Here is a 56,953-nt window from a genome sequence, read left to right as displayed (position 1 = left end):
GCGAGCCAGGGGAAGTGCGAGCGGTCGTAGAAGCCGATCTCCGGCAGCTGGGTATAGTGCAGCAACAGCGGTTCGTGGTGGTAGACCCGCGCCTGGCCGGAGAACACCCGCACGGTTTCCTCCAGCCGCGCCTTGGCCGGGCCGCTGCAAGCGGCGCCCAGCCCGGCGAGGCGACTTCGCAGGTGCTTCTCCAGCGCATCGGCGGTCTTCCGCACCACCTCGCGCGCCCGCGCGATCGCCGGCTGCAGGCCGGGCGGCGCATTCGCGGGGGCGATTTTCAGGGCGTTGCGGTAGACCTCGGCCGCGGCCGGTTCGCCGGCCAGCCGCTCGATGAGCGCGCCTTTCCCGAGCAGGGCCATGAAGTTGTAGGGCTCCAGCGCCAGCGCCGCGTCGAGCGCCGCCAGCGAGCCCGGCAGGTCGCCCGCCACGCGCAGGGTCACCGCCTTCTGCATCTTCAGCGACACATCGGCGGGCCGAACCTGTTCGGCGGCCTCGATCAACGACAGCGCGCCCGCCACGTCGCGGCGGCGCAGCGCCTCGTCGATCTGCCTGGCGAGCGAAGCCGCTGCGTCCGCGTCCGAGACCGACATGCCGCCCCCTGCCAGCGTGAGACCGGCAATCTATCCGAGTTGCAGGAGCCGCGGCCAGCGTCGCGCCGTCGCGCACCGCGCACCGGGCTCAACGCAACCCGCGCCAGCGTCCCTCGATCGCCCAGATCGCGAACGCGTAGTCGAGGGCGATCTCCTTCAGGAATTCGAACCGGCCCGAGGCGCCGCCGTGACCCGCCTCCATGTTGATCTTCAGCAGGATCGGCGCCTCGCCCGCATGCAGCTCGCGCAGCTTGGCCACCCACTTGGCCGGCTCCCAGTAGGTGACGCGCGGGTCGGAGAGACCGCCGGTGGCCAGGATCGGCGGGTACACCTGGGCGCTGACGTTGTCGTACGGGCTGTAGCCGGCGATCAGGTCGTAGGCGGCCGCATCCTCCAGCGGATTGCCCCACTCCGGCCACTCCGGCGGCGTCAGCGGCAGGCTCACGTCGCTCATCGTGTTGAGCACGTCGACGAACGGCACCGCGGCGATCACCGCGCCCCAGAGGTCGGGCCGGAGATTGGCGACGGCGCCCATCAGCATGCCGCCCGCTGAGCCGCCATAGGCCGCGATCTTGCCCTTGGTCGCATAGCCCTCGGCGATCAGGTGCTCGGCGCAGGCGATGAAGTCGGTGAAGCTGTTCGGCTTCTTCGCCTTGCGTCCGTCCAGGAACCAGCCCCAGCCCTTGTCGGAGCCGCCGCGGATGTGCGCCACCGCCCAGATCCAGCCGCGGTCGACGAGGCTGAGGCTGCGGATCGAGAAGGCGGGCTCCATGGCGTGGCCGTAGGCGCCGTAGCCGTAGAGCATGACCGGCGCCGAGCCGTCGCGCGGCGCATCCTTCAGCATCAAGAGCGTGATCGGCACCGTCTCCCCGTCCGGCGCGGTCGCATAGAGCCGTCGGGCGAGGTAGCGGCCGGCGTCGTGGCCGGAGGGGATCTCCTGGGTCTTGCGCAGCGTCCGCTCGCGCGTGACCAGGTCGTAGTCGAACCATTGCCGGGGCGTGGTCGGCGACTGGTAGACGAAGCGGGTGGTGGTGGTCGCGTACTCGTAACCGTCCTCGAGGTTCAGCGCATAGGCCTCCTCGTCGAAGGCGACCAGATGTTCCGATCCGTCGCGGGCGGTGACCACCAGCCGGTCCAGCGCCTCCACCCGCTCGGCGCGCACGATGTGGCCGGCGTAGGCCGCGAAGCCGGTGATGTAGTGGCCGGGCCGGTGCATCACCCAGTCACGCCAGGTCGCCTTGGCCGGGACGGCGGCCTCGGAGACGCACAGCTTGAAGTCCACCGCCCCGTCGTCGTTGGTGCGGATCACCCACCGGTCGCTCCAGTGGTCGAGCTCGTACTTCACGCCCACGCGCCTGGGCTCGGCGACAACCGGCGCCCCGGTCGGATCGGCGGCCGGGATCAGCCGCTGCTCGGTGGTCTCCTGATTTCCGATATGGATCAGCAGGTGGCTGTCGTCGGAGGCGACGCCCACGCCCAGGAACATCCCCTCGTCGGCTTCCTCGTAGACCAAGACGTCGTCCCCGCCGCGGGCCGGCCGGCGGAAGACCTTCGAGGGCCGGGCGTTCTCGTCGCGCCAGATCCAGAACAGCCATCGCGAGTCCGGCGAGAAGGCGAAGTCGCCGTAGGCGCTCGCGATGGGCGCGCCGACCGCCTCGCCCGTGGCGAGGTCCCTGACCCGGATCGTATAGTATTCCGAGCCCTGCTCGTCGGCGGCCCAGGCGTAGAGGGCGTGGTCCGGACTGTGGCGCGCCGCGCCGACGTGGAAGTAGGGCTTGTCCTTGGCGAGCGCCGGCTCATCCAGCAGCACCGTCTCGGGCCCTTCGGCTCCGCGCGGCTTGCGCGCATGGATCGGATGCTGCGCGCCGAACTCGTAGCGGGCGTAGTAGGCCCAGGGCCCGTCGGGCGCCGGAACCGAGGCGTCGTCCTCCTTGATGCGGCCCTTCATCTCCTCGAAGATCGCGGCCTGCAGCGGCTCGGTGTCCGCCAGCATCGCCTTGGTGTAGGCGTTCTCGGCGTCCAGGTGCTCGCGGACATCGGCGCGCAGGACCTTCGGGTCGCGCAGCACCTGCTGCCAGGCCTCGTCCTTCATCCAGGCGTAGTCGTCGACGCGTACGCGCCCCAGCTGCTCGATGCGTCTTGGCTCCTTGCGGGCGACCGGCGGGACGGGGTGAGGCGCGATCTGGTCCATGGGCTGCTAAATGCGCCGCGCTTCTGGCGCGCTCAAGCGGGGCCGTCCGCGCGTCGAATGGGCGCACAGGACAAGCTGTCGCCTTGGCCGCAGCGCTGACTCCGCCCAATGTCCTTTGATCATCGAGATCGCGCGAAGACGCGAACGGGAAGAAAGAGTCGGGAACGCCATGGTGATGGACCTCGCCGTCCAGCTCATGCAGGCCACCGTCCAGGTGGAGCAGCCGCTCGGCGACGGGACCCGAACGGTGGGCACCGGCTTCCTGATTTCCGATCCGACGCCGGACGGCCAGCCGCGCACGATCCTGGTCACCGCCAACCACGTGCTCGAGGGCATGCCCGGCGCGACCGCCCGCGTCGGCTACCGGTTCCAGAACGCCGACGGCAGCTGGAGCTACGCGCCGCAGCCGGTGAAGATCCGCGACGCCAAGGGCCACGAGCTCTGGACGCATCATCCGTCGCGCGACGTGGCGGCGCTCGCCATCACCGCGCCCCCGGCGTTCGCCAAGGCGGCGATCCCGCTGAGCTACCTGGCCAGCGATGACACCTTCACCCATTATCAGGTGGAGGCCGGCGACGAGATGATGGCGCTGGGATTCCCGCGGGGCCTGGCGGCCAACCAGGCGGGCTTCCCGATCCTGCGCGCCGGCCGGGTCGCCTCCTATCCGCTGGCGCCGGCCACGATCTTCCCGACCTTCCTGCTCGACTTCTCGGTCTTCCCGGGGAACTCGGGCGGGCCGGTGTTCATGACCGACCAGGACCACCGTCACGATCCGACCGGGGCGGAGGACCCGCAGTTCATCGCCGGGTTGCTAACCCAGCAGGTCGAGCTCAATCACGAGCGGCTGGAGATCGGCATCGTCACCCACGCCAAGTTCATCCGCGAGACCCTGGCGAGGCTCGACAACCCGCAGGCGCCCGCGACCATGGTCGCCGAAGCGCCGGTGGAGGGGGCCAAGGCGGCCTCCGCCGAGGAAGCCGCCACCGCCGACTAGCGCTGCTCAGCCGTAGAGCACCGACATCGTCTCGGCGATGCACGCGGGCTTGTCCTCGCCCTCGATCTCGATGGTGCACTCGTTCTTGATCTGCATGCCGCCGGCCTTGGGCTCGGCGCCGATCAGCTTCTGGCGCAGCCGCACGCGCTTGCCGACCCGGACCATGTTGGTGAAGCGCACCTTGTCGGAGCCGTAGTTGATGCCGCGCGTCACGCCCTTCACCGGCAGCATGCCGTCCGACAGGTGCGGGATCAGCGAGAGGGTGAGATAGCCGTGCGCGATCGGGCCGCCGATCTCGCGCTTGGCGCGCTCCACGTCCACGTGGATCCACTGGTGGTCGCCGGTGGCGTCGGCGAACTTGTTGACCCGGTCCTGGTCGACCAGAAGCCAATCCGAGACGCCCACCTCCGTGCCCACCAGGCCCGGCAGGTCCTTGATCTCCACAGGGTTCATCGCGTTCTCCGTCCATTGAGGGCCAAGGCCGCGCCTCGTCTAGCACCTGACACGCTTCGGGCAAGGCGGCGCGTTGCGAGAGCGGGTTGTTGGTATTACTCTTACACGTAGGAGTAAGGATCACGTCATGCGCATCACCTCCAAGGGCCAGGTCACGATTCCGGCCGCCATCCGCGAGAAGGCGGGCCTGTTGCCGCACACCGAGGTCGAGTTCCGGTTCGAAGGCGGCGTCGTGCGTATTGCCCGGGCCCGTGCGAGGCGCGGAGATAGCCGCGGGGCGAGGCTCGTCGAGCGCCTGCGCGGCCGCGGCGATGTCGCCATGACAACGGACCAGATCATGGCGCTCACGCGCGGCGAGTCGTGAGCGCCGTCCTGGTCGACAGCAACGTTCTGATCGACATCATGACCGACGACCCGCAGTGGGCCGGCTGGGCCGCCGGGGTGCTGCAGGAGGCCGCCGACGCGCACCGCCTCGTCATCAACCCGATAATCTATGCCGAGGTGTCGGTCCGGTTCTCGAGGATCGAAGAGATGGAGGACGCCCTGCCGAGAGCCATGATCGAGCGCGAGCCGATCCCCTATGAGGCGGCTTTCCTCGCCGGCAAGGCGTTCATGGCCTACCGTCGGCGGGGCGGTTCGAAGACCTCGCCCTTGCCCGACTTCTTCATCGGCGCCCACGCCGCGGTCGCCGGTCATCTCCTGATCACGCGCGACCCCTCGCGCTACCGCAGCTATTTTCCGACGCTGGAGATCATCGCTCCGGACTTAAGGCCCTAATCCCTGGGCGACAGTCTCCTTCCGGTCGCAATGCGCGCTTTCGACCGGTTGCTGACATTCGCCGCCGCCGGGACGATGGCAGATCGCTCCTTTTGAGGCAGTTGGCATGCGTAGACTTCTCACGTGCGCTGCGGTGGCCTTGGCGGCGTCTGGGGCGACAACTCCGGCCTTCGCGCAGTTCGTCGATGAGAACCTTCGGCAAGTGCTGCCGCAAGGCTTCAGGATCGGCTTCAAGTCTGAGCGCCAGGTCTGGCCGTGTTGGAAGCCGTCCCGGAAGGGGAGACCGTCAAAGACTGGTCGGAGATGATCACGACGCAGGTGTTTCTCGGTCGCAAGGGCGCGGATCCCGCCGCGTTCCTCTCGGGCGTTCGCAGGAAATGGCTGGCGGATTGCCCAGGCAGCGTCGAACCCACCATCCACGCGGGAAATGCGAATGGCTACTCCGTATCGATGATGTTGATCGGCTGCCCATTGAACCCGGCCACCGGCAAGCCCGAAGCGGCGCTCATGCGGGGGATCGCAGGGGCGGATAGTTTCTACCTGATGCAGTTCGCGTGGCGCAGCGCCCCCACCCAGGATCAGATCACCAAGGCAGCCCACTATCTCGGAACGGTCAACGTCTGTGACACGCGCAACCCGGATCATCCTTGCATCGATTTGAAGGGCTTCTCGCGCCAATAGCCGAGCGGAGCTGGATCTGCCGGCGGGCCCGGCCTCAGACGATCCGCGAGCCTTCCTTGCCCCAGTAGGCGTCGCGGATCAGGCGCTTGTAGAGCTTGCCGGTGGCGTGCCTGGGCAGCTCCTTCATGAAGTCGATGACCCTGGGCGTCTTCACGTGGGAGAGGCTCTTGCGGGTGAAGGAGAGCAGCTCAGCGCGCAGCGCCTCGTGGTCGGCGTCCCAGTCGATCGGCTGGATAACCGCGACGACCTTCTCGCCCATCTCCTCGTCGGGGGCGCCCACCACCGCGGCGTCGGCCACCTTCGGATGGGTGATCAAGAGATTCTCGATCTCCTGCGGATAGATGTTCACCCCGCCGGAGATGATCATGAAGCTCTTGCGGTCGGTGAGGTAGAGGTAGCCCTCCTCGTCGAGCCAGCCCACGTCGCCCAGCGTCGTCCAGCCGTGCTTGTTGCGGGTCTCCGCGGTCTTCTTCGGATCCCCGTGGTACTCGAACTGGCCGCCGCCTTCGAAGAACACCAGCCCCTCGGCGCGTGGCGGCAGCTCCTCGCCCTCGTCGTCGCAGATGTGCACCTTGGCCGTCATGCCGCGGCCGACCGAGCCCTTGTGCGCCAGCCACTCCTGCGAGTTGATGTGGCAGAAGCCGTTGCCCTCGGTGCCGGCGTAGTACTCGTTCACGATCGGCCCCCACCAGGCGATCATCTGCTCCTTCACCGGCACCGGGCAGGGCGCGGCGGCGTGGAACACCGCCTTGAGCGAGCTCATGTCGTACTTGGCGCGGACCTCGTCGGGCAGCTTCAGCATGCGCACGAAGTGCGTCGGCACCCACTGGGCGGTGGTCACCCGATAGTCCTGGATGAAGCGCAGCGCGTCCTCGGCGTCGAAGCGCTCCATCATCACCACCGTCCCGCCCATCGCCTGCACGGCCATCGACCAGCCGAGCGGGGCGGCATGGTAGAGCGGCGCGGGCGACAGATAGACGCTGTCCGGCGTCCAGCCGTAGAGCGCCTGGCCCAGCGTGGCGAGCGGACTGGGCGTCTCGATCGGCGCCTCGCCCACGCCGGCCCGCTTGACGCCCTTCGGCCGCCCGGTGGTGCCGGACGAATAGAGCATCGCCGAGCCGGCCCGCTCGTCGGCGATGGGCGTGGTCGGAAACGAGCCGCGCGCCGCCTCGAAGCTCGCGTACGGCGCCTCAGCCGCGCCCACCATGAACAGCTTCACGCCCGCGATCAGCGGGGCGACCTCGCGCGCCACCTCGGCGAGCGCCTCCGAGGTGACGAAGACCTTGGCCTCGCAGTCGCCCACGATGTACTCGACCTCGCCGGCCGTGAGCTTCGAGGACAGGCAGGTGAAGCGCAGGCCTGAGCGCTGGGCGGCCCAGAGCACCTCGTAGTAGCGGGCGTTGTTCTCCATGAAGATGGCGATCGCGTCGCCCGGCTCGAGGCCCAGGCTGCGGAACAGGTGCGCCCCCTGGTTCGAGCGCGCCTCCAGCTCGCCATAGCTCACCGTCTCGCCCGAGTAGGCCATGATGTAGGCGGGCTTGTCGGGGCTCGTCCGGGCGTGGACCGACGGATGCATCTTCCTCTCCCGCGGCGGCGAGCGCCGGCCGCCAAGTTATCTTTGTTCAGGCGCCATTGCGGGCCTTGACCTACGGTCCGTCAAGCGGACGGCTATGCGCCCCGCCGGAAGGGGATCACGCCATGGGCCAGCCGACGTTCGAGACGCTTCAATATGCGGTGGAGGGCGGGATCGCGACGATCACCCTGAACCGCCCCGAGAAGCTCAACGCCTTCAACACCCAGATGATGCGCGAGATGATCGCGGCCTTCGACGCGACCGACGCCGACGATGCGGTGCGCTGCGTGATCGTCACCGGCGCGGGCCGGGCCTTCTGCGCGGGCGCCGATCTCTCCTCGGGCGCCGAGACCTTCGACTACGAGCGGCGGCCGCAGGACCGCGAGGCCCGCACGCGCGATGGCGTGCAGCGGGACGGCGGCGGGCTGCTCACCCTGCGCATCTTCGATTCGCTGAAGCCGGTGATCGCGGCCTGCAACGGCGCGGCGGTGGGCGTGGGGGTGACCATGCAGCTCGCCATGGATATCCGGCTGGCCTCCGCGGACGCGCGCTACGGCTTCGTCTTCGCCCGGCGGGGCTTGAACCCGGAGGCCGCCTCGTCCTGGTTCCTGCCGCACCTGGTCGGCGTCCAGACGGCGCTCGAGTGGTGCTACACGGGCCGTATCTTCCCGGCCCAGGAGGCGCACGAGCGGGGTCTGGTCCGCTCGGTGCACGCGGCGGAGGAGCTCCTGCCCGCCGCCCGCGCCATCGCCCGCGAGATCGCCGACAACGCCTCGCCGGTCTCCGTGGCGCTCACCCGCCAGCTGATCTGGCGCATGGCCGGCGCCGCGCACCCGATGGAGGCGCACCGCGCCGACAGCCGCGGCATCCAGGCGCGCGGCGGCTCTCCCGACTCTCGCGAAGGGGTGATGTCGTTCCTCGAGAAGCGACCCCCAGCTTTCCCCGGCAAGGTGTCGCAAGACCTGCCGGATATCTGGCCGCACTGGAAGGCGCCGGCATTCAGCTAGGTTGAGGCCGCGCCGAACCGCAGGTTCGAAGCCGGGCTCGCCGGGGCGCGGGCAATTTCCTACAGGTAGAGCCGCAAGGGCTTACTCGCAAGGTAGACGGCAATCCACATGCAACAACGTGGTTCAATTGCTTAATTTGACCCCGCGGAGCCCACTTTCCTCGATTTCAGCGCTTGTCCGCAGCGTAACTTCCCGATAATGACCGGCATCGAGGTTGTGAATCAATTTTCCAGGCGCTTAAGCGCCGCGGTTCTATGGAATGACAAGAATGGACGAGAAGTCGGAAGTCATCGAGATGACGGCGGACATTGTCTCCGCCTATGTCGGAAATAACAGCGTGGCGGCGGGCGATCTGCCCAGTCTCATCCAGAGCGTCCATCGCGCGCTGGCCGGCATCTCGTCGGGCGTGGAGACCGCCGAGGCGGCCCCGAAGGAGCCGGCGGTGCCGATCCGGCGTTCGATCACGCCGGACTACCTGGTCTGCCTCGAGGACGGCCGCAAGTTCAAGTCGCTCAAGCGGCACCTGCGCACCAAGTACAACATGAGCCCGGAGGAATACCGGGCGAAGTGGAGCCTGCCGAAGGACTATCCGATGGTGGCCCCCAACTACGCCAAGGCCCGCTCCGACCTCGCCAAGCAGATGGGCCTGGGCCAGGGCGGCCGCCAGGCGGCGCGCAAGAAGCGCGGCTGACCGCCTCTCGCCTCGACTCCTGATCGACGCCCGACGTCACCGGCGGGCGTCTTCGTCTGCGGCGCCGCGACCACAGTCGCCCGCGTTAACCCATTTTTGCTTGCCGCCGATTCCCGCATCGGGCGATAAGTGATTCGCTGCAAATCCAAGCAGTTGTGGGGGACTCTCAAGATGGTGGCGCAGTTCGGCGCCCCGGCCGCGGCCGCGCGGGCCCATGAGGAGCTGTTCCTCTACTGGGCGTCGCTGCGGCGCGGGCTGAAGCTGCCCGCCCGGCGCGACCTCGACCCGGCCGCCATGAAGCGCCTGCTGCCGACCCTCAGCCTCATCGATGTGCTCCCCGCGCCTCGGGAATATCGCATTCGCCTCGCCGGCACCGCGCTTTGGGACGTCTACGGCGGCGAGATCACCGGCCGCGCCCTGGCCGAGGTCTACAACAGCGCCGCGGCGGACTATTGGCGCGCCGAGCTCGGGCGAGTGGTCGACGAGGGGCGGCCCGCCGCGGGCGTGCACAGCCTCGCCTGGCGCGGCGCCTCGCACCTGTCGATGCTTTGGGTGCGGCTGCCGCTCGCCTCGGACGGCGAGAGGGTCGACATGATCCTGGGCTATGATGCGGTGATCGGCCTGGGTCAGGTGATGACCGGCGTCAGGGCGGCTTAGGCGACCTTCGCCGCCTCCGCGTCGCGGCGGATGCGTGCGACCATCGAGGCCAGCCCGTTCGACCGCTGCGCCGAGAGCGCGCCGGAAAGCCCCAGCCGGTCGAGCCCCGCCTTGGCGTCGAAGCCGAGGATGTCCCTCGGCCGGCGTCCGGAGAACAGCCGCAGCAGGATGGCGATCAGCCCGCGCACGATATGGGCGTCGGAGTCCCCTCGGAAGGCCAGGGTCCCGTCGCTGTGGGGCTCGGTCACCAGCCACACCTGGCTCGCGCAGCCCCGCACCTTGTTGGCGTCGCTGCGCTCGGCGTCGGTGAGCGGTGCGAGCTCTCGCCCCAGGTCGATCACATAGCGATAGCGCTGCTCCCAGTCGCCCAGCACATCGAACTCCTCGGCGAGGGCGTCCAGCTCTTGATCGATCCCAGCCATGGCCTGCGCCACTTAGGGCGGGCCATGCGCTTTCGCAACCGCGCTCAGGCGGCGCGCAGCTGCACGCGAGCCCTCAGGCCGCGGCCTTTCACCGAGGCCAGGCTCAGCCGCCCGCCCATCGCGCGGCAGGTGAGCGCGCAGATCGGCAGACCCAGGCCGGCGCCGTCGCCTCGCCCGGAGGCCGCGCCCTTGCCTCCGAACGGCTGCAACAGCCTCGGCAGCTCCTCGCGGCCGACCTCGCCGCCTTCGTCCTCGACGACCAGGTCCACCGCCGCGCCCCGGCGGGCGGCGCGGATGCGCACGGTCGCGGCTTCGGGGGACACGGCGACGGCGTTGTGGATCAGGCCCTTCAGCACGTTGCGCAGGCCGCGGGCGTCGGCCACCACTTCCGGCATGGCCTCCGGTTCGGCCACCTCCACGCGGACGTCGCGCCGGGCGATCTCCTCGGCCAGGCCGGCCAGCACCTCGTGGAGCGCAGGCTCCAGAGCCTCCGGGCCCATCTCCCACTCGATGGTCCCGCTCTCCAGGCGCGCGATCTCCACCACCTGATCGACCAGCCTCAGCAGCTTCTTGCCGCTATCGTTGATGATCTCGGCGTATTCCCGGTACTGCGGCGCGCCCAAGGGGCCGTAGAGCTCCGCCGCCAGGATCTCGGAGAAGCCGAGGATCGAATTCAGCGGCGTGCGCAGCTCGTGGCCCACCTTGCGCAGGAAGGCGCGGGTCTGCTCGTGCGGCGCGAGCTCGCCGCGGGTCCGCGGGGCGGAGGCTGGAGTGGCCGAGTTTCGCATGCGTGAGGCTTGGGGCCTCCATTCGGTGGCGCCTAGCTTCGCGCAGTGCGCTTACGATTTTGTTTCCGCCGGCGGTGCGCGGCTAAGTCGCGTGGCAGGCGAGCCGCCTTACCTGGACTCGCGCGGCCCGCTAAGGTCACCCGGGAGAGGGCGCGAGGGAGGGCGGGAACCTGGCTGGCTCCAGCAGGCGATCGAGACGGGGAAGCCGTGAAAGTCGGGCGCGGGCGCGCGGGCGCCGGTTCGCGGTCGGCTGGCACCTCGCCTGGGCGGTCGCCGTCGGCGCGACGGGCTGGCTGCTCTGGGCGCGCGGCCTGCTCCCACCGGGCGCGGAGCTTGCGGCGCTGGCTGCGGGCGGCGGGGCCGGCGTGGCGGGCGCGCTGCTCGCCTGGGCCGGGGCGGACGCCGCCGCCGTCGCGCTGTGGGCGGTTGGCGGCGCGCTCGCCTGCCTCTTCACCGGCGGCCTCTCGGGCCCGCTGACGCCATGGTGCCTCACGCCCCTGGCGGCGGCCGCGGCCTTCCGCCGGGCCAAGCTCCTGCCGCTGGGCGCTGCGGCGGCGGTGGCGGCGGGCGGCGCGGCGGCTCTGGGTACCGCGTTGTCGCCCCTGCCTGCGGCGCCGGTCGCCAGCGCGCCCTATCTGGCGCTGCTCTCACTGGCCACCGCGGTCGTGGGTCTCGGCGCGGCCCTGGTCGCACTGCACGCGGCGGCGCGCGCCCGCGAGATCGAGCGCGACCAGATCGAGATCGGCCTGCGCGAGGCGCTCTCCCACCAGCCGCAACTGATCCTCGCCCTCTATCCGGCCGGCCGGATCCTGGAGGCGTTCGGCCAGCCGCCGCCTGGCCTCGACCTGCGCAGCCTGCGGGAGCGCAATTTCCTCGATTTCGTGGCGCCGGACGACCGCCCGCCGGTCGAAGACGCGCTCAACCGGGCCGCCGCCGAGGGCTCGGCCGAGATCGCCTTCACCCCGGCCCACGACGCCGAGGGCTGGTGTGTGCTCTCGCTGCGGCGGATGAGCTCGATCCGCCTGGCCGGCGCGCTCCGCGACGCCCGCGCCCAGCGCGCCCGCGAGCTTGAGCTCGACCGCGCCCGCGTCGCCGCCGAGGCCCAGAACGCGGGCAAGTCGCGGTTCCTGGCCAACATGAGCCACGAGCTGCGCACCCCGCTCAACGCCATCATGGGCTTCTCCGACATCATGCGGCAGCGGCTGTTCGGCCCGATGTCGGATCGCTACGCCGAGTACGCCGACCTGGTGCACGACGCCGGCGCCCATCTCCTGGAGCTGATCAACGACGTGCTCGACATGTCGAAGATCGAGGCCGAGCGGTTCGAGCTGGCCCGCGAGGTGTTCGACGCCCGCGAGGCGGTGAGCTCGGTGGTGCGGCTGATGCGCGGCCAGGCGGACCGCGCGGGCGTGCAGCTGCGCGGCGTGCTGCCGCCCGAGCCGCTCGATGTCGACGCGGATCGGCGGGCCATCAAGCAGATCGCCCTCAACCTGGTCTCCAATGCGCTGAAGTTCACGCCGCGCGATGGCTCGGTCACCCTGACGGCGCAATCTGACGGCGAGGCGCTCGAGCTCATCGTCTCCGACACGGGCGTCGGCATCCCGCCGCAGGACCTGGAGCGGCTGGGACGGCCGTTCGAGCAGGCGGGCGACGCGGCCCAGCGCGCCGCCGGTTCCGGCCTGGGGCTCTCGCTCGTGCGCGCCTTCGCGCGGCTGCACGGCGGCGACATGGACATCGAGAGCCAGGTGGGCGAGGGGACCACCGTCACCGTCCGGATGCCGGTGGTCATGCCGGCTGAGCCGGTCGAGCGGGCGCCGGCGGAAGCCTCTGCGGGGTAGTCAGGGCAGCGAGGCCTGCAGGAACGCCTCGCCGGCCGCGAAATCGCCGACCTCGATGTAAGCCCTTCGCGCGGCGCCGTCCGGAAACAGGAACTCCACCGCCACCGCTTCGCGCGGATCGAGCGCAGCCAGCGCGCGCGCCGCCGCGGCGGGAAACCGGAACGCCCAGCCCTGGCGCCCGCCGCTCGGCAGCAGGTCGCGGCCGGCGGGCGCGCGGACCTCGGCCATGTAAGTCGCGAGCCCCGTGGGAGGCAGACGGTGCGACAGCGGCAGGCCCGCGGTCGGCCCGCCCGTCCAGCGGTCCAGATAGGGCCCGGGCGTGCGCGATGCGTCGCGGAGCACCAGCCTGGCCGCATAGGGTCGCGCGCCATCGGCGAACTGCGCCACGGCCACCAGCGCCTGGGCGTCCTCGCGCCCGGCCAAGCCGAAGGTGAGGCTGTCCGCCCCGAAGCGGGCGTGCTGTTCCAGGCGCCAGGCGGACGTGCGGCTCCAGCGGTCGGCCTGCCAGGCGGCGACGTCGCCGGGATAGCTCAGCCGGCCGATGCGCACGAAGCCTGCGAAGGCGGCGCGCACCCGCTGCGCGTCCGCGGCGAGCGCCGGCGAGGCGCAGTCCAGGGCCTCGGCCCTTGCTGCGGCGGCGCGGCTCGTGGCGCGCAGCGATTCCGGGCTCGCGCCGGCGCGCAGGGCCGCGCCGCGGGCCTGCGCGGCCGCCGAGGCCAGCGCCCGGCCGACGTCGGCCGGAAAAAGGCCGCAGCGCTGGTCGGCCGCCTGCATCACCGCGCGCTCGTAGAACAGGTCCGCCCCTTGCGCATGCGCAAGCCCGGGCGCCGCGGCCAGCGCGGCGATCGACAACCCCATCCACCGAGACGCCGGCCGCGCTTTTCTGCGCGTGCTCGTCATGCGTCGTCTTTTCATGGCGGCCCGAAGAACGCCGGACCTCGAGCCGAGCCTTACCGGGCGGGAGTTGCGATAGGGTTAGCGCCAGGGGCATGGTCGCGGTCCATGCTGCTCTCCACCGACATCTGGGTCGGCGCGCTCATCCGCCGCGCCGAGCTCGCCGGGGCCTTCGGCGTGGTCGTCCGCAAGGGCGATCCGCGCGCCGGCGCCGTCCTGGTCAAGGTGCTCAACCGCACCGACGGCACGGCGCGGCTCTATTCGGAGGCCACCCGCATGGACGGCGAGCGGGTGTGGATGCAGCCCGCCCCCTCCGACCAGGAGCCCGACCTCGACCGCTACATCGAGCGCGCGCTCCGTATCGACCCCGACCTGTGGATCGTGGAGATCGAGGACCGGCAGGGCCGCCACTTCCTCACCGAGCCGGTGGAGCGGGGGTAGGGGCGCGACGAGCCCGAGGACCTCACCCGCGTCATCACGGGGCAGGGGGACCGTGGAACGCGGTGGAGGGGGAGGCCCCATCCGCTGTGCGCGCCGCCGCCGCCTCCACCACTCCGTGGTCCGCCTCCCCCATCTGCCAGATGGGGGAGGTACGGAACGCGCGCGACGCTGGTGCTTTCCGCCCGCATGGCCCTCGCCGACCTGCCCGTGCCGCTAAAACTACCGCCCATGGAGGCCAAGCTGGTCGACGAGCTGCCGCCGGGTGAGGGGTGGCGGTTCGAGCCCAAGTGGGACGGCTTCCGCTGCCTGGCGTTCCGCGCCGGCGAGGCGGTCGAGCTGAAGGCCAAGTCCGGCAAGCCGCTCGGCCGCTACTTCCCCGATGTCGTCGAGATGCTGCAGCGCCTGCCTGTCGACCGCTTCGTCATCGACGGCGAGCTCACCATCGCGGTCAACGGAGAGCTGTCGTTCGACGCCCTGCAGCTTCGCCTGCACCCGGCGGAGAGCCGGGTGCGCAAGCTCGCCGCCGAACATCCGGCCAGCCTGGTGCTGTTCGACTGCCTGATGGACGCGCGCGGCCGCAGCCTGGTGGAGGCGCCGCTGTCGAAACGCCGCGCCGCGCTCGAGGCGCTCTACCGGCGCTTCAAGAGCCCGGAGCGGATCAGCCTCTCGCCCGGGACCGAGGACCGCGCCCAGGCGCGGGCCTGGCTGCGCGAGGTGGGCTCGGCGCTCGATGGCGTGGTCGCCAAGCGTCTCGACGGGCCCTACGTCCCCGGCGAGCGCGCCATGCTGAAGATCAAGCGCATGCGCACCGCCGACTGCGTGGTGGGCGGCTTCCGCTACGAGCAGGGGAGCCGCGAGGTGGGCTCGTTGCTCCTGGGTCTGTACGACGACGCGGGACGGCTGGACCACGTGGGCTTCACCTCGACCATCACCGACGCCGAGCGGCCGGCGCTGACCGGGCGTCTCGAGGCGCTGGCCGGAGGCGACGGCTTCACCGGCGACAAGCCCGGCGGTCCCTCGCGCTGGTCGAACGGCCGCTCCGTCGAATGGACGCCGCTTCGGCCCGAGCTGGTGGCCGAGGTCCGCTACGATCACGTGACCGGGAACCGCTTTCGCCACGGGACCAAGCTGATCCGCTTCCGCCCCGACAAGGCGCCCCGGCAGTGCACGATGGAGCAGCTCCGCGGCGAGGCCGCGCCAAGTCGGATCCTCGCCATGACGCGCACCGATCAACCGCTCGTCCCCGCGAAGGCGGGCGCCCGAGCCGAGTCACGGCAGCCCACGCCGCGGGCGTGATATCCATAGTCTCGCATGGATCCTCGCCTTCGCGGGGATGAGCGGAGGATCGCATGACCACCGTCACGCCGTTCCTGATGTTCACAGGCGCGTGCGAGGAGGCGCTCAACGTCTACGTCTCGCTGTTCCCGGAGGCGGAGATCACCAGCCTCTCGCGCTGGGGCCCCGGCGCGGGTGGGCCTGAGGGCAAGGTCCAGCAGGCCTCGTTCACCCTGGCCGGCCGCGAGTTCCGCGCCTTCGACAGCCCCGACGTGCACGCCTTCGGTTTCACGCCGTCCTTTTCGCTGTTCGTGGAGTGCGGCGACGAGGCCGAGCTCGACCGGCTCTACGCCGCACTGGGCGAAGGCGGCCAGGTGCTGATGGCGCTTGGCGACTACGGCTTCTCAAGAACGTTCGGCTGGGTGAACGACCGATTCGGCGTCTCCTGGCAGCTCAACCTGCCCTGAGCCAAAAGCCGCACCGGTTTGCTAACCGGCCCCGCGCACGCTACCTGCCGCGCCCATGAGTTCTTCTCCCGCCGCCGAGGCCGCCCGACGGCGCACCTTCGCGATCATCTCCCACCCCGACGCCGGCAAGACCACGCTCACCGAGAACCTGCTGCTGGCCGGGGGCGCGATCCGCGCGGCCGGCCAGGTGCGCGCCCGCGGCGAGAACCGCCGCACCCGCTCCGACTGGATGAAGATCGAGCGCGAGCGGGGGATCTCCGTCTCGGCCTCGGTGATGACCTTCGACCACGCCGGCAAGATGTTCAATTTGCTGGACACGCCCGGCCACGAGGACTTTTCGGAGGACACCTACCGCACGCTGACCGCCGCCGACGCCGCGGTGATGGTGCTGGACGCCGCCAAGGGCATCGAGCCCCAGACGCTGAAGCTGTTCGAGGTCTGCCGGCTGCGCGACATCCCGATCCTGACGTTCATCAACAAGATGGACCGCGAGGCGCAGGATCCGTTCGCACTGCTCGACGAGATCGCCGGCAAGCTCGCCCTCGATCCCGCGCCGCTCTACTGGCCGGCCGGCTCCGGCGGCCGCTTCCGGGGGATGGTCGATCTGCGGCGCAATCTGTTCGCGCCCTTCGCCAAGCAGCGCTCCGACGGGGCGGCGGGCCATCCCGAGCCGGTCGCGCTGAACGGCAACTCGCTCGCCGCCTTCCTGGACGCGGCCGAGCAGGCCGAGGTGGAGGAGGGCGCGCTGCTCGTGCAGGAGGCGGCCAAGCCGTTCGACGTGCGCTCCTTCCTGGAAGGTCACATGACCCCGGTGTTCTTCGGCTCGGCGCTGCGGCACTTCGGCGTCGACGAGCTGCTCGCCGGCCTCGGCGATTTCGCGCCCGCGCCCGACCCGGTCGTGGCGACCAAGAGCGGGGAGGCGGTGGCGGTCGAGCCTGGCGACAAGGAGGTCTCGGGCTTCGTCTTCAAGATCCAGGCGAACATGGATCCCAACCACCGCGACCGGATCGCCTTCCTGAGGCTCACCTCCGGCCGGTTCGCCCGCGGCATGAAGCTGAAGGTGCAGAACACCGGCCGCCAGCTCTCGGTGAACGCGCCGATGATGTTCTTCGCCTCCGACCGCGAGCTGGCCGAGGAGGCCTACGCCGGCGACGTGATCGGCATCCCGAACCACGGCGTGCTGCGGGTCGGCGACAGCCTGTCCGAGAGCGGGACGCTGAGGTTCGCCGGCCTGCCGAACTTCGCGCCCGAAATCCTGCAGCGCGTGCGGGTCAAGGATCCGCTCAAGGCCAAGCACCTGAAGAAGGCCCTGGAAGGCCTGGCCGAGGAGGGGGTCACCCAGCTGTTCCGGCCGCAGATCGGCGCAGACTTCATCGTCGGCGCGGTCGGGCCGCTGCAATTCGAGGTGATGGCCGACCGCCTGGCGAACGAGTACCAGCTGGAGGTCGTGTTCGAGCCCAGCCCCTACGCCGAGGCCCGCTGGCTGGCCGGCGACAAGGCCGAGCTCGAGGACTTCGCCGGCAAGCACCGCGCCGCGATGGCCAACGACATCGACGCGCAGCCGGTGTTCCTGGCCAAGTCCGCCTGGGAGCTCGGCTACGTCGCCGAGCGCTATCCCAAGCTCCGCTTCGAGCGGGCGAAGGAACGGGCTTAGGTCCTTCTCCCCTTCGGGAGGAGGGAAGCTTTCCGGAACCCACGCCATTTCCGCGCTTTAAGGCCTAGGTCGTTAACCATAGGCTGAAAGTTAAGGACTTGTTAAAGGCGCTGGCTCCGGCTTTGCTGTGGCCGTTCAGGAAAGCCGCCGGCCGTCCCGAGATGGGGCGCCGCGGCCGGCGGAGCGGCGCGATGTTCGAGTTGGGTTGGGATTTCCTGCGCAAGCTCTCCCCGGAGCGGCTGCGTCTCAAGGCCGACGGTCTGACGGGCGGCGACGCGGCCCTGCTCGAACTCCTCGATCTCAAGCTTCTGGCCATGGAGGCCAAGGCCGCCGACGTGGCCGCCGGGCGGGTCGGCGCCCGCGATCGCCCGCAACGCCGCTTGGAAGCCGCCGCCGTCTGGCGCGAGATCGCCCGCCGCACCGGCGAGGCCGCGACGCTGCGCAAGGCCGCCGCCGCAGCCGAAGCCGCCGCCGCGGGCTTCGAGGCGGCTCGCCGGACCGAGGCCTGGGCCCGCGCGCGCTGCGAGCAGGGCGTCTGCGCCATGCTCGGCGCCGAGATCTTCGGCGATCCCGGCCTGGACGCGGCCGCCGAGGCGGCGTTCCGCGAGGCCCGCGCCGCCGCGCACGGCGGCCTCGCCGCGCCGCTCGCCGACCTCGGCCTGGCCGTGATCACCGCGCGTCGCGATCTCGCCCGGGCCGATGCGGCGCACGCCAGGGCGTCCGCCGAGGCGCTCGCCGCGCCGATCGCCGCCCTGGACGCCATCTCGCGCCGCGTCTCGATCGGCCGCGCGCTGGCCGCCGAGGGGCGGCTGATCCGCGCCGACCTGCTCTGCGGCTGGGGCGTGCGCCTGAAGGACGAGGCGTTGCTCAAGGCCGCGCTCGAGGACGCGGCCGCCGCCGCTCTCCGTGTCGATCCGGCCTACGAGCCGATCACCTGGGCGCGCGCCGAGGGGTTGCGGGGCCAGGCGCTGACCTTGCTGGGCGAGCTCACCGGCGACATGGACCTGGTCGCCGCGGGCGCCAGCGCCCTGGCCGCCGCTCTCGACCAGCTCTCCCGCGACCACAGCCCGCTCGACTGGGCGCGCACCCAGATCGCGCTCGGACAGACCCTGCGGGCGCTGGGCGACGCCAGCGCCGAGGCCCGCGCCTACGAACAGGCGGTGACCTGCTACGAGCGCGCCGGCCTGGTGCTCAACGCGCTGCAGGCGAGCCCCCTGCGCGGCCTGGCCGCGGGCGCGCGCGCCGCCTGCCTCGCCAAGCAGGCCGAGCTCACCGGCGACCTCGCCCTGCTCGACATCGCCGAGGCGGCGATGAAGACCGAGCTTGCCGCGCTCTCGCCACGGCGCGATCCGATAGGCTGGGCGCTGGCCCAGCTTCACCTCGCCCGGCTCTACGAGGCGCGGATGGACATCACCGGCCGCGACCGCGGCCTGCGCGCCGCGGCGCTGACCGCGCTGGAAGCGGCGCTCGACGTGTTCGCCGAACAGGGCATGGGTTCGCTCAGCGCCATCGCGGCGGAAGCCTTGCAACGGATGCGCCTCGGCGTGCCGTCTCCGTCGCGTCCTGCGGACTGACGCCGGCTTTTCCGGGCCGCCCTGCTCTGTCAAGCTGCCCCTCCCGCACGGAGGACGCGCCTTGAACGCCAGGCTTGTGATGGTTCTGGCCGGCTTGCTCGCCGCTCCGGCCGGCTCCGCGGCCGCGCAGAGGCCGGCCGGCTGGATCGCCGCTCCGAACCTGGCGGAGGTCGCGGCGGCCTATCCGCAGCGCGCCCGGCTCGCCCGCCGGGCCGGCGCAGCGGAGCTCACCTGCGGCGTCAACTTCGACGGCTGGCTCCGGGATTGCGCGGTGCTGGCCGAGCAGCCGGCCGGCGAGGGCTTCGGGATCGCGGCCCGCAGGCTCGCGGAACGCTTCCGCACCGTGCGCACGTCCAGTCTCGCCAACGGCGCCGACGTGCGGCTGCGCATCGCCTTCCGGCCCGAGATGCTGCAGCCCGGATCCTTCGTCGTCCAGACGCCGGCCTGGGCCGCGCTCCCGAGCGCCGCCGACTTCCAGGCCACCTTCCCGAAGATCGCCAATGACGTGAACGAGGTGCGGGTGGTCATGACCTGTTCGGTCGCCGCCGGCGGGGCCCTCTCGGCTTGCGCCGTCGAGCGGGAGGACCCGGCGGGCCAGGGCTACGGGGCCGGGGCGCTGGCGCTCGCGCCGAAGATCCGGGTCGGGCTATGGACGCCGGACGGCCTGCCGACCGTGGGCGCGCGGGTCCGCGTGCCGATCCGCTACGAGCTCCGGCCAGCACCCGCCGCCGCGACGCCCTGAGTCAGCCCCCGCGCCACCACCTGAGGCCCGCCTGTTCGGCGAGCCCGAGCAGGCCGTGCAGCGCCACGCCCATGATCCCGAGCGCCGCGAGCGCGGCGATCATCCGGTCGGTCTGCAGCTTGTTGCCGGCGTCGAGAATCTGCCAGGCGAGCCCGCGCACGCCGCCGGAGCCCGCGCCGAACTCCGCCACCACGGCCCCGATGATCGCCAGGCCCGCCCCCACCTTGTGGCCCTCCAGCAGGAACGGCACCGCCGAGGGCAGCCGAAGGCGCGACACCGTCTGCCAGCGACTTGCGCCATAGAGGACGAACAGACGTTCGAGATCCCGGTCTGCCGACTTCAGCCCGGCCACTGCGCCGGAGAAGATCGGGAAGAAGGCCACCACCACGGCCAGCGCCACCAGCGCCCGCTCCGGGTGGTCGATGCCGGCCCAGATCAGGAACAATGGCGCGATCGCCACCACCGGCGTCACCTGGATCACCGAGGCGAGCGGCCGGATCGTGCGGTCGAGGATCGGCGAAAGCGCCACCAGCACCGCCAGCGCCTGGGCGATCAGACTGGCGATGACCAGGGCCACGATGGCGACCGTCAGCGTCCGCCAGGCGGCGGAGAGCAGGGCCGGGAGATTGGCGACCAGGGCCTCGGCCACCCGGGACGGCGGCGGCAGCAGGTAAGGCGGCACCTGCAGCGCCCGACAGGCGATCTCCCATCCGCCGATCAGCAGCGCGATCAGCGCCCAGGGCGCGGCGATCTCCAGCGCGCGCCTCATGCGGCCATGCCCGCGGCCAGCGCATGCGACACGGCCTCCACGCTGCGGCGGAATTCCGGCGTGGTGCGGAATCCGGCCGGCCGGGGCAGGGCGCCCTCGACCGCGAAGTCGCCCGCCAGGCGGCCCGGCCCCGGGGTCATCACCACCACGCGCGAGGCCATGTAGACGGCTTCCTCGACATTGTGGGTCACGAAGACGATGGCCGGCTGCAGCGCCTGCCACAGGCGCAGCACGTCATCGGCGAGCGCGCGGCGGGTGATCTCGTCCAGCGCCGAGAACGGCTCGTCCAGCAGCAGGAGCTTGGGTTCGGTGACCAGCGCGCGGGCCAGCGAGACGCGCATCGCCATGCCGCCGGAAAGCTGCGCCGGTCGCGCCTCCTCCGCCCCGGCGAGCCCGACGCGCGCGAGCGCCTGGCCGGCGCGCCGGCGGGCCTCCTCGCGGCCGGTCCCGGCGAGCTCCAGCGGCAGGGCGGCGTTGGCCCGCGCCGACAGCCAGGGCGCAAGCGTGGGCGCCTGGAAGACCACCGCCGTCTCGCCGCGGCCCGGATCGCGCAGCACCTGGCCGCGGCTGGGCGCCTCCAGTCCCGCCAGCAGCCGCAGCGCCGTCGACTTGCCGCACCCCGAGGGCCCGACCAGCGCGACGATCTCGCCGACCGCCAGCTCCAGGGTGAACGGGCCGAGCGCGGGCCCGCGAGCGTAGTCGACCTCCACCGCTCGCAATGCGGCGAGGCTCATGCGGCCGGCCGGCGCTCGGATCGACGCGGCCTCATCGCCCCACGAACTGCAGGGTGTAGGCGGCGCGGTAGTCCATGGTCTTGGGATAGATTCCCTGGCTGGACGCGACGTCGAAGAACTGCTTCCACCGCGCATCGGTCATGGCGCCGATCCCGAGCGTCTTGGCGTCGCCGCCGTCCACCAGCCCATAGCTCCGCATCTTGTCGCGCGCCTGGGCCAGGACATCCTCGGTCATCTCCGGATTGTCCTTCATGATCAAGGCGTCGGCGGGCTTTGGATCGCCGTAGAGATAGTCACGCCAGCCCTTGGCGGAGGCCTCGACGAAGGCCTTCACCGCCGCCGGGTTCCTGGCGATCAGGTCGTCGCGGGCGAGCGCCATGGCCGCGTAGCCGGGATAGCCTTCGTCGGCCAGCAGGAAGACCTTGGGCTTCAGGCCCGACTGCTTCTCGATGGTGTAGGGCTCGCTCGTCAGATAGCCCTCCTCGGCGACGCGCTTGTCGGCCAGGAACGGCGCGGAATTGAAGGTGTACTTGCGCACCTGGCTGTCGGAGAAGCCGTACTTCGCCTTCAGCCACACCCAGAAGGCCGAGACCGAGGCGTCGGAGAGCAGGATCGGGTGGCCCTTCAGGTCGGCGATCGAGTTGATCCCCTGGTCCGGGTGGGCGATCAGCACCTGCGGGTCCTTCTGCATGAAGGCCGCCACCGCCTTCACCGGTGCATGCTCGCGGGCGAGGTTCATGACGATGAAGCTGTTGGAGCCGTCGCCCAGGTCGACCGCGCCGGCGGCCAGCAGCTGCGGCACGTTCACCCCCGGACCGCCCTGCACCAGCCGCACGTCCAGCCCGCGCTTGGCGTAGAGGCCCTCGGCCAGCGCCTCGTAGAAGCCGCCGTGCTCGGCCTCGGCGCGCCAGTCGGTGGCGAAGCGCAGCGGCGTGCCCTTGCCGGACGCGGCCTGCTGCTTCGCGGGCGAACAGGCGGCGAGCGCCACGGCGGCCGCGGCCGCGATCAGACTGAAGGCTTTCATCCGTGTCCCCGGCTCGAGAGGGCCGAAACCTAGGGCTCTCCGGCGGAGCTTGGAAGGGGGCGAAGGGTCGGAGGTTCCCCGCATAGCAAGAGGGCGGCGCATCGGTCGCCCGGTGCGTCGCCCTCTCATCCAGATCCGTTGGGGGATCTGCGCCTTCAGGCCAGCTACGGTATCCATCTGCGGGTCGCCCCGCCGACAATCATCGCATCCGGGCTCCTCCGAGTTGCGGGTCCCGGGTCGCCCCGGTTCCATGCCTCTCCAAGAAACCTCCGCTCGCTTGCTCCTTCCGGTCGCCCGGTCGGCTCTGCGCTGCAGGTCCTGTCAGCGACTTGACGGTGCTCTCGAAGCCCGGCGCAGGCAAGCGCCCGATCCGGCGCAGGTGTGGGCGAGGCGACAAAATAATGTGAATAACTTGTTAACAAGCACCTGGAACTTCTCGGAATTGCGTTTCGAATCAACGGCCTTGAATATCCACAGGAAAGCGACCGCCGTTACGCGGAGCCCTCCAGCGCCTCGCGCCGGCCCTCCAGCTCCAGCCATTCGGTCTCCGCCGCCGCGAGGCGCGCGCGGCCGGCTTCCAGCGCCTGGCTGAGCCGTTCGAACCCCGCCGGGTCGCGGCCGTAGAGCGCCGGGTCGGCGAGCCCTGCCTCCAGGGCCGAGAGCTTGCCCGGCAGTTCGTGGATCAGCCCCTCCAGTTCCGCCAGCCGCCGCTGGTCCTTGTAGGAGAGCTTGGCCGCCGACGTCGCCTCCCGCTTCGGCCTCCGTGCGCCCTTGGGCGCCGCGCCGTTCGCCTCGGGCGCGCGGAAGAAGCCCGGGTTCTGCGACACGAAATCGGCCCAGCCGCCCGGCGTCTCGACCGCGCGGCCGCGGCCGTCCAGGCCGATGGTCGAGGTGGCCAGCCGGTCGATGAAGTCGCGGTCGTGGCTGACCAGGATCAGCGTGCCCTCGTAATCGGCCAGCAGGTCCTCGAGCACGTCGAGGGTCTCCATGTCGAGATCGTTGGTGGGCTCGTCGAGCACCATCACATTCGAGGGCTGGGCGAGCGCCCGGGCGAGCAGCAGGCGGTTGCGCTCGCCGCCCGACAGGCTCTTCACAGGCTGGCGCAGCTGGCCTTCGGCGAACAGGAAGTCCCTGGCGTAGGCTGCGACATGCTTCGGGCGGCCGCGCACCATCACCTGGTCGCCGCCCTGCGGCGTCAGCACGGCCTGCAGCGTCATCTCCGGGGCGAGCGTGCTGCGGGACTGGTCGATGTAGGCGATCTCCAGGTTGGTCCCGAGCGTCACCACCCCGGCATCGGGGGCGATCTGGCCCAGCAGCAGCCTCACCAGCGTGGTCTTGCCCGCGCCGTTGGGACCCACGATCGCCACCCGGTCGCCGCGCAGGATGCGGGTGGAGAAGCCCTTCAGGATGGTCCGCTCGCCGAAGCCCTTGGAGATCGCCTTCGCCTCGGCGACGCGCTGGCCGCTGATGCCTGAAGAGGCGACGCCCATCGACAGTCCGCCGCGCGCCTCGCGCAGGCGGTCGGCCTTGGCCAGGCGCATGGCGTCCAGCCGTCGACGGCGGCCTTCGTTGCGCGCCCGCCGGGCGGTCACGCCGCGCGCCAGCCAGTGCTGCTCGCGCTCGATGGCGCGGGCGAGCCTGCGGGCCTCCTCCGCCTCCTGCGCCTCGATCTTCTCGGCCCACGCTTCGAAGGCCGCGAAGCCCTTGTCCAGCCGCCGGACCTGCCGGTACTCGAGCCAGAAGCAGCGCTTCGTCACCCGCTCCAGGAAGGCGCGGTCGTGGCTGACGATGAGCGCCGCGGCGCGGCTGGCCGCCAGCTCCGCCTCCAGCGTCTCGATGGCCAGGATGTCCAGGTGGTTGGTGGGCTCGTCCAGCAGCAGGACCTCGGCGTCCTCGGCGAACGCGCGGGCCAGCGCCGCGCGCCGGACCTCCCCGCCCGAGAGCCCTTCGGCGGGCTTGGCCGGATCCAGCCCGAAGCGCTCCAGCGCCGCCTTGGCCCGGTGCGCCGCCGCGCCGCCATGGACGGCGTAGTCGAGGAGGCTGGTCCCGACGATCTCCGGCTCCTGGGCGACCACAGCGATGCGGCTCCCCGGGGTCACAGTGCGTTCGCCGCCGTCCGGCTCGACCTGGCCCGCCAGCACCCGAAGCAGCGTCGACTTGCCTGCGCCGTTGCGGCCGACCAGGCAGGCGCGCACGCCCGCCTCCAGGGCGAGGTCGACGCCGTCGAACAGCATCACCGGCCCATCCGCCAGCCGCACATCCTTCAGCGCCAGGATCGGAGGTCTCATCGGCCGCGTGAGATAGAGGCTTGCGTCGACCGCGGAAAGGTCCCCCGGGGCTGCCCGCGCGATCCGCCTGTCTCAGGCCTGACAGGCCGGGTACGCTTATGTTCAGGTTCGAGCGCTGAAACTGCAGACGACAGGGAACCCAGAGGCCAACCCATGCATCCGCGCCTGATTCTCCTCTCCTGCGCCGCAGCCGGCCTCGCCCTGGCCGGCTGCAACCGGCCGGCCGCCCAGGCGCCCGCGCCGCCCGCCACCGGCGCGCCGATCGCCAGCCTTCCCTTGGCCGAGGGCGCGCCGCCGCCGCCGGTTCTCGCGCCGCCGGCCGCGCAGCTTCCGCCCGCGCCGCCGGTGAAGGTCGTCCGTGCGCCGCCCGAGAGGCGCTACCGCTACATCGACCGGGCCTATGCCCTGGGCCAGGCGTTCGGCGACACGCCGCCGGACTACACCGTCGACTACCAGGGCGAGCGGCCCTGGGTCTGGCGCTCGGCCTCCGGCGACTACCGCGTGATCGAGCCCACGCCGGCCGGCGACCGCTACTACTATTTCATGGCCGGCAGCGACGAGCCCGTGCTGATCGGCGATCCGCAGTACGCCTACGGCTATGACAACGGCGAGCTGGCGGCGGTTTACGACGCCTACGGCCAGCCCGCGCCCTACGATCCCGACGCCGCCGAGCGGGCGGCGCGCTATCTCGCGCGGGCGAGGGCGCTTTACGCGGCGGCCGTGCACGAGCGCCGCGAGGCCGCCTACGCCTCGGCCTGGCGCGCGCGCCGCGATCAGGTGCTCCGGCAGCAGCAGGCCTGGGCGGCCGCCCAGCAGCGCGATGCGGCCTGGCGTCAATGGCACGAGCAGCAGCAGGCGCAGGAGCGCGCCCGCTATGCGCAGGAAGCGGCCATGCGGCAGGCCTACGCCGCGCGCGTCGCGCCGCAGATCGCCGCGGCGCCGATCGGGCCGGCGTATGGAACCGGCGGTCGGGACCAGCGCCGGCTGGCGGCCGTTGCGGCTCGCGCCCAGCAGCAGCAGCAGCAACAGCAGCAGCAGCAGCAGCAGCAGCAGCAGCAGGCGGCCGCGCGCGCGGCCCAGCTCCAGGCTCAGGCGCAGTTGCAAGCCCAGGCCCAGGCGCAAGCTCAGGCCAGAGCGCAAGCCGCCGCCCGGACGAACCAACAGCAGGCTGCGTCCGAGCAGGCCGCCCGTCAGGCCGAAGCGGCGCAGCGGGCCCAGGCGCAGGCCGCCCAGCGTGCCCAGGCCGAGAGGGCCCATCGCGACCAGGCGGCGCAGCGGGCCCAGGCGCAGGCCGCCGCTCAGCAGGCGCAGATGCAGGCCCAGGCGCAGGCCAAGGCCCGCGCAGAGGCCGACGCCGCCGCCGCGGCTCGGCGGCAGCAGGCGCAGGCGGCCCGGGCCGCAGAGGCTGGCAAGGCCCGCCAGGCCGAAGCGGCGCAGCGGGCTCAGGTCCAGGCGGCGCAGAAGGCTCAGGCCGCCCAGGCCGCCGCTCGCGCCGCGGAAGCGGAGAAGGCGCGCCAGGCCGAAGCGGCGCAGCGGGCTCAGGCGCAGGCCGCCCGCGCGGCCGAGGCCGAGAAGGCGCGCCAGGCGCAGGCGGCCCAGCGCGCCCAGGCGCAGTCCGAAGCGCAGGCCGCCCGCGCGGCCGAGGCCGAGAAGGCGCGCCAGGCGCAAGCAGCGCAGCAGGCCCACGCGCAGGCCGCCGCCCAGCGGGCGCAAGCCGCCCAGGCCGCCGCGGCGCAAAAGGGCCAGGCCGCCCAGGCGGCGCAGGCCCAGCGCAAGGCCAAGAAGGCCGAAGAGAAGGCGCAGGACAAGACGCCGCAATAGCGCCTCCGCACCCCATGGCGTCTCTCGGGAGAGGGTCGCTATGGTGGGCCGCCGGGCCGTCGCCTTAGGATGGCCGGTCCATTGGGGTGGAGTGTCGGCCTTGCTCAAGCGCGTCCTGATCGCCAACCGAGGCGAGATCGCCATCCGCATCGCCCGCGCCGCCGCCGGCCTCGGGATCGAGAGCGTCAGCGTCCATTCCCCCGCCGATGCGCTCGGGCTGCACACCCGCACCTCGGATCGCACCGTCGAGATCGGCGCCGGCGAGCCCGATCCCGTGAAGCCCTACCTGGATATCGAGGCGCTGATCGCCGCGGCGGTGGAGACCGGCTGCGATGCGGTCCACCCGGGTTACGGCTTCCTCTCCGAGACCGCCGCCTTCGCCCGCCGCTGCCTGGCCGAGGGCCTGACCTTCGTCGGGCCGATGCCGGAAACCCTGGACCTGTTCGGCGACAAGGTGCGGGCCCGCGCGCTCGCCGCCAGCCTGGAGATCCCGACGGCGGCGGGCAGCGACGGCGCGCTGGCCTCGGCCGAGGACGCCGCCCGCGCCGCCGAGCGCATCGGCTATCCGGTGATGCTCAAGGCGTCCGGCGGGGGCGGCGGGCGCGGCATGCGGCGCGTGGACCGGCCCTCGGAGCTCGAGACCGCCTTCGCCCGCTGCCGCAGCGAGGCCCAGGCCGCCTTCGGCGATGGGGCGGTGTTCCTGGAGAAGATCGTCGCGCGCCCGCGGCACATCGAGGTGCAGGTGCTGGCCGATGCGGCCGGCGGCGCGATCCACCTCTGGGAGCGCGACTGCTCCGTGCAGCTGCGCCATCAGAAGGTGATCGAGATCGCTCCGGCGGCGGGGCTCGATCCCGACCTGCGGGCCCGCATCCTGGAAGACGCTCTCCGCCTCGCCCGCGCCGCGGAATATGTGAACGCCGGCACGGTGGAGTTCCTGGTCGAGCCGGAGACCGGGGCGCACGTCTTCATCGAATGCAACCCCCGCATCCAGGTGGAGCACACCGTCACCGAGCAGGTGACCGGCGTCGATCTCGTGGAAGCCCAGTTCCGCATCGCCTCGGGCGAGACGCTGGCCGAGCTCGGGCTTTCCGAGCCGCCGCAGGCCAGGGGCTACGCCGTCCAGGCCCGCGTCACCGCCGCCGGCGCCGGGCGGCTCGACGCCTACAAGGAGCCGGGTGGGCCTGGGATCCGCGTCGATTCCTGCGGCTATCCGGGGCTCGCCCCGCCGCCGCAGTTCGACCCGATGTTCGCCAAGGTCATCGCGACCTCGAACTCGACCGGCTCGCTCGCCTCGGCCGTCGGGCGCTGCCGCCGTGCGCTGGCCGAGTTTCACATCGCGGGCCTGCCCACCAACCTCGCCCAGCTGCAGGCGATCCTGGCCGTGGCCGCGGTGCGCGAGGGCGATGCGCGCACCACCCTGCTCGCCGAGCGCCCCGAGCTCGCCCAGGCCCCCGCGGCCCAGCGGGACGCCTCGCCGGCCGTGGCGCTGATGGCCGAGGGTGCGGGCCCCGCCGCCGGACGGCGCGCGCCGCTCCCGCCCGCCGAGCCGCCGCGGCTGCCGCTGGAGGACGGCGAAGAAGGCGTCGAGAGCCCGATGGCCGGGGCCGTCGTCGAGGTCGCCGCCCGCGTGGGCGCAACCGTGGCGGCGGGCGACACCCTGGTCGTGGTCTCGGCCATGAAGATGGAGACCTCGGTCACCGCGCCGGTGGCCGGCGTGGTCACCCGCCTGGCGGCCCTCGAGCCCGGCGTGCAGGTGGCCGCCGGCCAGATGGTGGCCGCGATCGCGCCTTCGGCCGAGGCCCGGAATGCCGCCCGACCGACGCGCGCCCATGGCGACGACGGCTGGCGGCCCACCCTCGACAAGGTGGCGGCCCTGCAGAAGATCGCCCACGACCGTTTCGCGCCGGAAAGCCAGGATCCCGGCGTGGTGCGCCAGCGGAGCCGCGGGAAGCTCGCCTGCCGCGAGCGCATCGAGCTGCTGCTCGATCCCGGCAGCTTCCGCGAGGTGGGCAGCCTCGCCGGCTTCGCGAGCTATGACGAGGCCGGCGCGATCGCCGAGTTCACCCCGGCCAACCACGTGGGCGGCTGGGGCGCGGTCCAGGGGCGGCGCGCCATCGTCTGCGCCGACGACTTCACCTCCCGCGGCGGCCACGCCGACGGGGCCATCGGCCAGAAGAGCCGCTACCTCGACGAGCTGTCGCTGGAGTTCCGCTGCCCCTCGGTGCGGCTGCTCGACGGCTCCTCGGGCGGCGGCTCGGTCGCGGCCATGGTGCCCAAGCAGCAGGGCGAGGGCGAAAGCGCGGCGCGGGAGTCCACCGGCGCCATCCAGGCGGGTCGCCCGCGCGTGGCCGGCGGCGGCGGCTCCTTCCTGCCGGGCCACCTCGGCAGCGAGATGTACGCCCGCCAGCTCGCCACCGTGCCGGTCGTCAACGTGCTCCTGGGCAGCGTGGTCGGGATCGGCGCCGCGAAGGCGGTGCTCGGCCACTTCTCGGTGATGGTGCGCGACATCGCCCAGCTGTTCGTCGCCGGGCCGCCGGTGGTCGCCCACGCCATGGGCTACGAGATCAGCAAGGAGGATCTCGGCGACTGGCGCATCCATTGCCGCAACGGCTCGGTGGACAACCTGGCCGAGACCGAGGAGGCCGCCTTCGAGCAGGCCCGCCGCTTCCTCTCCTACCTGCCCTCCAGCGTGTTCGAGGCGCCCCCGCGCGCCCAGCCCGATCCCGCCGATCCGCCGGACCGCCGCGAGGAGGAGCTGTTCACTCTCATCCCGCGCAAGCGAACCACGACCTTCGACATGCGCCGGGCCGTACGGCTGATGGCCGACCGTGGCTCGTTCTTCGAGATCGGCGCGCTGTGGGGCGCGGACCAGATCACCGGCCTCGCCCGCTTCAACGGCCATCCCGTCGGCGTCATGGCCTCCGACAGCCGCCACGAGAACGGCGGGGCGCTCACCGCCGACGGCTGCGACAAGCTCAAGCGCCTCTCCGACCTGTGCGACCTCTTCCACCTGCCGATCCTCAACCTGGTCGACAATCCCGGCTTCGCGGTGGGGCTGGAGCACGAGATCGCCGGGACCATCCGCAAGGGCGGCGAGTGGATGATCGCCTTCTCCCAGGTGGGCGTGCCGATCTTCACCGTCATCATGCGCCGCAGCTTCGGGGTCGCCGGCAACAACTACGCGACGCCCAAGGCCGCGGCCTCGGCGCGCGTGGTCTGGCCCGCGGCCGACGTCGGCGGCATCCCGCCGGAGGGCGGCATCGAGGCCGCCTACAAGCGCCAGCTTGCCGAGGCGGCCGACCCCGCCGCGCTCCGCGCCGAGATCGAGGCGCGGATCGAAAGCGTCCGCGGGCCGATCGGGCCGCTCAACCGCTTCCAGATGGAGGAGATGATCGATCCGCGCGACACCCGCCGCTGGATCTGTGAGTGGGTGGAGAACGCCGCCCGCGTGGCGGCCCTGCCGCACGCCCTGGTCTCCCGCCCCCTCGGTTACCGTCCCTGAACTCCACCCCCAATTGTGGCGGCAATGGTGGAGGGGGCCACGCGCGGCCGATTCTTCCCCCCCGCTCATCCCCGCGAAGGCGGGGATCCAAGCCGAGCCGCAAATGCGCCGACCCGACCTCAGCATGGGCCCCCGCCTCCGCGGGGGCGAGCGGGGAACTGAAGTTCGAGGCCGCGTCGCCGCGGCGGTCGGGCTGACAATCCGTCCGGCTCCGCTCGACGGCGCCTCTCGCGGGGCCTAGATCACCGCCCATGGCGGGCGACCCGTTCTGGCGCCGCAAGCGTCTCGATCAGATGACCGCCGCGGAGTGGGAGAGCCTCTGCGACGGCTGCGGTCTGTGCTGCCTGGTGCGCTTCGAGGAGGAGGACACCGGCGAGGTCGTCCCGACCCGGGTCCACTGCAAGCTCTACGACCCCGAGGCCTGCCGCTGCAGCGATTACGCCGACCGCCGCCGCCACGTGCCCGACTGCGTCAAGCTCACGCCCGGCAACATCGCGGCCCTGCCATGGATGCCGAAGAGCTGCGCCTACCGCCGGCTCGCCGAGGGCCGCGACCTCGCCTGGTGGCACCCGCTGGTCTCCGGCGATCCGGAGAGCGTGCATCGGGCCGGCGTCTCGGTGCGCGGCCAGACGGTGAGCGAAAAGGCGCTGTCCGACCCCGAGGACGCCCTGGATTTCGCCGCCCCCGATCTGATCGCCGAGCGCGGACGGGACTAGAAGGACGGCTCGGAGGCAACTTCGGCCGCCATCGAGAGCCCGGGCCTGGTCGCCGCCGGCCTGTGGCCGAAATGCAACACACGCTCTTGCGTGCAACCGCCGCCGGACCAATCTAGAAAGTCCCAGGACTTAGACAGCGTAACCCCGAGGTCCCCGACTTGGCGCGCGACCCCTATCAGGAGCTGGGCGTCTCCCGCACGGCCAGCGCGGACGAGATCCGCAAGGCGTTCCGCAAGCTCGCCAAGCAGAACCATCCTGACGCCAATCCCGGCGACAAGGAGGCCGAGGAGCGCTTCAAGCGGGTCAGCGCCGCGTTCGACATCGTGGGCGACGCCGACAAGCGCAAGAAGTTCGACGCCGGCGAGATCGACGCCGACGGGCGCGAGAGCATGCGCGGCTTCGGCGGCGGCCGCGGGCCCTGGGGACCGCAGCCCGGCGGGGCGGGCCGCGACAACGGCTTCGGCCGCGGCGGCGCCTACCGGGAGAGCTTCGAGGGCGTCGACCTGGGCGACATCCTCGGCGAGATGTTCGGCGGCCGCAGCGCGGGCCGCGGCGGCGGCTTCGGCGGCTTCTCCCAACGCGGCGCCGACGTGCGCGCCAAGCTGGAGATCGACCTCGAGGAGGCGATCAAGGGCGCCAAGAAGCGAATCGGCTTCTCCGACGGCCGCACCATCGACGTCACGATTCCCAAGGGCGCGCAGGACGGCCAGACGCTCAGGCTGAAGGGGCAGGGCGCTCCTGGCCGGGCCGGGCCGGGCGACGCCTTCATCGAGCTCGCCATCGTCCCCCATCCGATCTTCCGGCGGGAGGGCGAGGTTCTGGTCATGGACCTGCCGGTCACCGTTTACGACGCGGTGCTGGGCGGGAAGGTGGAGGCCCCCACGCCCGATGGTCCGGTGACGCTGACCATCCCGAGGGGGACCAACTCCGGCGCCAAGCTCAGGCTGAAGGGGCGGGGCCTGTCGGACGCCCAGGGCCGCCGCGGCGATCTGTTCGCGCGCCTGGTGGTCACCTTGCCCGACGCTCCCGATCCGGAGCTCGAGGCCTTCGCCCAGGGCTGGAAGGCCAAGCGGCCCTATACGGCCAGGCGGCGTTCGTGAGCCGGCCCTCAACGCCCCATTCAGGCCGGGTTCAGTCCCACGGCCTAGGATGGCGGCCATGACGTCCTGGCCCGCCCTCGCCGTGCTGCTCCTGGCCGCGGCCGCCCCGATCGCGGCTTCGGCCCAGGACGACGGCCGTCCCGTGCTCGGCGCCGGCCGCTCCGACCAGGACCAGGCCCGTGCGGCGGTCCGCGCCGGACGCCAGGCGCCCCTGTCGAAGGTGCTGGCGATGATCGCGGCTCGCACGCCCGGCCGGCATCTCAACACCACCATGGGCGACTCGGGCGGCCGGCCCGCCTATTTCGTGCAGTGGCAGATGCCGAACGGCCGCGTGAAGGTGTTCGTCGTCGATGCCGAGACCGGCGCCATGATCGGCGAACAGGGCGGCTAGGCCGAACCGAGAGGAACGACGCAAGTGCGCATCCTGCTTGTCGAAGACGATCCGGACCTGTCGCGGCAGCTGAAGCAGGCGCTGTCCGACGCCGGCTATGCGGTCGACCATGCCCCCGACGGCGAGGAAGCCCAGTTCCTCGGGGAGACCGAGCCCTACGACGCCATCATCCTGGACCTCGGTCTGCCGAAGGTGGACGGGGTCTCGGTGCTGGAGCGCTGGCGGCGCGACAACATGGCCACGCCGGTGCTGATCCTCACCGCCCGCGGCGCCTGGAGCGAGAAGGTGGCCGGCTTCGACGCCGGCGCCGACGACTACCTGACCAAGCCGTTCCACACCGAGGAGCTGCTGGCGAGGCTGCGGGCGCTGCTGCGGCGCTCGGCCGGCCACGCCGCGCCGCACCTCTCCTGCGGCGGCCTGCGTCTCGATCCCCGCGCCGCGCGCGCCAGCGTCAACGGCGAGCCGCTGCGGCTCACCTCGCTGGAGTACCGGCTGCTGCACTATCTGATGATGCACCAGGGGCGGGTGATCAGCCGAACCGAGCTGGTGGAGCACCTCTACGACCAGGACTTCGACCGGGACTCCAACACCATCGAAGTGTTCATCGGCCGCGTGCGCAAGAAGATCGGGCCCGAGCGCATCGAGACGGTTCGCGGCCTCGGCTATCGCCTGACCTGCCCGGAGGAGGAGTTGGGCGGGTCCGGCCAGCCCTGACGACGTGCGCATGATCGGCGAGGCGGCGCGCCGCCCATCGCTCGCCCGGCGGCTGATGCTGCTGGCGCTGAGCTGGAGCCTGGCGGCGCTGGTGGTCTCCGCGGTGCTGTTCGCCGTGCTCTTCCAGCAGGCGGCGCTGCGCCGGTTCGACATGGGCCTGTCGGACCTGATCGACAACCTCACGGCGGGAACCACGGTGGACCAGGGTCAGGTGATCGCACCTGCGCTCACCGACGAGCGGGCCTTGCGCGCCTATTCGGGCCGCTACTGGGAGATCGCCGAATTCGCGCCGGGCGGCAAGATCCACGCCGACGCGCGCTCGCGCTCCCTGTGGGACTCAGAGATTCATCCGCCGTCCGATCTCGGCCAGCGCCTGGCCGCCAATCCGGGCCAGCCGGTCACCTTCAGCACGCGCGGGCCGCTCGGCGAGCCGCTGCGCGCCATGGCCTCCAACCGCACCGTGTTCGGCCGGCCGGTGATCTTCCTCGCCGCGGAGGACCGCTCGCCGATCGATTCCGACGTGCGCGCCTTCATCGCCTGGACCGCCGGCGCGTTCCTGCTGCTGGGCGCAGGTCTGATCGCCGCCATCGTCATCCAGGTGCGCGTGGGGCTGGGGCCGCTGTTCGAGCTCCAGCGTGAGGTGGGCGCGGTGCGCCGGGGGGCTGCAGACCGGGTCGCCGGCGCCTATCCGACCGAGCTCATGCCGCTCGCCGAGGAGCTCAACGCCCTGATGGCGCACAACCAGGAGGTCGTGGAACGCCAGCGCACCCACGTCGGCAACCTGGCGCACGCCCTGAAGACCCCGATCTCGGTGATGATCACCGAGTCCGCTCAGCGGCCAGGCCCGCTGGCCGAAGTGGTCACCCGTCAGGCCGACGTCATGCGTCGGCAGGTGGATCATCACCTGCGCCGCGCCCGCGCCGCGGCCCGCACGCAGGGGCAGGGGGAGCGCACCTCGGTGGCCGAGGTGGTGGACGAGCTCGCCCGCACCCTGGAGCGCATCTTTCAAGACAAGGGCGTGGTCATCGACTGGGACGCCGACGAGGATCTCTACTTCCTGGGCGAGCGGCAGGATCTCCTCGAGATGGTGGGCAACGCGATCGAGAACGCCGGCAAGTGGTGCAAGGGCAAGGTCAAGGTCCGCGCCGCGGCCCTCGGACGCGACGGGTTGCGGCTCACGGTCGAGGACGATGGTCCCGGCCTGCCGCCGGACCAGCGGGAGGAGGTGCTGCGCCGCGGTTCGCGTCTCGACGAGAACGCGCCTGGATCCGGCCTGGGTCTGTCGATCATCGACGAGCTCGCCCGCGCCTATCGCGGCGCCCTCCGGCTCGACGACTCGCCGCTGGGCGGCCTCAAGCTGGTCATCGACCTGCCCCGCTCCGCCGCGTAACGCCGTTGTTAGCTTTCGGAAAACCTTAACCGGCGGCGGCGCATCATGGCCGGTCAGCGGATCGCTGTCCGCCGCGGAGCCCCGGCATGGCCGCTCTCTCGGAGCACAAGATCGAGATCGTCCGCCAGCTGGTGGCGGCCGCGCCCGACCGGGTGGTGGGCGGACTGCAGCTCGCGCTCGCCGAGACCGCGGACGACTCGGCCCTGGCCGGCGTTCGCCGCCTGGTGGAGACCGAGGCGCTGGACCGCCGCCTGCGCAACACCGCGCTGCAGCCCCTGGCGCCGATGTGCGTGGGCGACGGCAAGGACGCCAGCCATCTGGTCTTTCCGGCCTACGCCCTGGCGCTCCTGTGGCGCGGGCTGAAAAGCCTTGCGCCCGAGGCGGTCGCCGACGCCGCCGCCGCCTTCGAGGACCAGACCTCGGGCGAAAGCGCCAACCCATCGTTCGACATGCTGGCGGCCATCGCTTCGGCGGCAGTGCGCGCCCGCGAGCCCAGGGAGTTCGCCCTGGCGGCCGAGGTCTGTGACGAGGCCAGGCCCGGCGGCGCGGGGCTGCTGGCCGATTGCCTCGACATCGCCCCGGTGGTTCGCGCGGCGATCCCGAAGCTCGCCGACTGGAACGCCCACTTCGGCGACGAGACCACCGCCTCGGCGCGCCTCGCCTACAAGGACGCCGTCGCGATCGCCGACGACGCCGGGCCGCGCTTCTTCGAAATGCTGGCCGCCCAGCTGCCGCACCCCTGGATGGTCCTCAGGATCATCTCCGCGGTGATGGACAAGCCGACCGAGCGCTACCTCGCCGATTCGGAGATGGCGGTATTCGGCGAACGGGTGATGCGCGAGATCGACGCCAGCCTGAAGGCGGTTTCGAGCCTCGATCCGGACGGGGGGCCCGACGCCGGACGCGGCGCCGGCAAGCGGGTCGAGCTGATCACCTATCAGATCAGCGAAATGGAGACCTGCGTCGATCTCTCGCGCGACCACGGCTGGGGCCACGAGTTGGTCAAGCAGAAGAAGACCCTGGCCGCTGTCGTGGAGGGGCATCTGCGCACCGCCGAGAAGCTCACCATCGCGGCGCTGCCGATGCAGACCGTGCGCATCGCCCGCATGCGCAAGACCGAGCCGAAGCTCAACACCCTGCCGGATCCGGTTCCGGTGAGGCGCGCGCTCACCCTGCTGGCGTTTTCCCATGAGGTCCGCTCCAGCGCCAACTACGGCGGCTTCGGCGCGGCTCGCAGCAAGATGCTCGAGACCTTGGGCGACATGCTCGACAACTATGTCCAAGAGGTGCTCGACCATATCCGGACCGGCGACGCGCCGGACGAGGAGGTCGCCTACGCCTATCTGGAGATCGCCGCCGAGATCAGCCTGCTGGTGCGCGATGAGCGCGCCGCCGAGCTCGTCCGGCGACGGGCGGCGGCGGTCCGCCACGATGAGGCCGCCGCCGCTGTGGCGTCCGGGCAGGCATGACGCACTCGCGCCGTTGAGGTCTTTCGGCTAAACGGCCCCCATGATCTTGTTCTGGGTCGCGGCCGGCGTGCTCTCGGCCGCTGCGGCCTTCCTCATCCTGGGCCGGGCCGCCAAGGCCGCCGCGTACGGCGAGGCCGCAGACCCCACGCCTGTCCTCTACCGGCGCCAGCTCGCCGAAATCGACGAGCTGGCCGAACGCGGCCTGATCGGCCAGGCGGAGCGCAGGACCGCCCACGCCGAGGCCGCGCGCCGGCTGCTCGCCGCGGCCGAGGCGCCCGAAGCCAGCTGGTCGGCCGATCCCCGGGCCCGCCGCCCGGTGCTGGGGGCGGTGATCCTGGCTCCCCTGCTGGCGCTCGCCGTCTATCTGGCCCTGGGCTCGCCCGGCATGCCCGACCAGCCGTTCGCCGAACGCATGCGAAGTTGGCTCGCCGCCAACCCCGCGAGTCTCGATCCGCCGGAGCTCGCCGCAGTGCTGAAGAAGCTCACGGCCGAGCGGCCGAACGACCCGGAAGGCTTCCGCTACCTGGCTCTCGCCGAGGGCGCCTCGCAGAATCCCGCCGAAGCGGTCCGGGCCCTGCGCCACGCCATCGGGCTTGCGCCGAACCGGGCGGATCTCTGGGAGATGTTGGGCGAGGCGCTGGTCGTCGAGGCGGGCGGGCAGCTCACGGACGAGGCGAGGAACGCCTTCCAGGAAACCCTGAAACGCGATCCGCACGCCATCGTGGCCCGCTTCCAGCTGGCCCGCGGCCGCATCGAGGCCGGCGACAAGGCCGGCGGCTTGGCCGAGTGGCGCAGCCTGGCTGGCGAGCTTCCGGCCGATGACCCGCGGCGGCAGGCGCTGGCGCAGGCGATCGCCGAGGAGGAGGGCAAGCCCGCCGCTGCGCCGCCTCAGCTCTCGGCCGGCCAGATGGGTGCGATCCGCGGCATGGTCGAGGGCCTCGCCGCGCGGCTGAAGGCCAGTCCAGACGATCCTGACGGCTGGGTGAGGCTGGTGCGCGCCTATGCGGTGCTCGGCGAGACTGCCCAGCGCGACGCCGCCCTGAAAGAGGCCAAGAGCCGCTATAGGACGCGGCCCGACATCCTCGATGCGCTGAACGCCGCGGCCAAGGCGGAGCCGATGAAATGAGCTGGTTGCCCAAGTCCCGCAAAGCCCGCCGCCGGTTGAGCCTGATCGCCGCCATCGCCCCGGTGCTGGCGCTGGCCGTCGGGCTGACGCTCTGGGGTCTCAGGGGCTCGATCTCGTTCTTCTACACGCCCTCGCAGGCCGCGTCCGCCAGGCCCCAGCCTGGCCGCTCCGTCCAGCTCGGCGGCCTGGTGAAGACGGGCTCGGTGGTCAAGCGCCCCGATGGCGAGGTGGATTTCACCGTCGCCGACCAGACGGCGGCGGACAAGGTGGTCTTCCGTGGCGACCTGCCCGACCTGTTCCGCGAAGGCCAGGGGATCGTCGCCGTGGGCGCCTTCCGGCCCGACGGGGTCTTCGAGGCCAAGACGGTGCTGGCCAAGCACGACGAGCGCTACATGCCCAAACAGCTCGCCGACCAGCTGAAGAAGCAGGGCGAGTGGCGTGGCGACGGGGCGACGCCGGCTTACGAGAAGCCTTGATGGCGGAGTTCGGCGCCTTCGCCCTGATCCTGGGGCTCGCTCTCTCGGTCGCCCAGTTGGCGCTGTCGGCCGCCGCGCGCCTGCGCCGCTCGATCCTGCTGGCCGCAGCGGGGGAGGGCGCCGCCTTCGGCGCGTTCCTGGCCACGGCGGTGGCCTTCGGCCTGCTGATGCACGCCTTCGTGGTCTCCGACTTCTCCGTGGCCAACGTCGCGGCCAATTCCCACACCGAGAAGCCGCTGCTCTACAAGGTGGCGGGAACCTGGGGCAGCCACGAAGGCTCCATGCTGCTGTGGGACCTGGCGATCACCGCCTACGGCGCGGCGATGGCCTTCTTCGGCGGCAACCTGCCGCGCGGCCTGAAGGCGGTCGCGGTGGCCGTGCAGGGCGGCCTTGGCTCGGTGTTCCTGGCCTATACGGTGTTCGCCTCGAACCCGTTCGTGAGGCTCGTCAACCCTCCGGTGGAGGGCCGCTCGCTGAACCCGTTGCTGCAGGACCCTGCGCTGGCGGTCCACCCGCCGTTCCTCTACTCGGGCTACGTCGGCATGAGCGTTGTCTTCTCGCTGGCGGTGGCCGCGCTGATCGAAGGGCGCGTCGACGCCGCCTGGGCCAGATGGGTGCGGCCCTGGGCGCTGGCCGCCTGGAGCCTGCTCACCATCGGCATCACCCTGGGCTCCTTCTGGGCCTATTACGAGCTCGGCTGGGGCGGCTGGTGGTTCTGGGACCCGGTGGAGAACGCCAGCTTCATGCCGTGGCTGGTGGCCACGGCCCTGCTGCACTCCGCGGTGGTGACCGAGAAGCGCGGCGCGCTCTCCGGCTGGACGGTGTTCCTGGGCCTGGCGGCGTTCTCCTTCTCCATGCTGGGGGCCTTCCTGGTGCGCTCGGGCGTGCTCACCTCGGTGCATGCCTTCGCGGTGGATCCCAGGCGCGGCGTCCTGCTGCTGATCATCCTGGGGGTGACCGCGGGGCTCGGGTTTGCGTTGTTCGCCTGGCGCGCGCCCGGCCTCAGCCAGGGCGGGGTCTTTGCGCCGGTCAGCCGGGAGAGCGCGCTGGTGCTCAACAACATCCTCCTGGCCGCGGCGACCGCGACGGTGCTCCTGGGCACGCTCTACCCGCTGATCCGCGAGGCCATGACCGGAGAGGCGATCTCGGTCGGGCCGCCCTACTTCAACCTGACCTTCATGCCGCTGATGGCCGCCCTGGTGCTGCTCTTGCCGACCGGGCCGTTGCTCGCCTGGAAGCGCGGCGACGTGCTGGGGGTCAGCCAGAGGCTGTGGGCGGCGGGCGCGGTCGCGCTCGCTGCGGGCCTGGCAGCCTATGCGGTGCAGGATCCCCGCCGGGGGTTCGGAGCCCTGGGCCTGGCGATGGGCGCCTGGCTGATCGCCGGCGCCATCGCCGAGCTCGTCGAGCGCACGCGGGTCTTCCGCGTCCCGGCCTGGGAGAGCTGGCGCAGGCTCATCGGCCTGCCGCGCGGCGCCTGGGGCATGACGCTGGCGCACCTGGGCCTGGGCGTCTTCGTGCTGGGCGCCACGTTCGAGACCGCCTGGCGCGCCGAAGCGGCCGAGACGCTGCCCATCGGCGGCGCGCTGAACGTCGGCGCCTATCACCTGGTGCTGAAGGATGTGGGGCCGGTCGAAGGCAAGAACTACGACGCCGAACGGGCGGTGGTTGCGGCCACGCGAAACGGCCAGCCGGTGTGCACCGGCGAGCCGGAGCGGCGGCTCTACCTGGCCGGCGGGCAGACCACCTCGGAAGTCGCGATCTGCAACCGCGGCGCCAGTCACCTCTATATCGTCCTCGGCGAACGGCGGGACAGCGCCAGCGGCCCCGTGTGGCTGATCCGCGCCTACTGGAACCCGCTGGCGAGCCTGATCTTCCTCGGTCCGGTGATCATGGCCCTCGGGGGGGCGATCTCGCTCTCGGACCGGCGGTTGCGGATCGGCGTGCCGCGTAGGCGGGAGCAGGCGGCGTGAGGCTGCGCGCCGCGCTCGCGGCCCTGGCCGGCGTGCTCTGCATCGCCGCGGCCTCGGATCCGTCGGAACGGCTGCCCAACCCGGGTCAGGAGGCGCGCGCCCGGGCGATCTTCAAGGACGTGCGCTGCCTGGTCTGCCAGAACGAGTCGATCGACGATTCCCAGGCCGAGCTCGCCCATGACCTGCGCCAGATCGTGCGCCAGCAGGTGAAGGCCGGAAGAAGCGACGCCGAGATCAAGCAGTTCCTGACCGACCGCTACGGCCAGTTCGTCCTGCTGAAGCCCTCGTTCGACCTGGGCAACCTGGCGCTCTGGGCCGGGCCGTTCGTGGTCGTGGGCTTGGGCGTCGTCCTGCTGTCCGCACGCCTGAGGAACCGACAACCCGACGACGAGCTTTCGGAAGCCGAACGGGCGCGATTGCAGCGGCTATCGCAGGATGGCCCGACCTGACATCTTTGCGCCCAAGAACGGACGGAAAGCCAAGCGCAGGGTGACCCAACCGTAACTTGAGCGCCATTGCGCTCTCGTGCATCGAACCTAGGTTTTATATGGCGCCCCCAGGTCTCCGGGCCGCTCGCGCCGAAGGAAAGAAGACTGATGACCTCCAAGAAGACCGGTTACCTCCTGGGCGCCGTCGCCGGCGCCGGCGTCATGGTCGCCGCGGTGGCGGGCGCAGGCATCGTGCTTCCTGCGGCCCGCGCCGACCAGGGCCAGGTGATCAAGGCCTCGACCGCGCCGATCTTCGCGCCGCCCCCGGGCGCGCCCATGTCGTTCGCCGACATCTTCGAGAAGGTCTCGCCGGCGGTGGTCTCGATCAACGTCACCAGCCGGGTGGATCCGAGCCTGCTGCGGCGCATCCCCGGCCTCGAGGGCCTGCCGTTCGACATCGTCCCGCGCGGCGGAGGTGACGACGAGGACGAGGGCGGAACTCCGCCGCAAGGCGGCCGGACCGAAAAGGGCCAGCCCAAGCTCCCCACCCAGCAGTCCTCCGGCTCGGGCTTCTTCGTCTCGCCGGACGGCTACATCGTCACCAACAACCACGTGGTGGAGAACGCCGAGACCATCAAGGTCGTGCTCAAGGACGAGCGCGAGCTGGACGCCAAGGTGGTCGGCCGCGACGAGGCGACCGACCTGGCGGTGATCAAGGTCACCGGCGGACCCTATCCGTTCGTGAACTTCGAGAATTCGGCCCGCCCGCGGGTCGGCGACTGGGTAATCGCGGTCGGCAATCCCTTCGGCCTGGGCGGCTCGGCGACGGCCGGCATCGTCTCGGCCTATGGCCGCAACATCGGCGAGACCTTCGTCGACTACATCCAGATCGACGCGCCGATCAACCGCGGCAATTCCGGCGGCCCGACGTTCGACATCTATGGACGGGTGATCGGCGTCAACACGGCGATCTTCTCGCCGACCGGCGGCTCGGTGGGCATCGGCTTCGCGATCCCGGCGGACGTGGCCGAGAAGGTGACCTCGCAACTGGTCCACGGCGGCGCCATCCAACGCGGCTACATCGGCGCGACCATCCAGGACTTCACCACCGAAATGGCTCAGGCCCAGGGACTGGGCGACCAGAAGGGCGCCATCGTGTCCGACCTGACGCCGGGCGGTCCGTCGCAGCGGGCGGGCCTGCTCCCGGGCGACGTGGTGGTCGCGATCAACGGCGCCCAGGTGAAGTCCTCTTCCGAGCTGACCCGCGAGGTCGCCCAGCGCCATCCCGGCGACATCCTGCATCTCGACGTGATCCGCGACGGGCGCCACCGCACGATCGACGTGCGCTCGGGCGTGCGACCCTCGGAGAAGGAGCTGGCGGCCAACGACAATGGCGCCGCGCCCGGCGGGGCCGGCGGCGGGCAGGCCACGCCGAGCCCCGCGGCGCCTGCGGTGCTCGGCATGCGCCTGGCTCCGCTGGATGAGGCCCTTCGGCGTCAGCTCGGCCTCGGCGCCGGCGTGCATGGGGCTGTGGTCACCTCGGTCGAGGCGTCCTCCGACGCCGGCGACAAGGGCTTGCGGCGCGGCGACGTCGTCGTGCGGGCGGGCGATCGCCAGGTGGCCACCGCCGCCGACGTGGCGGCCGTCGTCGCGCAGGCCCGCAAGGCCGGCCGGCAGAGCGTGCTGCTCGGCGTCTATCGGGGCGGCAGGACGGCTTTCCTGGCGCTCAAGATCAAATAGCTTCGGCTGGGGGCGGCGATGAAGATCCTGATCGTCGAGGACGACCGCGAGGCGGCCGACGCCATGGCCCGCGGCCTCGCCGAGGCGGGGCACGCGTGCGTCCAGGCAAGCGATGGCGAGGAGGGGCTGAAGGCCGCCCAGGCCGGCGAGTTCGACGTGATGATCGTCGACCGCATGATGCCGAAGATGGATGGCGTGAAGCTGGTCGAGACCCTGCGTCGGCAGGGCGACGGGACGCCGGTGCTCTTCCTGTCGGCCCTGGGCGAGGTGGGCGACAGGGTGACCGGGCTGCAGGCCGGAGGCGACGACTACCTGGTCAAGCCCTACGCCTTCGCCGAGCTGATCGCGCGGGTCGAAGCGCTCGCCCGCCGCCGCGAGACGGGCTCGGTCGCCACGGTGCTGCGGGTCGGCGACCTGGAGATGGACCTGATCGCCCGCACCGTGCACCGGCAGGGCAAGGAGATCGACCTGCAGCCGCGCGAGTTCCAGCTGCTGGAGTTCATGATGCGCCATGCCGGCCAGTCGGTGACCCGCACGATGCTCCTGGAGAAGGTCTGGGAATACCACTTCGACCCGCAGACCAACGTCATCGACGTGCACGTCTCACGGCTGCGCTCGAAGATCGACAGGGGGTTCGATCGGCCGATGCTGCAGACCGTCCGCGGGGCGGGCTATCGGCTCGACGCCTAGGCGCGAACGGCGCTCCCGCCTCATGCGCCTGCCGCGCATCCTCCGCACCGCGCCGTTCCGGCTGACGCTGCTGTTCCTGGCGCTGTTCGCGTCCGTCGCCTTCGCGCTGCTGGCCTACATCTATGTGGCCACGGCGGGGGAGGCCACCCGGCGCACCGATCGGGAGATTCAGCAGGAGATGCGCTCGCTGGTCGCCGCCTACGACCGGGCGGGGCTGGACGCGGTCAACCAGTCGCTGATCGAGCGCGCCGCCAGCGAGCGGCCGTTCCTCTATCTGCTGATGAGCAAGGACGCCAAGCGCATCTCAGGCTCCATCGAGGAGAGCCCGGTCGACCAGTTCGGGGGCAAGCCCACCTGGACCAGCTTTTCGATCACCGACCAGACCCCGCACGGCCGGATCATCAAGCACCCGGCGCGGGGCCTGCAGGAGCGGCTGTCCGGCGGCGAGATCCTGTTCGTGGGCGCCGACGTGGGCGAGGACGAGGCCTATGTGTTCAGCGTCGTGCGCGCCCTCTGGGGCGCCGGCCTGCTGGTCATCGTGCTCGGCCTGTGCGGCGGGGTCCTGATGAGCCGCAACGTCACCCGCAGCATGGCCGGATTGACCGAGGTGCTGGAAGCGGTGCGCGGCGGCGACCTGGCGGCGCGCGCGCCGGTGCGCGGAGCCCGCGACGAGTTCGACGACCTGGCCCAGGCGCTGAACGAGATGCTCGATCGTCTGGAGCGCTCCATGGCCGGCCACAGGCACGCGGGCGACGCCATCGCCCACGACCTGCGCTCGCCGCTGACCCGCCTGAGGGCCCGGCTGGAGGCCGCCTACCTGGACGTGGAGGCCGGCAAGGGCGATCCGACCCACGCGCTCGCCCAGGCGCTGGAGGACACCGACGGCGTCCTGAAGACCTTTGTCACCGTGCTCGCCATCGCCCGGCTGCAGGCCGCCGGGGCGGCGCCCGATCCGGTGCTGTTCGATCCTGGCGAGCTCGCCGCCGACATCTGCGAGCTCTACGAGCCGCTCTGCGAGGAAAAGGGCGTCGAGTTCGCCGCCGAGCTGAGCAAGGGCCTGCAGACCCGCGGCAACAAGGAGTTCCTCGCCCAGGCCATCGCCAACGTTCTGGACAACGCCGTCAAGTACACGCCCAGCGGCGGGGCGATCATGCTCCGCGTCCGACGGCGCTCCTCGGGCGAGGTGGAGTTCTCGGTCACCGACACCGGCCCCGGCGTGCCGGAAGCGGATCGCGGGCGGGTCGTCGAGCGGTTCGTGCGGCTGGAGAACAGCCGCAACCAGCCGGGGGCCGGGCTCGGCCTCTCCCTGGTGGCCGCCGTCGCCGAGGCGCACCGCGGCCGGCTGGAGCTGGACGAGGGTCCCGGCAAGGTGGGCGAGAGCGGGCCGGGCCTGCGGGTCGCCCTCATCCTGCCGCGCGCCGCCTAGGGAATGGTCTCGCTCGGAGAACAGCTTCGGCCCTGCGGACCGGTCGTCGATGAGATGGCGGCCGAGCGCGCCCGCGAAGTGGTCGCCGAGAGCGTCTGGTCGCAGGCCCTGGCGGCAGCCTGGCCGGCGCTCGCGCCGGTGTTCGGCGCCTCGCCCTATCTGGCCAGCCTGGCCCGGCGCGATCCCGAGAGGCTGGCCTCACTTCTCGCCGCGCCGCCGGACGCCCGGCTCGAGAGCCTGCTCGCGCGCACCGCGGCGGCTGCGGCGCTGGATGGCGAGGAAGCCGCCCGGGCGCTGCGGCGGCTGAAGTCCGAGCTGCACCTGCTGACCGCGCTCGCCGATCTCGGCGGGGTCTGGGACCTCGATCAGGTGACCGGCGCGCTCACCCGCTTCGCCGATGCAGCGGTGGCCGCGGCGCTGTCGGTCGCGGCGCGGGCGGAGCTCGAGGCGGGACGGCTGGCCCGCCTGGGCGAGGGGCCGGAAGGGCCGGTCCCGGGCTGGTTCTGCATCGCCATGGGCAAGCAGGGCGCCTTCGAGCTGAACTACTCGAGCGACATCGACGTCTCGGTCTTCTACGAGCCGGATCGCCTGCCGCTGGCGGACGGCGTGGAGCCGCAGGCCTTCGCCGTGCGCCTGACGCACCGGGTGGCCGAGCTCATGCAGGCCCGAACGCCCGACGGCTACGTCTTCCGCATGGACCTGCGGCTGCGGCCCGACCCGGCCTCCACCCAGCCGGCCGTGCCCGTCCCGGCCGCCCTGGAATACTATGAAACGGTCGGCCAGAACTGGGAGCGCGCGGCGTTCGTCAAGGCGCGGCCCTGTGCAGGCGACCTCGCCGCGGCCGAGGCGTTCCTGAACGAGCTTGCGGCGTTCATCTGGCGCAAGAACCTCGACTTCGCCGCGATCGCTGACATCCACTCCATCAAGCGGCAGATTCACGCCTACAAGGTCGACGAGCGGGTCACCGCCGCCGGCGTCGACCTGAAGCTCGGCCGCGGCGGCATCCGCGAGATCGAGTTCTACGTCCAGACCCAGCAGCTGATCCTCGGCGGCCGCCACCCGGAGCTGCGCAGCCGCCGGACGCTCGACGCCCTTCGGGCGCTCGCCGAAGCCGGCCACGTGCGCGCCGAGACCGCCGGCGAGCTCGCCCAGGCCTATCGGCGGCTGCGCGCGCTCGAACACCGCGTGCAAATGATCGCCGACGAGCAGACCCATCGCCTGCCGGAGGCCGATGCCGACCGGCGACGCGTCGCCGCGCTGGCCGGCCACGACCGGCTGAAGAGCTTCGATGCGGAGGTCACGCGGCTGCTGAAGGGCGTCAACGCGCGTTACGCCGAGCTCTTCCCGGAGGAGGAGCCGCTGTCGTCCCGCTTCGGCAGCCTGGTGTTCACCGGCGTGGAGGACGATCCGGAGACCCTGGCGACACTCGCGCGGATGGGATTTTCGAACCCGTCGCGCGTGGCGCAGACCATTCGCGGTTGGCACCACGGCCATATCGCCGCCACGCGGACCGAGCGGGGGCGCGAGCTCTTTACGCGGCTGGCGCCGCGGCTGCTCGACGCCTGCCACGCCACGGGCGCGCCGGACGCCGCCTTCAACCGCTTCGCGAATTTCTTCTCGGGCCTGTCGACCGGCGTGCAGCTGCAGTCGCTGTTCCTGGCCGTGCCCCGGCTTTTCGGCCTGGTGGTGGAGGTGATGGCTTTCGCGCCGCGGCTGGCCAACACGCTCGCCCGCAGGCCGGCGGCGATCGACGCCATGCTCGACCCGGCCTTCTTCGATCCCATCGACATCGCCGAGGACCGCGCCGCGGTCAGGGCGGCGGTGGCCCGCGCCGGGGGTTTCGAAGGCGCCATGGACGCCGTGCGCCGGGTGCACCGCGAGCAGTCGTTCCGGGTCGGGGTCCAGGTGATGAGCCGCGCCGCCAGCGCCGAGACCGCGGGCAAGGCGTTCGCCGATCTCGCCGACGTCTGCATCGAAGCGCTCGCGCCTGCAGCGCTCGTCGAGACCGTCCGGCTGGGCGGGGCTTTCGACGGGGAGGTCGCGGTCGTCGCCCTTGGCAAGTGCGGCTCGCGGGAAATGAGCGCGGCCTCGGACCTCGACCTGATGACGCTTTACCGTGGTCGTGATCCCGCGGCGGCCTCGGCGGTCAAGGGCTGGGATGCGGCGACCTTCTTCGGCCGCTTCACCCAGCGGCTGATCGCGGCGCTTTCCACGCCCACCACGGAAGGCGGCCTCTACGAGGTCGACATGCAGCTTCGGCCCTCCGGCACCAAGGGTCCCGTGGCGGTGAGCTTCGCCGCCTTCGAGCACTACTATGAGCGGGAGGCCGAGACCTGGGAGCTGATGGCGCTCACCCGCGCGCGCGTCGCCTGGGCGAGCTCGGAAGACTTCGCCGAGGCGGCCCGGCGCGCGATCGAAGCGGCGCTGCGCCGGCCGCGCGAGCGGGCCCGCACCGCCCGCGATGTCCGCGAGATGCGCGAGCTGATGGAGCGGGAACGGCCGCCGAAGGGCGATTGGGACCTGAAGCTCTCACCGGGCGGCCTGGTGGACATCGAGTTCGCCGCCCAGTTCCTGCAGCTGGCCGGCGCGGCCGATGGAGGCCCGCTGGAGCCCAACACCGCCCAGGCGCTGACCGCCGCGCGGGCGCACGGCCTGGCCCCGGCCCAGCCGATCGCCGCTCTGCAGGAGGCCTGGCGGCTGCAGCAGGACCTGACGCAGCTGCTGAAGGTCGCGCTGGACGATCCGGCCGATCCCGCCGGCGAGCCGCCGGCCTTCAGAAGACTGCTCGCCAGGGCCGGCGGCGCTCGGGACTTCCCGGGCCTGAAGCGCAGGCTGGGCGCCGCACGCAAAGGCGCGCGCACGGCCTTCGACCTCATCGTCCGACCGTGAGATCGCTCCCTATCCGAGCGCCGCGGCGCGGACCGTGGCCTCGTCCGCCTGTCGGACCGGCAGGGAGAAGCTCGCCGTCGTACCCTGGCCGGGGGCGCTCCTGAGGTCCAGCAGACCGCCGTGCATCTCCACCAGCGCCTTGGACAGCGCCAGGCCAAGGCCCGTGCCTTGCTGGGTCTTGGCGTGCTGGTGCTCGATCTGCTCGAACGGCCGGGCGAGCCGTTCCAGGTCCTCGGGCGAAATGCCGATGCCCGTGTCCTGGACGCTGACCCTGACTCGCTGGCCGCGCGGATCGTCCCGCAGGTCGGCCCTCACCGTGACGCGGCCGCCGCGCGGCGTGAACTTGATGGCGTTGGAGAGCAGGTTGAGCAGCACCTGCTTCACGGCCCGGTAGTCCGCGTCCACTTCCGGCAGCACCGGCAGCTCGATCCGCAGCTCGAGCCCGACCGATTCCGCACGGTTCTGGACCAGCCGCGCGGCATCCTCGGTCACCTCTTCCAGGGCGACGGGCTCGAAGCGGAGGCTCATCTTGCCAGCCTCGATCTTCGACATGTCGAGGATGTCGTTGATCAGCGCCAGCAGGTGCTGACCGGAGTCCAGGATATCGCGCGCGTAGTCGCGGTAGCGCGTGTCGCCCAGCGGGCCGTACATCTCGCCCAGCATGATCTCGGAGAAGCCGTTGATGGCGTTCAGCGGCGTGCGCAGTTCGTGGCTCATGTTGGCCAGGAATTCGCTCTTGGCCCGGTTTGCAGCTTCGGCGCGCACCTTCTCGGCCTCGTACTTGCGGGCGAGCTCGGAGAGCTGCTCCTGGCTGCGCTCGAGGTTCGCGACCGCGCGGCGCAGCTCCTGCTCGTTGAGTTTCAGCGCCTCTTCCTGGCCCTTCAGGGCGGTGATGTCGGCGGCGGTGACGACCAGGCCGCCTTCGTCGGTCGGGCGTTCGGAGATCTGGACCCAGCGGCCGTCCGTCAGCTCGACTTCGCGGACGCCCTTGCGCGCGTCGGCGGCCGGGAGCTCGCGGCGGATGGCGAGATCGGCGATGCGGTCCACCTGGTCGCGCCCGACGCCCGGCTTCAGCGCCTGCGCCTCCAGGCGGAAGAAGCTGCGGTAGTTCCCATTGCACATCAGCAGCCGGCCGTGCCGGTCCCACAATACGAAAGCTTCAGAGACGCTCTCGATCGCATCGCGCAGCCGGTTCTCGGCCGACTGCGCGCGGGCCTGGGCCATCCGCTCTTCGGTGACATCCAGGGCGACGCCGATGATCCGCGCGTAGCCGCCCTCCGGGGCCTCGCCGAAGCCCTGGCCACGGGCGTCGATCCACACCGGCCGACCGCCGGTGAGGCTGGGCGCGCGGAAGGAGATGTCGAAGCCGCCGTAGATGGCCGCCGAGGCGAGCGCGTCGCGCAGGCCGTCGCGATGGCCCGGGGCGACCCGCTCCAGCACCTGCTGGCCGTCCACCTCGCCGCTGCGCCAGCCGAACAGGGCGGCGGTCACGTCGGACATGAAGACGCGGTCGTTGATCAGGTCCCATTCCCAGATGCCGCAACGGGCGGCCTCCACGGCGGTGCGGAAGCGTTGCTCGGTCTCGCTGTAGGCCGCGTGGCGGCGCACCAGCCGGCGGCCTTCGAGCAGGAACAGCACGGCCGCGACGCCCGCGACGGCGAGCGGCGCTGCGAGCCAGGCCAGGATCTCTCCAGCCCCCGGCGAGGGCCCGCTCAGCAGGCGCCACGCCGCCGTCAGGTAGGCTGCCGCCAGTCCCGCGCCGGCGAGCGCCGCGAGATTCGCAAAACGGGCCCGCGGCGGCCCGTCCGGAGGCGCGATCACCTCGGCACGCGCGCCCGCGCGATCCTCCGCCGCCGTTCCGCCAGGCTGCCTCCCCAAGGCCGCCAGCCCCCCTGCAAAAGACCCGAGTCACCGAGCCCTGCGGCAGAGTACGCGGGGCCGGTTAACCCGTCATTGGCTTCGCCGCGGCGGCGGTCAGGCCTCCGCCGCCTCGCCCAGCGCGCGACTGACCAGCTCGAAGACATTCTTCGAAAGCCCTTCGGTCTCGAGGATGCGCTGCAGCTCGGCCTTCATCAGCGCGCCCAGTTCGGGCCGATAGCGCCGCCAGCCGCCGAGCGGGTCCACCAGGCGCGCCGCGATCATCGGGTTGAAGGCGTCGGTGGCCAGGATCTGGTCCGCCAGGAACCGGTAGCCCGCGCCGCTCGGGTCGTGGAAGCGCACCGGGTTGAAGTTGGCGAATGTCGAGACCAGCGCCCTCAGCCGATTGGGGTTCTTGGAATCGAAGGCGGGATGGGCGGTGAGCCCGATCACCCGGCCGAGCGCGCCTTCGTCAGGATCGCGGGCCTGCAGCGCGAACCACTTGTCGATCACCAGCGGCTCGGCCCGCCAGCGCTCGTAGAACTCGGCGAGCGCGATCTCGAACTCCGGCCCGCCGATCAGCATCAGCGCGGTCAGCCCGCCGATGGCGTCGGTCATGTTGCCGGCGCCGCGGTAGTGGCCAAGCGCCAGCTCGGCGGTCTGGGCGGTCGGATTGGCGGCCAGCATGTCGAGCGCGGCGTTGCGCAGGGCGCGCCGGCCGGCCGCCGCGGCGTCGGGCGAGAACTCGCCGGCTTCCTGGAAGCCGGTGTGCAGCCGCCGCAGCGACTCGGCGAGATGCGCCGCAAGCCGGGTCCGCAGCGCCTCGCGGGCCTCGTGGATGGCGCCCGGGTCGGCCGGGCTCATGACCAGGGCGAGGTCCGGCTCGGAGGGCAGCGCCAGGAGCAGCGCCTTGAACGCCGGATCGGCGGCCTGGTCGGAGAGCGCCCGGCCCATGGCTTCGGCGAACCGCTCCTCGCCCACTTCGTCGGCCTTGCCCGCGGCGCGGGCCAGGATCAGCTCGCGGGCCAGCGCCTGGCCGGCCTCCCAGCGGTTGAAGAGGTCGGGGTCGGCGGCCAGCAGGACATAGCGGTCCTTGGGCTCGGCGTCGGTTTCGAGCACCACGGGGGCGGAGAAGCCGCGCAGAGCCGAGACGACCGGGGGACGTTCGACGCTGTCCAGCGTCACCTTGGCGCGCGCCCCGTCGAGAACCACCACGGTCTCGTCCAGCGCCTCGCCGTCGCGCCCGAAGGCCAGGGCGCGGCCGTCCTGGTCGAGCAGGCCGATGCGCAAGGGGACGGACAGCGGTTGCTTGGTCGGCTGGCCGGGGGTCGGCGCGGTCTCCTGCGCGAGCTCGAGTTCGAGCGTGCGGGCGGCGGCGTCGTAGCGGGAGGCGAGGCTCACGCGCGGCGTGCCCGCCTGCTCGTACCAGGCGAAGAATGGCGACAGGTCGCGTCCCGAGGCTTCGGCGAAGCAGCGGATGAATTCCTCGACCGTCGTCGCGTGACCGTCCCAGCGCTCGAAGTAGAGGTCCATCCCCTTCCGGAACAGCTCGGGCCCGATCAGCGTCCTGAGCATCCGGATCACCTCCGCGCCCTTCTCGTAGATGGTCGCGGTGTAGAAATTGTCGATCTTCAGATAGCTGGATGGCCGCACCGGGTGCGACAGCGGCCCCTGGTCCTCGGCGAACTGCCGGGCCCTGAGCGCCTTGACGTCCTTGATCCGCTGCACCGCATGGCCGCGCTGGTCGGCCGAGAAGCTCTGGTCGCGGAACACCGTCAGGCCTTCCTTCAGGCACAGCTGGAACCAGTCGCGGCAGGTGATGCGGTCGCCGGTCCAGTTGTGGAAGTACTCGTGGGCCACGACGCTCTCGATCCGCTCGTAGTCCATGTCGGTGGCGGTCTCGGGGTCGGCGAGCAGGAGCGAGGAGTTGAAGATGTTCAGCCCCTTGTTCTCCATTGCGCCGAAGTTGAAGTCGCGCACCGCCACGATCATGAACAGGTCCAGGTCGTACTCGCGGCCGAAGGTCTCCTCGTCCCATTTCATCGCGCGCTTCAGCGCGTCCATGGCGTAGGCCGCCCGCGGCGCCATGCCCGGATCGACATAGATGCGCAGCTCGACGATGCGGCCGCTCATCGTGGTGAGCTTGTCCTCCAGGACGTCGAGCTCGCCGGCCACCAGGGCGAACAGGTAGCAGGGCTTGGGGAAGGGATCCTTCCACACCGCGTAATGGCGCCCGCCCGGCCGCTCGCCGGCCTCGATCAGGTTGCCGTTGGAGAGCAGGCGCTGGAACGTCTTGTCGGCCTCGATGCGGACCGTGAAGCGCGACAGCACGTCCGGCCGGTCGGGCCAGTAGGTGATCTTGCGGAACCCTTCAGCCTCGCACTGGGTGCAGAAGCGGCCGGCCGACATGTAGAGGCCCTCGAGCGCCTTGTTCGCCTCGGGATCGATCTCGACCTCCGTCTCCAGCGAAAACGCGTTGGGAACGCTCGGGACGGTCAGGAACTCGGCGTCGATCTGGCGCTCCCCGTCCCCCAGCGGGCGGCCGTCGAGCGCCACTGAGACCAGCTTCAGCCGCTCCCCGTTGAGCTTCAGCGGCTCCCGATGCTCGCCGTTGCGGCGGATCGTGAGCTTCGCCTTCACGCGGGTGGCGTTGGGCGAAAGATCGAACTCCAGAGCCACCTCCTCGACGAGGAAGGCGGGCGGGCGGTAGTCGGAAAGCCGGATCGGCTGGGGGGTCTCTGTACGCATTCGGGTCATCTAGTCCCTGGCGGCGGAGTTCGGAAGCCGCTGACGCGAGGTCACGCTTTTCAGCCCCGGCGCCCGGGGCCATGGTTCGCGCGACCAGCAGCGGGCGGCCCGGCATGAATTTCGACTTTTCCGACGACCAGAAGTTCCTGAAATCCGAGGCTCGGAAGTTCCTGGAGGCGAACAGCCCCACGACTCGCGTCCGCAAGGTCCTCGACGACCAGGCCACGGCCTATGACGCCGAGCTCTGGCGCGCGGTCGCCGCCCAGGGCTGGCTGGGCGCGGCGATCCCGGAGGCCCATGGCGGGCTGGGCCTGGGCCATCTGGAGCTGTGCGTCATCGCCGAGGAGCTCGGCCGCGCGGTCGCCCCGATCCCGTTCGCCTCGACCGTGTATTTCCTCGCCGAGGCGGTGATGCTGGCCGGCTCCGAGGCGCAGCAGGCGGAAATCCTGCCGAAGATCGCCGCGGGCGAGCTGATCGGGGCGGTCGCGACTTCGGAGGGCCCCGGGGCGGTGACCGCGGGTGCGGTCCAGGCCACGGTCTCTGCCGGCAAGCTCACCGGGACCAAGCTGCCGGTCGCCGATGGGGACATCGCCGATCTGGCCCTCGTGCTGGCCAAGGAGGGCGGCAAGGCGGGCCTGTTCCTCGTGGATCTGAACGGTCCGGGCGTGACGCGCGAGGCGCTGGCCACCCTCGATCCCACCCGCGACGCCGCCAAGCTCACGTTCAAAGCCGCGCCGGCCGAGCGCCTGGGCCCGGCGGGCGAGGGCCTTGCGCTCGTGGAGCAGGTGTTCGACCGCGCCGCGGTGCTGCTCGCCTTCGAGCAGCTCGGCGGGGCGGACAAGTGCCTGGAGTCCGCCAAGGCCTACGCGCTGGAGCGCTACGCCTTCGGCCGACCCATCGGCTCCTATCAGGCGATCAAGCACAAGCTCGCCGACATCTACGTGAACAACGAGCTCGCCCGCTCCAACAGCTATTATGGCGCCTGGGCGCTCAACACCGGCGCGCCGGAACTGGCCGTGGCCGCCGCTGCGGCGCGGATCTCCGCCTCCGAAGCCTACTGGTTCGCCGCCAAGGAGAACATCCAGACCCATGGCGGCATCGGCTACACCTGGGAAATGGATTGCCACCTCTACTATAAGCGCGCCCAGCAGCTGCGGCTGGTGGCCGGCGCGCCGCGCGTCTGGAAGGAGCGGCTGGTGAGCCAGCTCGAACGGCGCAACGCGGCCTGAAGGGGATCAGCGAAATGGACTTCAACGACACGCCCGAGGAAGCCGCCTATCGCGCCGAGGTCCGCGCCTGGCTGGAGCAGAACGCGCCCAAGGCCCCCGTCGGCGACGATCCGGAGGGAAACGGCGACAGCATGGCCGCCTCCAAGGCCTGGCAGGCCAGGAAGGCCGCCGCCGGCTACGCCCAGATCACCTGGCCCAAGGAGTGGGGCGGGCCGGGCGGCACGCCCATCCAGCAGGTCATCTTCAGCCAGGAGGAGGCGAAATACGCGGCGCCCCCGAACCCCTTCCAGATCGGCCTCGGCATGTGCGTGCCGACGGTCATGACCTTCGCCGACGAGGCCACCAAGCAGCGCTTCGTCGGCCCGGCGCTGCGCGGCGAGGAGATCTGGTGCCAGCTGTTCTCCGAGCCGTCCGGCGGCTCCGACGTGGCGGCGGCCAGGACCCGGGCGGAGCGCGCTTCGGACGGCTCCGGTGACTGGATCATCTCGGGCCAGAAGGTGTGGACGACCGGCGCGCAGTTCTCGGATTACGGGATCGTCGTCACCCGCACCGACCCGGATGCGCCGAAGCACAAGGGGCTGACCATGTTCTGGGTCGACATGCACGACCCCGGGATCGAGGTCAGGCCGATCCACCAGATGTCCGGCGGATCGGGGTTCAATGAGGTGTTCTTCACGAATGTGCGGGTGAAGGACAGCCAGCGGGTGGGCGCGGTCAACGACGGCTGGCGCGTCTCGCTGGTGACGCTGATGAACGAGCGGCTGGCGGTGGGCGGCCCCTCGGGGACGGGCTGGAAGGAATTCATGGAGGCGGCGCGCAGCATCGCCGGCCTCGACGGCGCGCCGGCCATCAAGGATCAGGCGCTGCGCGAGAAGATCGCCGACTGGTACGTGGCGACCGAGGGCCTCAACCACACGCGCAACCGCACCATCACCGCGCTCTCGCGGGGCCAGACGCCGGGGCCGGAGAGCTCGATCGGCAAGGTCGTCACCGCGGTTCAGATGCAGGATCTGGCGGCCGCCGCGCTCGACATGCTGGACCAGTACGGGATCGTCAGCGACCCGGCGCTCGCCCCGTTGCACGCGGCGTTCCAGAGCTCGATCCTGTTCGCGCCGGCCCTGCGCATCGCCGGCGGCACCGACGAGATCCTGAAGAACATCATCGCCGAACGCGTGCTGGGCCTGCCGCAGGACATCCGCGTCGACAAGGAGGTGGCGTTCAAGGACCTGCCCAGGGGCCGCTAGGCGGTGAGCGCCAGGGGCGTCCGGCGCGGCTCGCGGCCGATCAGGTCGGCATAGAGCTTGGTCAGGCCCTCGAAGGTGCGGTCCCAGGTGTGCCGAGTCTCGGCGCGCACCCGCGCCGCCTTGCCGAGCGCGCGGACGTCGCGTCCGAACAGCGCCTCGATCGCTTCGGCGAGGTCCGCGGGGTCGGAACTGCGCGCGTGCTGGCCCACGCTCAGGTCGATCAGCTCGCCCACGCCGCCCTTGTTGGGTCCGACGACCGGCAATCCGGCCGCCATGGCCTCGAGCACCACCAGGCCGAAGATCTCGTTCTCGTTGGCGTGCAGGAAGGCGTCGCAGGAGGCGATCAGCCCGGCCAGGCGCGCGGGCTCGCGTTCGAAGTCCAGGCAGACGACCTGGCTGGACGGCCTGGAGCCGTGGCCAGCGCCCACCAGCACCAGCCGATAGGGCTCGCCGAGGCGCTCGACGGCCTCGATCATGCCTTCGACGTTCTTTTCCCGGGCAGGGCGGCCGGCGAACACCAGCAGGCGGCTCTCGGCGGGCGCCCCAAGGCGCTTGATCAGCCGGGCCCGGTCGCCGCGGCTCGGATGGAACAGCTCGGTGTCCACGCCGAACGGATGCACGCTCACCCGCTCGACGCCGGCTTCGGCCAGGCGCGCGGCGGTATGGTAGCTGGGGGCCACGACCTGGTCGAAGCGGGAATAGGCCTGCGCCCAGAAGTTGAACGTCGGCGCCTCCGCCCAGTCGCCGAGGTGCAGGGCCGCCAGCGCCGCCGCATCGGTGTGGCAGACGCCGACCACCGGCACGCCCAGCGCCTCGCCCGCCTCCAGCGCGGCATGGCCGGGCACGAAGACATCGCCGGCCTCGATGATCTCGGGCTGCAGCACCCTCAGGACGGTCTCCCACTTGTTGACGCTGGCCGGCATCCGGTAGCCGTCGCCGAACGGCAGGCGCGCGGCGGCGACGGTGACCAGCCCCGCGCCCTCGGCGCGGGTGTGCGCCCCCGGGACCACCAGGGTCTCGCGGATGTCGGGCCGCCGCCGCTCCAGCCATGCCCGCTTGGCCGTGAGGTAGCGTTTCACGCCGCCCGAGCGCGGCGCGTACATCATGGTGGTGTCGACCAGATGGAAGCTCGCCTGTTCGCCGCCGCCGAACGGCGGCACCTCGGCGGGGTTGAACTTGACCAGCCTGGTCGATCCGGGCGCGCCCAGGCCGAGCGCCCGGCGGGCCTGGCGCTTCTCGACGCTCGAGGAGGCGGCGAGCACCAGGGCGGCCTGGCGCTCGCGGCCCTTGAGCTTGCCGCCGCGCGCGCCGGCCGGACGGCCTGAGGGATTCCAGAGTCTGGCCAGGGGTCGCGTCCTTCGTCCACTCACGCCCGCCGCCGAAGCGGCGAACCTTCCTCGTAGCAGCCTTCAGCCCGCAGCGTCATCCCTTCCCGCGCGCCCGCGACCAAGCCGCAATGCCGGTTCACCGCGGATCATACGCCTTTGCGACCTCCGGACGGAGCGCCTGGCTCGCCTGGAAACTCGGGTCGAGCCTGGCGTGGGTCGCCTGCTCGAAGGCGTAGCCGACGGCGAGCAGCTTCGCCTCGGACCAGGCGGGTCCGACGATCGACAGACCGACCGGCAGGCCGTCCACGCCCCCCATCGGGACCGTCAGGTGCGGATAGCCGGAGACCGCCGGCAGCGACGAGAAGGAGCCGAAGAAGCGGCTGCCGTTCACCGGATCGACGATCGAGGGCGGGCCGCCGCTGGGCGCCGCCAGGACCGCGACCTTCGCCTCCCGCAGCATCCTGTCGAGCGCCTCGCGGGCAAGCCGGCGCAAGGTGGCGCGCTTCTCCAGATAGGCCGGATCGGTGATCGGGGGTTTCGCCTGCGCCTGCTCGAAGATCTCCTGGCCGAACAGCGCCGTCTCGCGCGGCTCGGCCTTGTTGAAGGCGATGAGCTCGGCCAGCGAGCGCGTCTTCACGGCCGGCGGGGCGGCGGCGAGGTAGGCGTCCAGGGCCGCCTTGAATTCCCATTCGAGGACATCGAATTCGCCTTCGTCGATCTTGTTGACGGTGGCCTCGTCGGGGCCCTTGACGTCGACGAGCACGGCGCCGGCCCGCTTCATGGCCTCCAGCGCGGCCTCGAACACCGCCTCGGTCTGCGGCGAGCCGCGGACCACGCCGTGCACCACGCCGATGCGCAGGCCGGCGAGCGCCCTGGGATCGAGGGCTGCGAGATAGTCGGCCTTGTGCGCGTCGGCCTCCCGGGTGGCCGGATCGCCGGCATCGGAGCCGGCCATCGCCGCGAGCAGGGCGGCGGCGTCGGCCACCGTGCGGGTCATGGGCCCCGCGGTGTCCTGCTCGGGCGAGATCGGCACGATCAGGCGCCGGGAGACCAGGCCCACGGTCGGCTTGAGCCCGACGACGCCGTTCATGGCGGCCGGGCAGGTGATCGAGCCGTCGGTCTCGGTGCCGACGGCGAGCGCGGCGAGACCGGCGGCCACCGCCGCGCCGGAGCCCGCGCTGGAGCCGCAGGCGGTGCGGTCGAGCCCGTGAGGGTTGCGCACCAGCCCGCCCACGGCGCTCCAGCCGGAGATCGAGCGGGTGGAGCGGAAGTTGGCCCACTCCGAGAGGTTGGTCTTGCCGAGGATGACCGCTCCGGCGGCGCGCAGCCGCGCGACGATCGGGGCGTCCCTGCGGGTCACGTTGGCGGCGAGCGCCAGCGATCCGGCCGTGGTCGGCGTGCCGTCGGCGGTCTCGATGTTGTCCTTCAGGAGGATCGGCACGCCGTGCAGTGGCCCGCGGACGTGGCCCTCGCGCCGTTCGCGGTCCATGGCGCGCGCTTCCTGCAGCGCGCGCGGATTGACGGTGATGACGCTGTTGAGCCTGGGCCCGGCGCGGTCGATCTCGTCGATGCGGGCGATGTCGAGCCGGACCAGGGCCTCCGAGGTGATCGCGCCCGAGGTCATCGCCGCCTGCGCCTCGGCCGCCGAGGAGTAGGGCGTCAGGGATTGCGCCTGGCTCGCTTCAGCCATGGTCCACACCGCCGCCGCCAGCGCGACGCATCTCCACATGAACGCCCCCGAACGTCGCAACGGCCGGACCTTAGCCGCACGAACCCTGTGCGCAACAGAAGAGGGCCGCAACCCCAGGCCGCGGCCCTCGTCAGGACGATGGGGCAGAGGCTAGTGCTTCAGCGCGTCCCGGGCGGCGTCCTTCATATCGCCGACGCCCTTCTGCACCTTGCCCATGGTCTTCTCGGTCTTGCCCTTGGCCTCCATCTCGGGGTCGTCCGTGGCGCGGCCGGCCGCCTCCTTCATCGAGCCCTTCACGTCCTTGGCGGTCCCCTTGACCTGGTCCTTGTGCATGGCGGATGTCCTTTTCGCGTGTCAGCTGCGGCGAAGCCGAATTCGGCCCGTCTCACCGGGACTTACGCAAAAGACCTGGGGCGGTTCCCACGGCGCAGCCTGGCGCCGCGCGCCACGGGGCCGGCCCATCCGACGGCGTTGCGCCGGCCCAT

Annotated in this window: 48 protein-coding genes (1 of these 48 cut by a window edge); 32 read left to right on the top strand and 16 right to left on the bottom strand. The window is 71.6% G+C overall.

Annotated features, from left to right (window positions below; all coding sequences use genetic code 11):
- Both VLI41_RS12750 and VLI41_RS12745 read right to left on the bottom strand, forming a co-directional pair.
- Positions 1-590, bottom strand: partial view of an aspartyl/asparaginyl beta-hydroxylase domain-containing protein gene (locus VLI41_RS12750; protein WP_325268462.1) — the 5' portion only. The gene continues 574 nt to the left of window position 1, outside the view; the window shows 590 of its 1,164 coding nt (coding positions 1-590); the start codon lies at positions 588-590; its stop codon lies off the left edge, out of view.
- An 88-nt stretch (positions 591-678) separates the two neighbouring features.
- On the bottom strand, positions 679-2,781 hold the full coding sequence (locus VLI41_RS12745; protein ID WP_325268461.1) for a S9 family peptidase: 2,103 nt from the start codon (positions 2,779-2,781) through the stop codon (positions 679-681).
- Positions 2,782-2,950: 169 nt separating this feature from the next.
- On the opposite strand from VLI41_RS12745, the gene VLI41_RS12740 reads away from it, so the two are divergent.
- Positions 2,951-3,775, top strand: a complete 825-nt coding sequence (locus tag VLI41_RS12740; RefSeq protein ID WP_325268460.1) for a serine protease — start codon at positions 2,951-2,953, stop codon at positions 3,773-3,775.
- A 6-nt stretch (positions 3,776-3,781) separates the two neighbouring features.
- On the opposite strand, the gene VLI41_RS12735 is transcribed toward VLI41_RS12740, so the two are convergent.
- Positions 3,782-4,228 (bottom strand): MaoC family dehydratase, encoded by a 447-nt coding sequence (locus tag VLI41_RS12735; protein WP_325268459.1) that lies wholly within the window; start codon positions 4,226-4,228, stop codon positions 3,782-3,784.
- 127 nt (positions 4,229-4,355) lie between these two features.
- On the opposite strand from VLI41_RS12735, the gene VLI41_RS12730 reads away from it, so the two are divergent.
- The 3 genes from VLI41_RS12730 (at position 4,356) to VLI41_RS12720 (ending at position 5,686) form a co-directional block, all read left to right on the top strand.
- Positions 4,356-4,592 (top strand): AbrB/MazE/SpoVT family DNA-binding domain-containing protein, encoded by a 237-nt coding sequence (locus tag VLI41_RS12730; RefSeq protein ID WP_325268458.1) that lies wholly within the window; start codon positions 4,356-4,358, stop codon positions 4,590-4,592.
- Entirely contained in the window at positions 4,589-5,005 is a 417-nt protein-coding gene (locus tag VLI41_RS12725) for a type II toxin-antitoxin system VapC family toxin (protein ID WP_325268457.1), read from the top strand. The genes VLI41_RS12730 and VLI41_RS12725 overlap by 4 nt, the downstream gene beginning before the upstream one ends.
- Before the next feature lie 255 nt (positions 5,006-5,260).
- The gene (locus VLI41_RS12720) at positions 5,261-5,686 is read left to right on the top strand and encodes a hypothetical protein (protein WP_325268456.1); all 426 of its coding nucleotides are present in this window, start codon (positions 5,261-5,263) and stop codon (positions 5,684-5,686) included.
- Positions 5,687-5,720: 34 nt separating this feature from the next.
- Here the strand turns inward: VLI41_RS12720 and VLI41_RS12715 are convergent, their stop codons facing one another.
- On the bottom strand, positions 5,721-7,262 hold the full coding sequence (locus VLI41_RS12715) for an acyl-CoA synthetase (RefSeq protein ID WP_325268455.1): 1,542 nt from the start codon (positions 7,260-7,262) through the stop codon (positions 5,721-5,723).
- 122 nt (positions 7,263-7,384) lie between these two features.
- Between VLI41_RS12715 and VLI41_RS12710 the strand changes: the two genes are divergently transcribed.
- The 3 genes from VLI41_RS12710 to VLI41_RS12700 all read left to right on the top strand — a co-directional run bounded on the left by VLI41_RS12710 (position 7,385) and on the right by VLI41_RS12700 (position 9,614).
- The gene (locus tag VLI41_RS12710; protein ID WP_325268454.1) at positions 7,385-8,266 is read left to right on the top strand and encodes a crotonase/enoyl-CoA hydratase family protein; all 882 of its coding nucleotides are present in this window, start codon (positions 7,385-7,387) and stop codon (positions 8,264-8,266) included.
- A 268-nt stretch (positions 8,267-8,534) separates the two neighbouring features.
- Positions 8,535-8,957: a MucR family transcriptional regulator gene (locus VLI41_RS12705; RefSeq protein WP_325268453.1), complete on the top strand. Its 423-nt coding sequence runs from the start codon at positions 8,535-8,537 to the stop codon at positions 8,955-8,957.
- A gap of 171 nt (positions 8,958-9,128) precedes the next feature.
- Positions 9,129-9,614 (top strand): PAS domain-containing protein, encoded by a 486-nt coding sequence (locus VLI41_RS12700; protein ID WP_325268452.1) that lies wholly within the window; start codon positions 9,129-9,131, stop codon positions 9,612-9,614.
- Here VLI41_RS12700 and VLI41_RS12695 read toward each other — a convergent pair.
- On the bottom strand, positions 9,611-10,036 hold the full coding sequence (locus VLI41_RS12695) for a SufE family protein (RefSeq protein WP_325268451.1): 426 nt from the start codon (positions 10,034-10,036) through the stop codon (positions 9,611-9,613). The two genes, VLI41_RS12700 and VLI41_RS12695, sit on opposite strands and share 4 nt — an antisense overlap.
- A 44-nt stretch (positions 10,037-10,080) precedes the next feature.
- Entirely contained in the window at positions 10,081-10,824 is a 744-nt protein-coding gene (locus tag VLI41_RS12690; protein ID WP_325268450.1) for a HAMP domain-containing sensor histidine kinase, read from the bottom strand.
- Between the two features lie 365 nt (positions 10,825-11,189).
- Between VLI41_RS12690 and VLI41_RS12685 the strand changes: the two genes are divergently transcribed.
- Positions 11,190-12,662: a PAS domain-containing sensor histidine kinase gene (locus VLI41_RS12685; protein ID WP_325268449.1), complete on the top strand. Its 1,473-nt coding sequence runs from the start codon at positions 11,190-11,192 to the stop codon at positions 12,660-12,662.
- Here VLI41_RS12685 and VLI41_RS12680 read toward each other — a convergent pair whose 3' ends face one another.
- Complete coding sequence (locus VLI41_RS12680; RefSeq protein ID WP_325268448.1) at positions 12,663-13,520, bottom strand: hypothetical protein; 858 nt, start codon at positions 13,518-13,520, stop codon at positions 12,663-12,665.
- A gap of 144 nt (positions 13,521-13,664) precedes the next feature.
- Here VLI41_RS12680 and VLI41_RS12675 point away from each other — a divergent pair, with 144 nt between their 5' ends.
- The 6 genes from VLI41_RS12675 to VLI41_RS12650 all read left to right on the top strand — a co-directional run bounded on the left by VLI41_RS12675 (position 13,665) and on the right by VLI41_RS12650 (position 19,709).
- Positions 13,665-13,997, top strand: coding sequence for a DUF1491 family protein (locus tag VLI41_RS12675; RefSeq protein ID WP_325268447.1), 333 nt, complete (start codon positions 13,665-13,667; stop codon positions 13,995-13,997).
- A gap of 171 nt (positions 13,998-14,168) precedes the next feature.
- A complete protein-coding gene (locus tag VLI41_RS12670; protein ID WP_325268446.1) occupies positions 14,169-15,293 on the top strand; it encodes an ATP-dependent DNA ligase in 1,125 nt (374 codons plus the stop codon).
- Positions 15,294-15,346: 53 nt separating this feature from the next.
- Positions 15,347-15,739, top strand: a complete 393-nt coding sequence (locus VLI41_RS12665) for a VOC family protein (protein ID WP_325268445.1) — start codon at positions 15,347-15,349, stop codon at positions 15,737-15,739.
- A 55-nt stretch (positions 15,740-15,794) separates the two neighbouring features.
- Positions 15,795-17,393 (top strand): peptide chain release factor 3, encoded by a 1,599-nt coding sequence (locus VLI41_RS12660; RefSeq protein ID WP_325268444.1) that lies wholly within the window; start codon positions 15,795-15,797, stop codon positions 17,391-17,393.
- Positions 17,394-17,584: 191 nt separating this feature from the next.
- Positions 17,585-18,967 (top strand): hypothetical protein, encoded by a 1,383-nt coding sequence (locus VLI41_RS12655; protein ID WP_325268443.1) that lies wholly within the window; start codon positions 17,585-17,587, stop codon positions 18,965-18,967.
- Positions 18,968-19,028: 61 nt separating this feature from the next.
- On the top strand, positions 19,029-19,709 hold the full coding sequence (locus tag VLI41_RS12650; protein WP_325268442.1) for a hypothetical protein: 681 nt from the start codon (positions 19,029-19,031) through the stop codon (positions 19,707-19,709).
- Between the two features lies 1 nt (position 19,710).
- Here VLI41_RS12650 and VLI41_RS12645 read toward each other — a convergent pair whose 3' ends face one another.
- The 4 genes from VLI41_RS12645 to VLI41_RS12630 all read right to left on the bottom strand — a co-directional run bounded on the left by VLI41_RS12645 (position 19,711) and on the right by VLI41_RS12630 (position 24,524).
- The gene (locus VLI41_RS12645; RefSeq protein ID WP_325268441.1) at positions 19,711-20,478 is read right to left on the bottom strand and encodes an ABC transporter permease; all 768 of its coding nucleotides are present in this window, start codon (positions 20,476-20,478) and stop codon (positions 19,711-19,713) included.
- Positions 20,475-21,212 carry an ABC transporter ATP-binding protein gene (locus VLI41_RS12640; RefSeq protein WP_325268440.1) on the bottom strand — a complete coding sequence of 246 codons (738 nt, stop codon included), beginning with the start codon at positions 21,210-21,212 and terminating at the stop codon, positions 20,475-20,477. Before VLI41_RS12640 ends, VLI41_RS12645 begins: the two co-directional genes overlap by 4 nt.
- A gap of 31 nt (positions 21,213-21,243) precedes the next feature.
- A complete protein-coding gene (locus tag VLI41_RS12635; RefSeq protein WP_325268439.1) occupies positions 21,244-22,236 on the bottom strand; it encodes an ABC transporter substrate-binding protein in 993 nt (330 codons plus the stop codon).
- Between the two features lie 491 nt (positions 22,237-22,727).
- Entirely contained in the window at positions 22,728-24,524 is a 1,797-nt protein-coding gene (locus VLI41_RS12630; protein WP_325268438.1) for an ABC-F family ATP-binding cassette domain-containing protein, read from the bottom strand.
- Between the two features lie 153 nt (positions 24,525-24,677).
- Between VLI41_RS12630 and VLI41_RS12625 the strand changes: the two genes are divergently transcribed.
- The 16 genes from VLI41_RS12625 (at position 24,678) to VLI41_RS12550 (ending at position 46,372) form a co-directional block, all read left to right on the top strand.
- The gene (locus VLI41_RS12625) at positions 24,678-26,345 is read left to right on the top strand and encodes a hypothetical protein (protein ID WP_325268437.1); all 1,668 of its coding nucleotides are present in this window, start codon (positions 24,678-24,680) and stop codon (positions 26,343-26,345) included.
- Between the two features lie 100 nt (positions 26,346-26,445).
- Positions 26,446-29,847 carry an acetyl-CoA carboxylase family protein gene (locus VLI41_RS12620; RefSeq protein ID WP_325268436.1) on the top strand — a complete coding sequence of 1,134 codons (3,402 nt, stop codon included), beginning with the start codon at positions 26,446-26,448 and terminating at the stop codon, positions 29,845-29,847.
- Positions 29,848-30,098: 251 nt separating this feature from the next.
- Complete coding sequence (locus VLI41_RS12615) at positions 30,099-30,563, top strand: YcgN family cysteine cluster protein (protein WP_325268435.1); 465 nt, start codon at positions 30,099-30,101, stop codon at positions 30,561-30,563.
- A 158-nt stretch (positions 30,564-30,721) separates the two neighbouring features.
- The gene (locus VLI41_RS12610; protein ID WP_325268434.1) at positions 30,722-31,663 is read left to right on the top strand and encodes a J domain-containing protein; all 942 of its coding nucleotides are present in this window, start codon (positions 30,722-30,724) and stop codon (positions 31,661-31,663) included.
- A gap of 58 nt (positions 31,664-31,721) precedes the next feature.
- The gene (locus VLI41_RS12605; RefSeq protein WP_325268433.1) at positions 31,722-32,054 is read left to right on the top strand and encodes a hypothetical protein; all 333 of its coding nucleotides are present in this window, start codon (positions 31,722-31,724) and stop codon (positions 32,052-32,054) included.
- Between the two features lie 24 nt (positions 32,055-32,078).
- The gene (locus tag VLI41_RS12600) at positions 32,079-32,768 is read left to right on the top strand and encodes a response regulator transcription factor (protein WP_325268432.1); all 690 of its coding nucleotides are present in this window, start codon (positions 32,079-32,081) and stop codon (positions 32,766-32,768) included.
- A 10-nt stretch (positions 32,769-32,778) separates the two neighbouring features.
- A complete protein-coding gene (locus VLI41_RS12595) occupies positions 32,779-34,158 on the top strand; it encodes a sensor histidine kinase (protein WP_325268431.1) in 1,380 nt (459 codons plus the stop codon).
- 86 nt (positions 34,159-34,244) lie between these two features.
- On the top strand, positions 34,245-35,627 hold the full coding sequence (locus VLI41_RS12590) for a hypothetical protein (protein ID WP_325268430.1): 1,383 nt from the start codon (positions 34,245-34,247) through the stop codon (positions 35,625-35,627).
- Positions 35,628-35,667: 40 nt separating this feature from the next.
- A complete protein-coding gene (ccmI, locus tag VLI41_RS12585) occupies positions 35,668-36,753 on the top strand; it encodes a c-type cytochrome biogenesis protein CcmI (protein WP_325268429.1) in 1,086 nt (361 codons plus the stop codon).
- Entirely contained in the window at positions 36,750-37,229 is a 480-nt protein-coding gene (gene ccmE / locus VLI41_RS12580) for a cytochrome c maturation protein CcmE (RefSeq protein ID WP_325268428.1), read from the top strand. The genes ccmI and ccmE overlap by 4 nt, the downstream gene beginning before the upstream one ends.
- Complete coding sequence (locus VLI41_RS12575; protein WP_325268427.1) at positions 37,226-39,199, top strand: heme lyase CcmF/NrfE family subunit; 1,974 nt, start codon at positions 37,226-37,228, stop codon at positions 39,197-39,199. Before ccmE ends, VLI41_RS12575 begins: the two co-directional genes overlap by 4 nt.
- Positions 39,196-39,648 (top strand): cytochrome c-type biogenesis protein, encoded by a 453-nt coding sequence (locus VLI41_RS12570; protein WP_325268426.1) that lies wholly within the window; start codon positions 39,196-39,198, stop codon positions 39,646-39,648. Before VLI41_RS12575 ends, VLI41_RS12570 begins: the two co-directional genes overlap by 4 nt.
- A gap of 147 nt (positions 39,649-39,795) precedes the next feature.
- On the top strand, positions 39,796-41,367 hold the full coding sequence (locus tag VLI41_RS12565; protein WP_325268425.1) for a Do family serine endopeptidase: 1,572 nt from the start codon (positions 39,796-39,798) through the stop codon (positions 41,365-41,367).
- An 18-nt stretch (positions 41,368-41,385) separates the two neighbouring features.
- Positions 41,386-42,057 (top strand): response regulator transcription factor, encoded by a 672-nt coding sequence (locus tag VLI41_RS12560; protein ID WP_325268424.1) that lies wholly within the window; start codon positions 41,386-41,388, stop codon positions 42,055-42,057.
- Between the two features lie 22 nt (positions 42,058-42,079).
- The gene (locus VLI41_RS12555; protein ID WP_325268423.1) at positions 42,080-43,483 is read left to right on the top strand and encodes a HAMP domain-containing sensor histidine kinase; all 1,404 of its coding nucleotides are present in this window, start codon (positions 42,080-42,082) and stop codon (positions 43,481-43,483) included.
- Between the two features lie 3 nt (positions 43,484-43,486).
- On the top strand, positions 43,487-46,372 hold the full coding sequence (locus tag VLI41_RS12550) for a bifunctional [glutamine synthetase] adenylyltransferase/[glutamine synthetase]-adenylyl-L-tyrosine phosphorylase (protein WP_325268422.1): 2,886 nt from the start codon (positions 43,487-43,489) through the stop codon (positions 46,370-46,372).
- Positions 46,373-46,381: 9 nt separating this feature from the next.
- Here the strand turns inward: VLI41_RS12550 and VLI41_RS12545 are convergent, their stop codons facing one another.
- The gene (locus tag VLI41_RS12545) at positions 46,382-48,193 is read right to left on the bottom strand and encodes a sensor histidine kinase (RefSeq protein WP_325268421.1); all 1,812 of its coding nucleotides are present in this window, start codon (positions 48,191-48,193) and stop codon (positions 46,382-46,384) included.
- A gap of 153 nt (positions 48,194-48,346) precedes the next feature.
- Positions 48,347-50,977: an aminopeptidase N gene (gene pepN / locus VLI41_RS12540; protein WP_325268420.1), complete on the bottom strand. Its 2,631-nt coding sequence runs from the start codon at positions 50,975-50,977 to the stop codon at positions 48,347-48,349.
- 113 nt (positions 50,978-51,090) lie between these two features.
- On the opposite strand from pepN, the gene VLI41_RS12535 reads away from it, so the two are divergent.
- Together VLI41_RS12535 and VLI41_RS12530 are read left to right on the top strand one after the other, a co-directional pair.
- Positions 51,091-52,206 carry an acyl-CoA dehydrogenase family protein gene (locus VLI41_RS12535; RefSeq protein WP_325268419.1) on the top strand — a complete coding sequence of 372 codons (1,116 nt, stop codon included), beginning with the start codon at positions 51,091-51,093 and terminating at the stop codon, positions 52,204-52,206.
- Between the two features lie 14 nt (positions 52,207-52,220).
- Complete coding sequence (locus VLI41_RS12530; protein WP_325268418.1) at positions 52,221-53,450, top strand: acyl-CoA dehydrogenase family protein; 1,230 nt, start codon at positions 52,221-52,223, stop codon at positions 53,448-53,450.
- Here the strand turns inward: VLI41_RS12530 and VLI41_RS12525 are convergent.
- The 3 genes from VLI41_RS12525 to VLI41_RS12515 all read right to left on the bottom strand — a co-directional run bounded on the left by VLI41_RS12525 (position 53,447) and on the right by VLI41_RS12515 (position 56,801).
- Complete coding sequence (locus VLI41_RS12525; protein WP_325268417.1) at positions 53,447-54,820, bottom strand: glycosyltransferase; 1,374 nt, start codon at positions 54,818-54,820, stop codon at positions 53,447-53,449. The genes VLI41_RS12530 and VLI41_RS12525 overlap by 4 nt on opposite strands.
- 94 nt (positions 54,821-54,914) lie before the next feature.
- Entirely contained in the window at positions 54,915-56,507 is a 1,593-nt protein-coding gene (locus tag VLI41_RS12520; protein WP_325268416.1) for an amidase, read from the bottom strand.
- Positions 56,508-56,618: 111 nt separating this feature from the next.
- Positions 56,619-56,801, bottom strand: a complete 183-nt coding sequence (locus tag VLI41_RS12515; protein WP_325268415.1) for a CsbD family protein — start codon at positions 56,799-56,801, stop codon at positions 56,619-56,621.
- Between the last annotated feature and the right edge of the window lie 152 nt (positions 56,802-56,953).

The organism is Phenylobacterium sp. (genome assembly GCF_035475775.1).
Taxonomy (GTDB): Bacteria; Pseudomonadota; Alphaproteobacteria; order Caulobacterales; family Caulobacteraceae; genus Phenylobacterium.
This window is presented reverse-complemented; position numbering and strand designations above follow the sequence as displayed.

Bases quoted from the DNA above. Each gene is read 5' to 3' on its own strand.
- VLI41_RS12520 (WP_325268416.1), bottom strand. From the start codon at position 56,507: ATGTGGAGATGCGTCGCGCTGGCGGCGGCGGTGTGGACCATGGCTGAA.
- VLI41_RS12535 (WP_325268419.1), top strand. From the start codon at position 51,091: ATGAATTTCGACTTTTCCGACGACCAGAAGTTCCTGAAATCCGAGGCT.
- VLI41_RS12565 (WP_325268425.1), top strand. From the start codon at position 39,796: ATGACCTCCAAGAAGACCGGTTACCTCCTGGGCGCCGTCGCCGGCGCC.
- VLI41_RS12710 (WP_325268454.1), top strand. From the start codon at position 7,385: ATGGGCCAGCCGACGTTCGAGACGCTTCAATATGCGGTGGAGGGCGGG.
- ccmE (WP_325268428.1), top strand. From the start codon at position 36,750: ATGAGCTGGTTGCCCAAGTCCCGCAAAGCCCGCCGCCGGTTGAGCCTG.
- VLI41_RS12705 (WP_325268453.1), top strand. From the start codon at position 8,535: ATGGACGAGAAGTCGGAAGTCATCGAGATGACGGCGGACATTGTCTCC.
- VLI41_RS12550 (WP_325268422.1), top strand. From the start codon at position 43,487: ATGGTCTCGCTCGGAGAACAGCTTCGGCCCTGCGGACCGGTCGTCGAT.
- VLI41_RS12515 (WP_325268415.1), bottom strand. From the start codon at position 56,801: ATGCACAAGGACCAGGTCAAGGGGACCGCCAAGGACGTGAAGGGCTCG.
- VLI41_RS12740 (WP_325268460.1), top strand. From the start codon at position 2,951: ATGGTGATGGACCTCGCCGTCCAGCTCATGCAGGCCACCGTCCAGGTG.
- ccmI (WP_325268429.1), top strand. From the start codon at position 35,668: ATGATCTTGTTCTGGGTCGCGGCCGGCGTGCTCTCGGCCGCTGCGGCC.
- VLI41_RS12635 (WP_325268439.1), bottom strand. From the start codon at position 22,236: ATGAAAGCCTTCAGTCTGATCGCGGCCGCGGCCGCCGTGGCGCTCGCC.
- VLI41_RS12630 (WP_325268438.1), bottom strand. From the start codon at position 24,524: ATGAGACCTCCGATCCTGGCGCTGAAGGATGTGCGGCTGGCGGATGGG.
- VLI41_RS12645 (WP_325268441.1), bottom strand. From the start codon at position 20,478: ATGAGGCGCGCGCTGGAGATCGCCGCGCCCTGGGCGCTGATCGCGCTG.
- VLI41_RS12665 (WP_325268445.1), top strand. From the start codon at position 15,347: ATGACCACCGTCACGCCGTTCCTGATGTTCACAGGCGCGTGCGAGGAG.
- VLI41_RS12640 (WP_325268440.1), bottom strand. From the start codon at position 21,212: ATGAGCCTCGCCGCATTGCGAGCGGTGGAGGTCGACTACGCTCGCGGG.
- VLI41_RS12715 (WP_325268455.1), bottom strand. From the start codon at position 7,262: ATGCATCCGTCGGTCCACGCCCGGACGAGCCCCGACAAGCCCGCCTAC.
- VLI41_RS12735 (WP_325268459.1), bottom strand. From the start codon at position 4,228: ATGAACCCTGTGGAGATCAAGGACCTGCCGGGCCTGGTGGGCACGGAG.
- VLI41_RS12560 (WP_325268424.1), top strand. From the start codon at position 41,386: ATGAAGATCCTGATCGTCGAGGACGACCGCGAGGCGGCCGACGCCATG.
- VLI41_RS12730 (WP_325268458.1), top strand. From the start codon at position 4,356: ATGCGCATCACCTCCAAGGGCCAGGTCACGATTCCGGCCGCCATCCGC.
- VLI41_RS12675 (WP_325268447.1), top strand. From the start codon at position 13,665: ATGCTGCTCTCCACCGACATCTGGGTCGGCGCGCTCATCCGCCGCGCC.
- VLI41_RS12680 (WP_325268448.1), bottom strand. From the start codon at position 13,520: ATGGGGTTGTCGATCGCCGCGCTGGCCGCGGCGCCCGGGCTTGCGCAT.
- VLI41_RS12605 (WP_325268433.1), top strand. From the start codon at position 31,722: ATGACGTCCTGGCCCGCCCTCGCCGTGCTGCTCCTGGCCGCGGCCGCC.
- VLI41_RS12690 (WP_325268450.1), bottom strand. From the start codon at position 10,824: ATGCGAAACTCGGCCACTCCAGCCTCCGCCCCGCGGACCCGCGGCGAG.
- VLI41_RS12625 (WP_325268437.1), top strand. From the start codon at position 24,678: ATGCATCCGCGCCTGATTCTCCTCTCCTGCGCCGCAGCCGGCCTCGCC.
- VLI41_RS12745 (WP_325268461.1), bottom strand. From the start codon at position 2,781: ATGGACCAGATCGCGCCTCACCCCGTCCCGCCGGTCGCCCGCAAGGAG.
- VLI41_RS12655 (WP_325268443.1), top strand. From the start codon at position 17,585: ATGTTCGAGTTGGGTTGGGATTTCCTGCGCAAGCTCTCCCCGGAGCGG.
- VLI41_RS12530 (WP_325268418.1), top strand. From the start codon at position 52,221: ATGGACTTCAACGACACGCCCGAGGAAGCCGCCTATCGCGCCGAGGTC.
- VLI41_RS12615 (WP_325268435.1), top strand. From the start codon at position 30,099: ATGGCGGGCGACCCGTTCTGGCGCCGCAAGCGTCTCGATCAGATGACC.
- VLI41_RS12595 (WP_325268431.1), top strand. From the start codon at position 32,779: ATGATCGGCGAGGCGGCGCGCCGCCCATCGCTCGCCCGGCGGCTGATG.
- VLI41_RS12695 (WP_325268451.1), bottom strand. From the start codon at position 10,036: ATGGCTGGGATCGATCAAGAGCTGGACGCCCTCGCCGAGGAGTTCGAT.
- VLI41_RS12700 (WP_325268452.1), top strand. From the start codon at position 9,129: ATGGTGGCGCAGTTCGGCGCCCCGGCCGCGGCCGCGCGGGCCCATGAG.
- VLI41_RS12590 (WP_325268430.1), top strand. From the start codon at position 34,245: ATGGCCGCTCTCTCGGAGCACAAGATCGAGATCGTCCGCCAGCTGGTG.
- pepN (WP_325268420.1), bottom strand. From the start codon at position 50,977: ATGCGTACAGAGACCCCCCAGCCGATCCGGCTTTCCGACTACCGCCCG.
- VLI41_RS12660 (WP_325268444.1), top strand. From the start codon at position 15,795: ATGAGTTCTTCTCCCGCCGCCGAGGCCGCCCGACGGCGCACCTTCGCG.
- VLI41_RS12555 (WP_325268423.1), top strand. From the start codon at position 42,080: ATGCGCCTGCCGCGCATCCTCCGCACCGCGCCGTTCCGGCTGACGCTG.